The organism is Streptomyces sp. RK9, from assembly GCF_045070545.1.
Lineage (GTDB): Bacteria > Actinomycetota > Actinomycetes > Streptomycetales > Streptomycetaceae > Streptomyces > Streptomyces alboflavus.
The window spans coordinates 4650167-4707438 of the sequence record NZ_CP173703.1 but is presented as its reverse complement, the minus strand read 5'-3'; the positions used below and the strand labels follow the sequence as shown (position 1 = coordinate 4707438).

General features: G+C 72.3%; 51 protein-coding genes and 1 pseudogene (2 of these 52 running past the window's edge). 23 read left to right on the top strand and 29 right to left on the bottom strand.

Annotated features, from left to right (window positions below; translation table 11 throughout):
* Positions 1-828, top strand: partial view of a DNA-binding protein gene (locus tag AB6L24_RS19365; protein ID WP_405656780.1) — the final stretch only. Its footprint begins 3159 nt before the window's first position; 828 of the gene's 3987 nt are visible here — the last part of the coding sequence; its start codon lies beyond the left edge, outside the window; its stop codon occupies positions 826-828.
* A gap of 56 nt (positions 829-884) precedes the next feature.
* On the opposite strand, the gene AB6L24_RS19360 is transcribed toward AB6L24_RS19365, so the two are convergent.
* Entirely contained in the window at positions 885-1049 is a 165-nt protein-coding gene (locus AB6L24_RS19360) for a hypothetical protein (RefSeq protein ID WP_405657241.1), read from the bottom strand.
* A 21-nt stretch (positions 1050-1070) separates the two neighbouring features.
* On the opposite strand from AB6L24_RS19360, the pseudogene AB6L24_RS19355 reads away from it, so the two are divergent.
* Both AB6L24_RS19355 and AB6L24_RS19350 read left to right on the top strand, forming a co-directional pair.
* Positions 1071-1292, top strand: a pseudogene (locus tag AB6L24_RS19355) (class I SAM-dependent methyltransferase); the annotation flags it as partial.
* Between the two features lie 118 nt (positions 1293-1410).
* The gene (locus AB6L24_RS19350; protein ID WP_405656777.1) at positions 1411-1815 is read left to right on the top strand and encodes a RidA family protein; all 405 of its coding nucleotides are present in this window, start codon (positions 1411-1413) and stop codon (positions 1813-1815) included.
* A 38-nt stretch (positions 1816-1853) separates the two neighbouring features.
* Here AB6L24_RS19350 and AB6L24_RS19345 read toward each other — a convergent pair whose 3' ends face one another.
* Positions 1854-4637: a BTAD domain-containing putative transcriptional regulator gene (locus AB6L24_RS19345; protein ID WP_405656775.1), complete on the bottom strand. Its 2784-nt coding sequence runs from the start codon at positions 4635-4637 to the stop codon at positions 1854-1856.
* A 188-nt stretch (positions 4638-4825) separates the two neighbouring features.
* On the opposite strand from AB6L24_RS19345, the gene AB6L24_RS19340 reads away from it, so the two are divergent.
* Together AB6L24_RS19340 and AB6L24_RS19335 are read left to right on the top strand one after the other, a co-directional pair.
* Entirely contained in the window at positions 4826-5368 is a 543-nt protein-coding gene (locus tag AB6L24_RS19340; RefSeq protein ID WP_405656772.1) for a GNAT family N-acetyltransferase, read from the top strand.
* A 76-nt stretch (positions 5369-5444) separates the two neighbouring features.
* On the top strand, positions 5445-5705 hold the full coding sequence (locus AB6L24_RS19335; protein ID WP_405656770.1) for a hypothetical protein: 261 nt from the start codon (positions 5445-5447) through the stop codon (positions 5703-5705).
* A gap of 39 nt (positions 5706-5744) precedes the next feature.
* On the opposite strand, the gene AB6L24_RS19330 is transcribed toward AB6L24_RS19335, so the two are convergent.
* The 6 genes from AB6L24_RS19330 to AB6L24_RS19305 all read right to left on the bottom strand — a co-directional run bounded on the left by AB6L24_RS19330 (position 5745) and on the right by AB6L24_RS19305 (position 13882).
* The gene (locus AB6L24_RS19330) at positions 5745-6734 is read right to left on the bottom strand and encodes an NAD(P)-dependent alcohol dehydrogenase (RefSeq protein WP_405656768.1); all 990 of its coding nucleotides are present in this window, start codon (positions 6732-6734) and stop codon (positions 5745-5747) included.
* Positions 6735-7048: 314 nt separating this feature from the next.
* Complete coding sequence (locus AB6L24_RS19325) at positions 7049-8209, bottom strand: serine hydrolase domain-containing protein (protein WP_405656766.1); 1161 nt, start codon at positions 8207-8209, stop codon at positions 7049-7051.
* A gap of 188 nt (positions 8210-8397) precedes the next feature.
* Positions 8398-9075 (bottom strand): DUF4232 domain-containing protein, encoded by a 678-nt coding sequence (locus AB6L24_RS19320; protein WP_405656765.1) that lies wholly within the window; start codon positions 9073-9075, stop codon positions 8398-8400.
* 443 nt (positions 9076-9518) lie between these two features.
* On the bottom strand, positions 9519-10712 hold the full coding sequence (locus AB6L24_RS19315; protein WP_405656763.1) for a serine hydrolase domain-containing protein: 1194 nt from the start codon (positions 10710-10712) through the stop codon (positions 9519-9521).
* Positions 10713-10866: 154 nt separating this feature from the next.
* Positions 10867-13590, bottom strand: coding sequence for a DUF6185 family protein (locus tag AB6L24_RS19310; protein ID WP_405656760.1), 2724 nt, complete (start codon positions 13588-13590; stop codon positions 10867-10869).
* A 163-nt stretch (positions 13591-13753) separates the two neighbouring features.
* Entirely contained in the window at positions 13754-13882 is a 129-nt protein-coding gene (locus tag AB6L24_RS19305; RefSeq protein ID WP_405656759.1) for a hypothetical protein, read from the bottom strand.
* A 150-nt stretch (positions 13883-14032) separates the two neighbouring features.
* On the opposite strand from AB6L24_RS19305, the gene AB6L24_RS19300 reads away from it, so the two are divergent.
* The gene (locus AB6L24_RS19300) at positions 14033-14638 is read left to right on the top strand and encodes a dihydrofolate reductase family protein (protein WP_405656757.1); all 606 of its coding nucleotides are present in this window, start codon (positions 14033-14035) and stop codon (positions 14636-14638) included.
* On the opposite strand, the gene AB6L24_RS19295 is transcribed toward AB6L24_RS19300, so the two are convergent.
* From AB6L24_RS19295 to AB6L24_RS19285, 3 genes are read right to left on the bottom strand one after another with little or no spacing between them, the layout of a single operon-like run.
* Positions 14628-15872: an MAB_1171c family putative transporter gene (locus AB6L24_RS19295; protein WP_405656755.1), complete on the bottom strand. Its 1245-nt coding sequence runs from the start codon at positions 15870-15872 to the stop codon at positions 14628-14630. The genes AB6L24_RS19300 and AB6L24_RS19295 overlap by 11 nt on opposite strands.
* Positions 15869-16399: an ImmA/IrrE family metallo-endopeptidase gene (locus AB6L24_RS19290; RefSeq protein WP_405656753.1), complete on the bottom strand. Its 531-nt coding sequence runs from the start codon at positions 16397-16399 to the stop codon at positions 15869-15871. The genes AB6L24_RS19295 and AB6L24_RS19290 overlap by 4 nt, the downstream gene beginning before the upstream one ends.
* Before the next feature lie 45 nt (positions 16400-16444).
* Positions 16445-16927 carry a helix-turn-helix domain-containing protein gene (locus AB6L24_RS19285; protein ID WP_405656751.1) on the bottom strand — a complete coding sequence of 161 codons (483 nt, stop codon included), beginning with the start codon at positions 16925-16927 and terminating at the stop codon, positions 16445-16447.
* Between the two features lie 253 nt (positions 16928-17180).
* Here AB6L24_RS19285 and AB6L24_RS19280 point away from each other — a divergent pair, with 253 nt between their 5' ends.
* Positions 17181-18062, top strand: coding sequence for a LysR substrate-binding domain-containing protein (locus AB6L24_RS19280; protein WP_405656748.1), 882 nt, complete (start codon positions 17181-17183; stop codon positions 18060-18062).
* Between the two features lie 67 nt (positions 18063-18129).
* Here the strand turns inward: AB6L24_RS19280 and AB6L24_RS19275 are convergent, their stop codons facing one another.
* Together AB6L24_RS19275 and AB6L24_RS19270 are read right to left on the bottom strand one after the other, a co-directional pair.
* Positions 18130-18351: an MbtH family protein gene (locus AB6L24_RS19275; protein ID WP_405656746.1), complete on the bottom strand. Its 222-nt coding sequence runs from the start codon at positions 18349-18351 to the stop codon at positions 18130-18132.
* 176 nt (positions 18352-18527) lie between these two features.
* Positions 18528-19283, bottom strand: coding sequence for a TetR/AcrR family transcriptional regulator (locus AB6L24_RS19270; protein ID WP_405656745.1), 756 nt, complete (start codon positions 19281-19283; stop codon positions 18528-18530).
* A gap of 268 nt (positions 19284-19551) precedes the next feature.
* On the opposite strand from AB6L24_RS19270, the gene AB6L24_RS19265 reads away from it, so the two are divergent.
* The 3 genes from AB6L24_RS19265 to AB6L24_RS19255 all read left to right on the top strand — a co-directional run bounded on the left by AB6L24_RS19265 (position 19552) and on the right by AB6L24_RS19255 (position 23719).
* Positions 19552-21831 (top strand): MMPL family transporter, encoded by a 2280-nt coding sequence (locus tag AB6L24_RS19265; protein ID WP_405656744.1) that lies wholly within the window; start codon positions 19552-19554, stop codon positions 21829-21831.
* Between the two features lie 318 nt (positions 21832-22149).
* Positions 22150-22884, top strand: coding sequence for an FG-GAP repeat domain-containing protein (locus AB6L24_RS19260; RefSeq protein WP_405656742.1), 735 nt, complete (start codon positions 22150-22152; stop codon positions 22882-22884).
* 166 nt (positions 22885-23050) lie between these two features.
* Positions 23051-23719 carry a LuxR C-terminal-related transcriptional regulator gene (locus AB6L24_RS19255; protein WP_405657230.1) on the top strand — a complete coding sequence of 223 codons (669 nt, stop codon included), beginning with the start codon at positions 23051-23053 and terminating at the stop codon, positions 23717-23719.
* Here the strand turns inward: AB6L24_RS19255 and AB6L24_RS19250 are convergent.
* The 4 genes from AB6L24_RS19250 to AB6L24_RS19235 form a co-directional block, all read right to left on the bottom strand.
* Positions 23716-24411 (bottom strand): DUF6338 family protein, encoded by a 696-nt coding sequence (locus AB6L24_RS19250; RefSeq protein ID WP_405656740.1) that lies wholly within the window; start codon positions 24409-24411, stop codon positions 23716-23718. The two genes, AB6L24_RS19255 and AB6L24_RS19250, sit on opposite strands and share 4 nt — an antisense overlap.
* A 15-nt stretch (positions 24412-24426) precedes the next feature.
* Positions 24427-24627, bottom strand: coding sequence for a hypothetical protein (locus tag AB6L24_RS19245; protein ID WP_405656739.1), 201 nt, complete (start codon positions 24625-24627; stop codon positions 24427-24429).
* 81 nt (positions 24628-24708) lie between these two features.
* The gene (locus AB6L24_RS19240) at positions 24709-27483 is read right to left on the bottom strand and encodes a CHAT domain-containing protein (protein WP_405656736.1); all 2775 of its coding nucleotides are present in this window, start codon (positions 27481-27483) and stop codon (positions 24709-24711) included.
* A gap of 402 nt (positions 27484-27885) precedes the next feature.
* Positions 27886-28185, bottom strand: a complete 300-nt coding sequence (locus AB6L24_RS19235; RefSeq protein ID WP_405657240.1) for a hypothetical protein — start codon at positions 28183-28185, stop codon at positions 27886-27888.
* On the opposite strand from AB6L24_RS19235, the gene AB6L24_RS19230 reads away from it, so the two are divergent.
* Positions 28084-28356: a TetR-like C-terminal domain-containing protein gene (locus AB6L24_RS19230; protein WP_405656734.1), complete on the top strand. Its 273-nt coding sequence runs from the start codon at positions 28084-28086 to the stop codon at positions 28354-28356. The genes AB6L24_RS19235 and AB6L24_RS19230 overlap by 102 nt on opposite strands.
* Positions 28357-28523: 167 nt before the next feature.
* Positions 28524-31805, top strand: a complete 3282-nt coding sequence (locus tag AB6L24_RS19225) for a family 78 glycoside hydrolase catalytic domain (protein ID WP_405656733.1) — start codon at positions 28524-28526, stop codon at positions 31803-31805.
* Between the two features lie 117 nt (positions 31806-31922).
* Here AB6L24_RS19225 and AB6L24_RS19220 read toward each other — a convergent pair whose 3' ends face one another.
* The 6 genes from AB6L24_RS19220 to AB6L24_RS19195 all read right to left on the bottom strand — a co-directional run bounded on the left by AB6L24_RS19220 (position 31923) and on the right by AB6L24_RS19195 (position 38767).
* A complete protein-coding gene (locus tag AB6L24_RS19220) occupies positions 31923-32702 on the bottom strand; it encodes an SDR family oxidoreductase (protein ID WP_405656732.1) in 780 nt (259 codons plus the stop codon).
* Positions 32703-32809: 107 nt separating this feature from the next.
* Positions 32810-33835, bottom strand: coding sequence for a LacI family DNA-binding transcriptional regulator (locus tag AB6L24_RS19215; RefSeq protein ID WP_380848861.1), 1026 nt, complete (start codon positions 33833-33835; stop codon positions 32810-32812).
* A gap of 136 nt (positions 33836-33971) precedes the next feature.
* The gene (gene rhaS / locus AB6L24_RS19210) at positions 33972-35054 is read right to left on the bottom strand and encodes a rhamnose ABC transporter substrate-binding protein (protein ID WP_405656730.1); all 1083 of its coding nucleotides are present in this window, start codon (positions 35052-35054) and stop codon (positions 33972-33974) included.
* Positions 35055-35113: 59 nt separating this feature from the next.
* A complete protein-coding gene (locus AB6L24_RS19205; protein WP_405656727.1) occupies positions 35114-36205 on the bottom strand; it encodes an ABC transporter permease in 1092 nt (363 codons plus the stop codon).
* On the bottom strand, positions 36198-37256 hold the full coding sequence (locus AB6L24_RS19200) for an ABC transporter permease (protein WP_405656724.1): 1059 nt from the start codon (positions 37254-37256) through the stop codon (positions 36198-36200). Before AB6L24_RS19200 ends, AB6L24_RS19205 begins: the two co-directional genes overlap by 8 nt.
* Complete coding sequence (locus AB6L24_RS19195) at positions 37253-38767, bottom strand: sugar ABC transporter ATP-binding protein (RefSeq protein WP_405656723.1); 1515 nt, start codon at positions 38765-38767, stop codon at positions 37253-37255. Before AB6L24_RS19195 ends, AB6L24_RS19200 begins: the two co-directional genes overlap by 4 nt.
* A 314-nt stretch (positions 38768-39081) precedes the next feature.
* On the opposite strand from AB6L24_RS19195, the gene rhaI reads away from it, so the two are divergent.
* From rhaI to AB6L24_RS19180, 3 genes are all read left to right on the top strand, one after another.
* Entirely contained in the window at positions 39082-40248 is a 1167-nt protein-coding gene (gene rhaI, locus AB6L24_RS19190; RefSeq protein WP_405656721.1) for an L-rhamnose isomerase, read from the top strand.
* A 2-nt stretch (positions 40249-40250) separates the two neighbouring features.
* A complete protein-coding gene (locus tag AB6L24_RS19185) occupies positions 40251-42308 on the top strand; it encodes a bifunctional aldolase/short-chain dehydrogenase (protein ID WP_405656719.1) in 2058 nt (685 codons plus the stop codon).
* A 119-nt stretch (positions 42309-42427) separates the two neighbouring features.
* Positions 42428-43813 carry a rhamnulokinase family protein gene (locus AB6L24_RS19180; protein WP_405657228.1) on the top strand — a complete coding sequence of 462 codons (1386 nt, stop codon included), beginning with the start codon at positions 42428-42430 and terminating at the stop codon, positions 43811-43813.
* Between the two features lie 56 nt (positions 43814-43869).
* Here AB6L24_RS19180 and AB6L24_RS19175 read toward each other — a convergent pair whose 3' ends face one another.
* From AB6L24_RS19175 to AB6L24_RS19165, 3 genes are read right to left on the bottom strand one after another with little or no spacing between them, the layout of a single operon-like run.
* The gene (locus AB6L24_RS19175; RefSeq protein WP_405656718.1) at positions 43870-44595 is read right to left on the bottom strand and encodes an FAD:protein FMN transferase; all 726 of its coding nucleotides are present in this window, start codon (positions 44593-44595) and stop codon (positions 43870-43872) included.
* A gap of 1 nt (position 44596) precedes the next feature.
* Positions 44597-45025, bottom strand: a complete 429-nt coding sequence (locus AB6L24_RS19170; protein WP_405656717.1) for an FMN-binding protein — start codon at positions 45023-45025, stop codon at positions 44597-44599.
* Between the two features lie 13 nt (positions 45026-45038).
* A complete protein-coding gene (locus tag AB6L24_RS19165) occupies positions 45039-46376 on the bottom strand; it encodes a ferric reductase-like transmembrane domain-containing protein (protein WP_405656714.1) in 1338 nt (445 codons plus the stop codon).
* Positions 46377-46529: 153 nt separating this feature from the next.
* On the opposite strand from AB6L24_RS19165, the gene AB6L24_RS19160 reads away from it, so the two are divergent.
* From AB6L24_RS19160 to AB6L24_RS19145, 4 genes are all read left to right on the top strand, one after another.
* The gene (locus AB6L24_RS19160; protein WP_405656711.1) at positions 46530-47228 is read left to right on the top strand and encodes a response regulator transcription factor; all 699 of its coding nucleotides are present in this window, start codon (positions 46530-46532) and stop codon (positions 47226-47228) included.
* On the top strand, positions 47225-48661 hold the full coding sequence (locus tag AB6L24_RS19155) for an ATP-binding protein (RefSeq protein WP_405656710.1): 1437 nt from the start codon (positions 47225-47227) through the stop codon (positions 48659-48661). Before AB6L24_RS19160 ends, AB6L24_RS19155 begins: the two co-directional genes overlap by 4 nt.
* Positions 48662-48779: 118 nt before the next feature.
* Positions 48780-49358: a TetR/AcrR family transcriptional regulator gene (locus tag AB6L24_RS19150; RefSeq protein WP_405656708.1), complete on the top strand. Its 579-nt coding sequence runs from the start codon at positions 48780-48782 to the stop codon at positions 49356-49358.
* A 136-nt stretch (positions 49359-49494) separates the two neighbouring features.
* Positions 49495-50376 (top strand): alpha/beta fold hydrolase, encoded by an 882-nt coding sequence (locus tag AB6L24_RS19145; RefSeq protein WP_405656706.1) that lies wholly within the window; start codon positions 49495-49497, stop codon positions 50374-50376.
* A gap of 206 nt (positions 50377-50582) precedes the next feature.
* Here the strand turns inward: AB6L24_RS19145 and AB6L24_RS19140 are convergent, their stop codons facing one another.
* Both AB6L24_RS19140 and AB6L24_RS19135 read right to left on the bottom strand, forming a co-directional pair.
* On the bottom strand, positions 50583-51452 hold the full coding sequence (locus tag AB6L24_RS19140) for an alpha/beta fold hydrolase (RefSeq protein ID WP_405656704.1): 870 nt from the start codon (positions 51450-51452) through the stop codon (positions 50583-50585).
* A gap of 283 nt (positions 51453-51735) precedes the next feature.
* On the bottom strand, positions 51736-52341 hold the full coding sequence (locus AB6L24_RS19135; RefSeq protein WP_405656703.1) for a hypothetical protein: 606 nt from the start codon (positions 52339-52341) through the stop codon (positions 51736-51738).
* A gap of 200 nt (positions 52342-52541) precedes the next feature.
* On the opposite strand from AB6L24_RS19135, the gene AB6L24_RS19130 reads away from it, so the two are divergent.
* The 4 genes from AB6L24_RS19130 (at position 52542) to AB6L24_RS19115 (ending at position 56355) form a co-directional block, all read left to right on the top strand.
* Positions 52542-53408, top strand: a complete 867-nt coding sequence (locus AB6L24_RS19130) for a GyrI-like domain-containing protein (protein WP_405656701.1) — start codon at positions 52542-52544, stop codon at positions 53406-53408.
* A gap of 158 nt (positions 53409-53566) precedes the next feature.
* The gene (locus AB6L24_RS19125) at positions 53567-54679 is read left to right on the top strand and encodes an ABC transporter substrate-binding protein (RefSeq protein WP_405656699.1); all 1113 of its coding nucleotides are present in this window, start codon (positions 53567-53569) and stop codon (positions 54677-54679) included.
* 71 nt (positions 54680-54750) lie between these two features.
* Positions 54751-55191, top strand: coding sequence for an OsmC family protein (locus tag AB6L24_RS19120; RefSeq protein ID WP_405656698.1), 441 nt, complete (start codon positions 54751-54753; stop codon positions 55189-55191).
* A 153-nt stretch (positions 55192-55344) separates the two neighbouring features.
* Entirely contained in the window at positions 55345-56355 is a 1011-nt protein-coding gene (locus AB6L24_RS19115; RefSeq protein ID WP_405656696.1) for a hypothetical protein, read from the top strand.
* Here AB6L24_RS19115 and AB6L24_RS19110 read toward each other — a convergent pair.
* On the bottom strand, positions 56339-57272 hold the 3' portion of the coding sequence (locus tag AB6L24_RS19110) for a GMC oxidoreductase (RefSeq protein WP_405656693.1). Its footprint extends 683 nt past the window's final position; the window shows 934 of its 1617 coding nt (coding positions 684-1617); its start codon lies off the right edge, out of view — the gene reads right to left on this strand; the stop codon is at positions 56339-56341. The genes AB6L24_RS19115 and AB6L24_RS19110 overlap by 17 nt on opposite strands.

Here is a 57272-nt window from a genome sequence, read left to right as displayed (position 1 = left end):
CGGCAGTTGGGCGACGGCAGGGCGCTGGACCGGGATCGGATCAGCGTCTGGGACGTCCGGAAGCGCCGGCAGCACGCGGTGGTCGACCTGGACGCGAACGCGATGGGCGGGAGCGGTCTGAACGGCCTCGTGCTCAGCGCCGACGGCTCCCGTCTGTTCCTGGGCCGCACGACGATGCGCGACACCACCGAGGTGTGGGACCTGCGCTCCGGCGGCCGGCCCAAGAAGGTCAGGACGCTGTCGGGTATCTCCGGCGACCTCGCGGTGCGACGGGACTCGGCCAGGATCGCCTCCTGGCAGGCCATCGCCGACCCCCGCACCGGCAAGAGCGTGCGCACGTCGCTGAGCGGCACCCTGACCAGCGAGCTGGCGTTCAGCCCCGGCGGGCAGTACCTGGCCGCGGGCGACGCCTACGGTCGCGTGACCATCTGGGACGGCACCGGCACCACCCGCCGCGCCGTCCTGACCGCCGCCGACTCCGACACCGCGCCCGCCACGGACGACGACGCGGTCCGCGCGCTCGCCTTCTCCCCCGACAACACCACGCTCGCCGTCGCCACCCTCTCCGGCACCGTCCAGCTGTGGGACGTCCCCTCCAGCAGACCGCTGGGGTCGCCCCTGCCCACACCCGGCGACACGATCACGGCGCTGGCCTTCAGCTCCGACGGCAGGACGCTGTACGCGAGCGGCTCCCATGTGCCGTCGCAGAAGTACGCGCTCGATCCCGCGCGTGTGCTCGGCGCCGTGTGCGAGCGGGCGGGTTCGGGTCTTTCGCGGCGGGACTGGCGGACCTATCTGCCGGATGTGTCCTACCGCGCCACGTGCTGACGGGGAGGTCCGGCCGAGTGGTCATCGCGCCCCGAGTCGCGTGCCTCCGGTGCTGATCAGAGGGGACGGTCGTCGTCGGGGCGGAAGCGGGCCTTGATGTGGACGCGTTCGCCCTGGGGGCCGAGGATGCTGAGGAATTCGACGTGGTGGTCGTCGGCGTTGCCGAACCAGTGCGGGCTGATCGGGATGCCGGGGGTCTCCGACAGGGCCGTCAGGGTCACGCCGCGGCGGAGGTGGTCACGATGACCCGAAATCCCGAGGTCGGCAGCGGCGACGAGCCGTACGGCACGGTCCAGCACTGGGACGAGATGTATCGCAGCCGCAAGCAGGTGTTCAGCGGCAACCCCAACAGAGTGCTCGTGGCCGAGACCGTCGGTCTGCCGCCGGGACAGGCGCTCGACGTCGGATGCGGTGAAGGGGCCGACGCGCACTGGCTGGCCCGGCGTGGCTGGCAGGTCACCGCGGCGCGCCGCCCCGGCACCCACCACACCCACGACACCGTCCTACGAGCACAACGCCTGCCGTGACAACACGTGTCGCTCACCGAGGAATGACTCGACCTGCACGCGCGTTCGAGCAGACATGACTAATGATCACCGCACCATCACCAACCCGGCCACCCTCCACGACCCGACCCCGTTCGGCTACAGCCACGCCGTCTCGGCACCCGGCGAACTCGTCTTCATCGCCGGTCAGTACGCCTCCGACAGCACCGGCGCACCCGTTCCCGGCGACTTCGCCTCCCAGGTGGAACTCGCCCTCGACCGGCTCCAGTCGGCGCTGGAGGGCGTCGGTCTCGGATACGAGCACGTGGTCCGGCTCGGCAGCTTCATCGTCGACCACGACATGGAGAAGCTGGCGGCCCTCGGCAAGGTGCTGCACGCGCGCTTCGGCGACCGGCTTCCCGCCCAGACCCTCAGCGGTGTCGCCGCCCTCGCGCTCCCGGGGATGCTCTTCGAGATCGACGCGACAGCGGTACGGCCGTAGCGGAACGGCAGGATGCGGGGCGCCCGGCTCCTGCCGCTTCAGCGCAACCGGTTCCGGACCCGCTCGGCCTGAGTGCGGCGGTTCTGGGACTCGTACAACGTCAGGGCCTGTTGCCACGCCTCGCGGGCCGCGGTGGCGTGGCCCAGGGCGTGGTGGGTCTCGGCCAGGTTCGCCAGGGTGTCGGCCTCGTTCGAGGCGTCGGAGCGTTCCCGGAGCAGGGGCAGGGCCTGCTCGAAGTACGCGAGGGCCGCGGGGAGTTGCCCGGAGTGGTGGGCGATGTAGCCGAGGCTGTCGAGGGTGGACGCCGCGTCCGCGGGGCTCGCGTGCTCCTCGTAGAGACGCAGCGCCTGCTCGCAGTGGGTGCGCGCCTCGGGGTACCGGGCGAGCTGAGCGTGCATCCAGCCGACGGCGTTGTGCTGGTTGGCCTGCCAGAACGGGTTGTCCAGGCGCTGGTACAGGGCGAGGGCGCGCAACGCGTGGTCGAGGGCGCGCTCGTCGTCGCCGCTCTGCTCCCAGACGCGGCCGAGGGTGCGGCAGATGTGTGCCTGGCCCGCGATGTCGTGGGTGCGCTCGGCCAGGACGAGGGCCTGCCCCAGGTGGTCGAGGGCCGCGGAGTGGTCGCCGCTCAGGGAGCGGGCGTGGCCGTAACGCCAGTGGGCCAGCGCCTGAGGGGCGGGCGTTTCTCCATGCTGTTCGGCGGCCGTGAGGGCCGTGCGCCAGACGGCGAGGTACTCCGTCAGGTGGTAGCCGCCCTGGTGGTACGAGATGAGGGTCCAGGCCAGCTGCCAGACCTGCCGGAGGCGACCCGTGGCCAGGGCGAGCGACTGCACGGCGAGCAGGCAGGCGTGTTCGTCGTCGAACCACCGCAGCGCCGCCGCGAAGTCGGCCGGAGTCTGTGGGGCGCAGCCGGGCGGCGGAGCTTCCGGCTGGACCATGAACGGCGTGTGGGGGCCGTCGAGGAGCCGGTTGGCCGCGTACGCGGTGTGCAGGTGGAAGTCGACGAGCCGGTCCAGGGCGGGCTCGACGTCCTCGCCGAGCTGCTGGTGGGCGATCTCGCACGCGTACAGGCGGATCAGGTCGTGCACGTGATAGCGGCCGGGCCGGTCCTGCCGCACCAGGTGGGCGCCCTCCAGTTCGGCGAGCAGGGTGCGGGCGTGGGGCACGGGCACGGCCGCGAGGCTCGCCGCGGCGGCGAGGCTGATGTCGGGCCCGGGGGCCAGGCCGAGGAGGACGAACAGGGTCGCGGCCTGCGGGGTGAGGGCGTGGTGCGAGGCGGCGAAGACGGTGCGCAGGTTGGCGGTGAGGTCACCGGCATAGAGGGCGTCGAGGCGGTCCGTGGCCTCGCTGAGTTCGGCGGCCAGGGTGGCGAGCGGGAAGTCGGGGTGGGTGGCGGCGCGGGCCGCCACGATGCCCAGGGCCAGGGGCAGTCCCGCGCAGTGGTCCACCAGGGCGCTGACGGCTTCGGGCTCGGCGGCGACGCGGGGCATGCCGAGGTGGCCGGTGAGGAGTTGGTGCGCGGCGGCGCGGTCGAGGACGTCCAGGGGCAGTGGCCGGGCGCCGTGGGTGGCGACGAGGGCGGTCAGGCGGCTGCGGCTGGTGATCAGGACGGTGCAGGCGGGGCTGCCCGGCAGGAGCGGGCGGACCTGGTCGGCGTCGCGGGCGTTGTCGAGGACGACGAGCATGCGGCGCTCGGCCACGAGGCTGCGGTAGAGCGCGGTCTGTCCGTCCAGGTGCGGCGGGATGCCGTCCGGGTCGACGCCGAGCGCGCCGAGGAAGCCGCGTACCGCCGTGGACACGGGCATCGGCTCCGCCGTCGGGTCGAAGCCGCGGAGGTTGACGTACAGCTGCCCGTCCGGGAAGCGGTGGGTGTTCTCGTGCGCCCAGCGCACGGCCAGCCAGGTCTTGCCGACGCCGCCGGACCCGCCGATCGCGGAGATCACCACGGTCTCGCCGAGGGCCTTGGTGAGTTGGTCGAGTTCGTCGCCGCGCCCGGTGAACACGCCTGGGGACAGCGGAAGTTGGCGGGGCACGGGGGCGGCGGGCGACGCCGCGCCGCCCGGTGGCCGGGGCAGGCCGAGTTCCGGGTCGTCGGTGAGGATGCGCTGGTGGAGTTCCCGCAGGGGGGCTCCGGGGTCGACGCCGAGTTCGTCGGCGAGCTGTTCCCTGACGCGCTGGTAGTGGCCGAGGGCGTCGGCGGCGCGGCCCGCTCCGTGCAGGGCGAGCATGAGCTGACCGGCCAGGCGCTCGTCCAGGGGGTGCGCCTCGGCGCGTGCGGTCAGTTCGGCGAGGAGTTCGCCGTGGCGGCCCTGTTGCAGGGCGAGGTCGTTGTGGTCCAGCTCGGCGGCGAGGCGTTCCCGGGCGAGGGTGTCGCGCAGTGCGTTGAACCAGGGCGTGTCCAGGCCGGCGAACGCCTCGCCCCGCCACTGGCCGAGCGCCCGCGCGAGCAGATCCGCGGCCTGGTCGCGGTCCTCGGTCGCCCTGGCCCGCGCGACCAGGTCGCGGAACCGGTGCAGGTCCACGGCCGCGGGGTCGACGGTGAGCCGGTATCCACCCGGCTCCTTGTCGATGCGCACGCCGGTCTTCTCCAACCGGAGAAGTGCCCGGCGCAGTCGGGACAGGTAGCTGTAGAGCGTGGACTGGAGCCGTCGCGGGGGTCGGTCACCCCAGATGCGGTCGGCCAGCTGATCGACGGAGACCGTGTGGTTGGCGTCCGCGAGGAGCACCGCGAGGACCCCGCGCTGCCGCATGTGTCCGATGCTCAGCGGCTGGTCGCCTTCGGTGACTTCGATGTCTCCCAGCACCACGAAGCGGGCCGTCGCCACACCGCACCTCCTGCCCCCGTGACCTGCGTCGTGCGCACCGCTGTGCTTCCTCGCCCACCCTGGCCGCGCGATTCAAGGTTTGTCCAAGGTTTGTCCAGGCTCGGCCGAAAACCGGCCACGTCCCCACCCGCGCGCCGACGGCGGGATATTCGTTTGCCGCTGGTCGTCCGGTCGGATAGGAAACGTCCATGCTCAAGGGCGGCAAGGTCGGGCTACGGGCTCGGCACGAGGACGACATCCCGATTCTTCAGGCCGAGCTGTACGACGACGTGGCCAACCACTCGCGGGCCGACACCCGGCCGTGGCGGCCGATCACGCCCGGCTCCACGGCCTCCAAGGTCGTCGTGGACGACAAGGACGAGCGGCTCGCCGCGTTCTCCGTGGTGGAGCTGGACAGCGGCACGCTGGTCGGCTCCGCGGAGCTGTGGCACATCGACCACCACAACCGCTCCGCGCACATCGGCGTGACCCTGCTGCCGTCCTCCCGCGGCAGGGGCTACGGCACCGACGTGGTCGCGGTGCTGTGCCACTACGCCTTCACCGTGCGCGGCCTGCGGCGGGTCCAGATCGAGACACTGGCCGACAACGCCGCGATGCTCCGCGCCGCCGAACGCAACGGCTTCGTCCGCGAGGGCGTGCTGCGCTCCTCGGCCTGGGTGATGGGCGAGTTCCTGGACGAGGTGCTGCTCGGGCTGCTCGCCGAGGAGTGGAAGCCGGGCCCGAAGGCTTAGCGCGTCCGGCTCTCGGCACCGGAGCACCGGCCTCCGCCCTCAGCCCGCCCACGAGCCCTGCCGATACGGTTGGCCCATGCACGTACGAGCAGTGGATCCGCGGGACACCGTCTGGGAGCACGACGACGCCACCTACCGGGCGTACTTCTGGGACCGGTCACGGGCGGCGTCGGACGAGTACGAGGTGACGGGCGGCGACGTCGAGGACGTGCTGGCCTGGGCGCGGGCCAGGGCGGAGGAGACCGGCTCGGCCTACACGCTGTACGTGCGCGTCGTCGACGAGGGCAAGAGCGGTCTGGTCCGGCTCAGTGGGGTGGCGGGCGACCCGTTCGCCTGAGGCTCCGCTCGCCTCAGGGCGGGGTGGCGTCGGGTCGCCTCAGGGCGGGGTGGCGTCGGGTGGCATGGTCAGGACGACCTTGCCCCGGGGGTGGCCGCGCTCCAGATGGCGGACGGCTGCCGGGGCCTCGGCCAGGGGGTAGGTGCTGTCGACGACCGGGGTGATGGTGCCGCTCTCGATCAGGGATGTGAGGGTGACCAGGTCGGCTCGGCGTACGACGGCCAGCAGGCCGCGGAGGTCGTGGCGTGCGAAACGGGTCAGCAGGGCCATCCGCAGCTGGGTGCCGGTGTCGCCGAACCAGCGGCTGCCGCCCTCGCCGCCGACGCGTACGAGAGTGCCGCGCGGAGCGAGGGCGCGGCGCAGCACGGGCAGGGGGCGGTTCCCGGCGGCGTCGACCACGACGTCGTAGCGGTGCGGGGTGTCGGTGATCTCCTGGCGGGCGTAGTCGAGGACGGTCTTGGCGCCGAGGGAGCGCACGAACGTGGCCGCGCGGCCCCCGCAGACGCCGACGACCTCCGCGCCGTGGGCGACGGCGAGCTGGACGGCGAAGCTGCCCACCCCGCCCGACGCGCCGATGACCAGGACCCGCTGGCCGGCCCGCAGTCCCGCCTTGGTGTGCAGGGCCTGCAAGGCGGTGACGGCGGAGACGGGCACGGCGGCAGCCTGCACGAAGGTGACGTTCGCGGGCTTGGGGGCGATCTTCTCGGCCTTGGCGAGCGCGTACTCGGCGAAGGAGCCGTCGAGGTGCCCGTACACCGCGTCGCCGGGTGCGAGGCCCGTCACCTTCGCGCCGACCGCCTCGACGCGTCCCGCGCCGTCCCACCCCCGTACGGGGTTCCTGGGCCTCCGCAGTCCGAAGAACGGGCGGACCATCACGGGCAGCCCGGTCATGACGTGCAGGACGTCGGGGCCGACCCCCGCGGCGTGCACGCGCACCAGGACCTCGCCCTCGGCGGGGGTGGGCCGGTCGACGTCCCGTACGTGAAGCGTGTCCGCGGAGCCGTAGACGTTCTGCACGATGGCCTTCACGGTGGTTTCTCCCCGTCGAAGTGAGCGGGTAGGGCGGGCCCGTAAGGGATCTGGCGGATCGTCGATGGTGCGCGAAGCGTGGCGCGTGCGGCGTGCGGACTGCGGACTGCGGACTGCGGCTTGTGACGCGGGGCGCACCCGCCGCGGCCCTCTGCGTGGCGTCCGGGACTCCGCCCCTGTCCCATTGAAGCGGGAAGCCGCCGCGGGCTCCAGCCGGTCGGGCACACGAGGTGGCTCCAGGCGCCGAGTTCGTCCGGATCGGATCCGTGCGGTGACGGAGCCGCCGTCAGGTCCGAGGGCCGCGGCTCCGCCGCTCAGGCGGACGGGCAGAAGACGCTCTCCACGGCCTTGCCCGCGTCGACCTCCACGGCGCTCGGTCTGACGCTCAGGGTGAACGACATCGCGAACTGGCGGCGGCCGTCCTCCGAGTAGAAGGTCATGGCGATGGAGCCGGGGGCCGACCCGCCCGTGATGTAGAGGTCGTCGCCGCAACGGCCGCGGCCCTCGCCACGGGAGCGCGGCGCGCTGGGCAGCCGGTCGGTCAGAATGCGTTGGAGTTCCGGCGGCAGGAGCTTGCCCTGCGTGAACGCCCGGTTGAAGGCGCTCACGTCGTGCGCGGTGGAGACCACCCCTCCGGCCCCCGCCCCGGCGAGGCCCGCGTTGAACCGGTCCACGTCGCGCGGGGTGCCGTCGGCGTCGGGGTAATAGCCGTGGCCGTGCGGCCCCTTGACGCCGTCCGGCGGTTCGACCATGAGGTAGCTCTTGGTCATCCTGAGCGGGCCGAACAGGCGCGTGTGCAGCTCGGTGGCCAGGTCATGGCCGGTCAGCCTTTCGATGACCATGCCGAGGAGGGTGTAGTTGGTGTTGGAGTACGACCACTTCTCACCCGGATCGCCGGTCCGGGGCCGGCCGCGGCTCCACCCCACCAGGTCCAGCGGCCGGTAGGGGGTCGTGAAGTCGAAGACGTCGAACGCGGGGGCGCCCTCGCTCCCGTCCGGGTTCGGCTTGTCCGCGTACCAGTCGGGAATGCCGGACGTGTGCCGGAGCAGCTGCCGCACCGTGACCTCGTCGGCCCGCTGCACCAGGTCCTTCTTCACCACCACTGGAAGGAGGTCGCCGAGCTTGTCGTCCACGCCCAACTCGCCCTCATCGACGAGCTGCAGCACCACGGTCGCGACCATCTGCTTGGTCTGCGACCAGATCCGGAAGCGGGAGTCCGGGGGTATCTTCCCGCCCTTGCCGTCCAGCAACCGGGACCCCGCGCTGCCGAGCCCGACGGACCTCCCGTCGACATAGGCCCCGCCGACAACCCCCACGACCCCAGGGGTCCTGGCCAGTTCCTCCATCGCCTTCTGCACGCTGCCGACCCGCGCCGGGGCAGCGGCGGCGGGCCCGGCGGGGGCCAGCATCAGCAGGGCGACACCGGCGGCCAGACCGGCCCTGCTCAGCGACGGACGAACGTTCCCATACGGCACGACGTGCTCCGTTTCGTGATCACCATCCGGAGCCGGGGCTGCCGCCCTCGGCAGGGACCGCCGTGGTCCCTGCGCCTATGGAAGACAGGGGGCTGTCGCCGTGGCGTATGCGCTTTTCGATACGCCCGCGATACACCCGGTCCCCCGCGTCCCCCCGTCGTCGTTCCCGCTCGGCCTCTGTCAGCGGGTCAGTTCGCCCCGCCCTGCCCGGCGCTGCCCATCGGGCCGACCTTGACGGGGGTGCCCCCGCCCTCGGTGACGGGCAGGGTGGCGGCGCCCGGCCACTCCATGGAGAACGACTTCGTCTCGCCGGGAGGGGTCACCACGATGGCCGAGACGCTGACGCCGGAGCCGCCCGAGTCGTTGACCGGGTAGGTGACGCCGAAGGACACCTCGTCGCCGTCCTTGAGCGTCATCGGGCTCGACTGGCCGCTGCGCGTGGCGGACAGGTCCCCCTCGCTGGTCTTCAGGTCGACGCCCGCGAATCCGTTCAGGGCGCAGTCCTTGCCGGAACCGTTCTTGAACGTCACCGCGACCGTGCCCTCGGTGTCGCCGTCGACGGTGCTGTCCGTCGCGGTGATGTCCAGTTCGTCGGTACGGCACTTGCCGACCTTGGCACCGGTGTCGGAGCCGCCGCCGGTGGCCGCTCCCTGCCCGCCGGAGCTCTGCCCCGCGGAGTCCTTTCCGTCGGAGTCCTTCCCGCCCTCCTGGTCCGAACCGCCCGAGCCCGAACCACCGGGCGAGGACGACGCGGTGGACTCGGGCGACGGGGAGTCCCCTGCCGAGTCGTCACCGTCGTTGCAGGCCGAGAGCGAGAGAGTCGCGGCAACGGCCAGGGCGGCGAAGGTGAGCTTGTGAACGCGCATCGTTTCTTCCTCAGGATCGGTTGGGGTGTCGGCCGCCCGCTCCGGGTCGTACGAGCCGGTGCGAGCGGGCCTTGCTGACCTGCATGAGCCGCCCGGCTCGAAGCCGCGTTCATCCCAACCGCCCGCTAATACATCCCTGTTACACGCATCGCGAGGGACGAGGCGCACCACCTCGGGGCGCGCTCAGTCCGCGCCTGCCCCTTCGGGCACCGGTGCCGGATCCTGCCCTTCCGCCCTCCAGCAAGGGATACGGGGGCCTGCTCGCGGCGAGTCGTGCACCTCGGGGCACGCAGCCGAGCGGTCGGCGCCCCGGTTCCGAGCATCTGTGGGCGCCAGTTCGAGCATGCCGCCCTCCGGGACAGACCTGTAACCCTGAGGATCTTGACCCGACCGCTCCCGATCCCCGCACTCCGTGGCCGACTTCACGCCCCTGCGACCTGCCGTCAGTCCTCCAGGACGAGGTCGACGATCGCGCGGGCCAGTTCGAGTTCGGCGAGCGCCCATGTCCCTTTGCCGGTGCTGTAGTTGGTGGCCATCACCACCAGGGCCCGCCCGTCGACGGAGCGCACGATCTCCGAGTAGGAGCCGCCGACCTGGCTCTGCCCGGTGTGCCAGGCGACGCGCCGTTCGCCGGTGCCGGGCTCCAGGGCCCAGCCGTAGCCGTACGCGGGTCCGCCCTCGGCGTCCTCGGTCGCGGACGCGTGCGGGGTGAACATCTTGCGGCGCGCGTCGGCGGAGAGGACCTCGTGGCCGTTCAGGGCGACGTGCCAGTGGAACAGGTCCGTCGCCGTCGAGAGCATGCCGCCGTTGCCCCGCAGGTTCCAGTGCGGTCCGTCGGACGCCCAGGGCTGTTCGTCCGGGCGGCCCGCGGGCTTGCCCTGCTCGTCGTACTCGACGGCGATGCTCCGCCGGGGCCATCGCGGCCGGACGTAGCCGGTCCTCTCCAGGCCCGCGTGGTGGAAGAGGCGGTCGGCGAGGAACTGCTCGTACGGCAGCTCCGACCGTTCCTCGACGATCGCGGCGAGCAGGCTGTATCCCAGGTTGGAGTAGTGGAAGGCGCGGCCCGGGCGGGAGCGCAGCTCGGTCCGGGTCAGGGCCCGGAGCATCTCGGCGCGGGTCAGGGGGGTGTAGTCGTCGCCGTAGCGGTCGGGCAGGAACTCGGGCAGGCCCGAGGTGTGCGACAGGAGTTGATGCACCGTCAGAGGGCGGAGGTGCGGGGGCAGTCCCGGGAGCAGGTCGCCGAGGTGGTCGCGTACGTGGAGGCGGCCCGCCGTCTCCAGGTTCAGGACGGCGGCCGCGGTGAACTGCTTGGTGTTGGAGGCGATGTCGTACACCGTGTCGCGACCGCACCGGATGCCGCGTGCGCGGTCGGCGAACCCGAAGCTCTCGCTGTACACGACGCCGGACTCGCTCGCGGCGAGGACGGTGACGCCAGGACCCTTCGGCAGCTCGGCGGTGACCAACTCGTGGATCCGGTCGTGCAGTTCGCTGTCCGAGCGGTGCTCCGACTTCTTCGGGCCGCATGCGGTGGCCCCGACCAGGGCGGGCACGAGGAGCGCCGCCCCGCGCACCACCGCACGCCGTCCGACCGGAACTCCCTTGTACGCCGCGCTCGTCGACCTGTTCGGCCCTGGCATCGACCACTCCCCCATCCGGCGCTCACGCCCGCCCGGCACCGGCCGTCGACGCGAGCACCACCGCCTGTGGGCGCCCAGCATAGGAGCCTGTCCTTGAACCCCCTCCTGTGCCCCGGCGCCCGGCGCACACCTCGCCTCCGGGCGGAAGCGGGGCTCAAGGGCTGACGCCGGGGAACATCCAGGGCGGGCCGCCGTTGTCCGCGAAGAACTGCACGATCGTCGCGATGGCCGCGGCCTGCGCGAGGACCCAGGCGAACTGGATGGACAGATAGCGCGTCTGGTACACCACCGGCAGCAGGCTCAGGCTGCCGCGTCCGGGCAGAAGCTCACTGCGGAACGTCTCCACGTCCATCCGGACGCCGGTCAGGGTCAGGATGAGCAGCATGGACGCCGCGGCGAAGGCGAGGGTCGTCTGTTCCTCCCCCAGGCTCCAGTTGCCGAGGGCGAAGACGCCGATCGGCAGGGCGTAGGCGACGGCGAGCGCGAGGGCTTTGGCCGGGCCGCGCCGACCGGGGAGTTCCTGCCACAGCGCGCCCAGGAGGAATCCGGCCGCCGCGTACCCGATCTGCCACAGCACAAACTGGGTGACCACGTCCGGCAGCCCGATCCGGTCGTGCAGGGTGTTGGTCAGGGCCTCGCCGCGGAGTTGCTTGTCCCAGACCAGGACGGCGCTGAACGCCAGGGCGACCGGCTGGGTGAAGCGGGCCGCCCGCACCCCGTTCTCCCACCACGTGTCGCAGGGCCCCAGCGCGAGGGCGGCATCGACCACGGAGACGTCGCGGGGCAGCCGGTCGGGGCTCCCCGTCGACGCGCGCCAGCGATGCAGGCGGCGCAGCAGGGTCTCCATGTCGCGGCGTGCCGCCGTGTCCTCGTCGGTCTGTCCGGCCGCGCCACGCAGCCCGGCGTGCAGTTCCCGGTAGCGGCGGGCCCGGTCCAGGAGCCGGGTGCGGTGGGTGGCGGACAGCGTCGTGGCGAGCGGCTCCCCTGACCCGCTGAGCGGCCGGGCGGGGACCGCGCGGGGCCCCGTCAGGCGCAGGGTGCCCGCGAGCGCGCAGAAGTTGAGGAAGAACCACGCCCACGCGACGGCCTCACTGCCCGTGTACACGCCGATGTCCATCGCGGCCATGACCGGGAACAGCAGGAGGAGCAGCAACCGGTCCACGGCCTTGGGGCCGCGCCGCGCCAGCGTGGTGGCCCGCGCGGTCCGCACGGCCCGGCTGCGCAGCACGGCCAGGACGGCCAGACCGGTGAGCACCCACCACATCCCGAACCACCACCACTGGGAGGTTTCGGTGAACCACAGCAGGCTGCTGCGCAGCTCGGCCTGGTGCCAGGCGCCGTAGCCCCATTCCCGAGCGACGGCTCCGGAGTCGTTGATGACCACGCTCGGCGGATCCACGCGTGGGGAGAGCCAGCTGGCGCGGTTCCAGTCCCGCTCGACGGCCGCCGCGTAGCAGCCGCCGATGAGTGTGACGACGGCGCCGACCCCGGCCAACAGCAGCCAGGTACGGGGGCGTTGGCGTCGCGGCCGCCACAGGCCGCCGTCCACGGCCACCCGACGCACCGCCAGCGCGCCGCCGAGCAGCGGCAGGGCGAACGAGCAGACGGTGGCGCCCCAGACGACGCCCACGGTCACGTACCCGGGGCCGGGCGGCTGCACGAACCGTTCCGGGTCCAGCCCGACCGCGCCGGACAGCAGGCCGGGCACGGCGGCGCCCACCCCGAGCGCGGCACCGAGCAGGGCCACGGCGCGGGGCGGCCGGGCGAAGCACAGCAGCAGCGCTCCGGCCACGGCGGAGGTCAGCCAGGCGTACGGGGCGTACGCCGCGTTGCGCGCCCAGTCCGGTGTGTTCTCGAAGGCACCGGCCGCAGCGAGGTACACGTCGCGGCCCTGGACGGTGAGCGCGACGCCGAGCAGGGTCAGGCTCCAGTTCCGCAGGTTGGTGACGGCCTTGCCCTCGACGGGGTCCGGCACGCCGTGCCGGGGCCGCACGGTCAGCGCGCACCACACCGCCACGACGGCGGCGATCAGCCAGAGCGAGCCGCCCACGGCGCTGTACACCACGTACGGCGGCGAGTCGTCCAGGGCCGAGAAGGCTCGGGGCCAGGCGGGCTCGATCCCGACCTCGACCGATGGGGCTCCCTGGGGCACGAGTACGGAGCCGACGAGCAGCGGCTCCCCGGCGGGGCGCGCGACGCCGAGCACGGCGCCGAGGGCCGCGGCCTCGACCGGATCGCCCACGCGGGTGCTCCGCCACACCAGCGCCCCGCCGTCCTCCTTCGTGGTGGCACGGGGCTCGGCCGAGCGGGCGCCGGGGCGGCCGGGGTCCACGGCGACCTCGCGCCACCGCGCCTGCTCCAAGGTGTCGGGCGGGGTGAGACGGACGTCCCAGCGGGTCCTGCTCACCTCCACGGTCCAGGGCCCCACCGCGACGGTGCCGCGCTGGGCGACCCAGGCGTGGGCGGACAGGCGGACCTCCAACCACCGCTTGCGGGACGACTCCTCACCGGAGGGGGCGGTCGCGGGCTTCACCGCGGGGTCCTTGACCCGCCACTCCTCCCAGCGGGTCTCCACGCCGCCGTGGTCTCCCCTGGCCAGGCAGCGCATGGCCCGCCGGTAGCTGTCGGATCCGGTGCTGAGCAGCAGGTGCGCAGCCGGTTTCCAGGACATGGGGACCGTGAGCGTCGTGGTGGCGGAGGCCTTGGCGTAGGTGCGGTTCTCATCGTCGATGCGCAGATGTGCCTCGACAGTCGCCGTGCGCAGCCCGCGAGCGTCGCAGGAGGCATCGGATGCCGACGACGACACCACAGCGTACGCCTCTGCCACCACGGAGCCGGAGAGGAGCCCGACCAGGAGCACGGAGAAGAGTCCCCGCAAGCACCACACCATGCAAACCCCCGACACCGTCTCACCGGACCTCCGCACAGCCTGGCGGTGCACGCCTCGCCCTGCCATACGTCAGGAGCGATCGAACACGGGCCGAACGACAGGAGGGCAACGCGGGCCCGCTCCGGCAGCGCCCTGTGCGGGTCGCTCCGGGTCACGTGTCGTCGATGCTCAGTTCCATCCGGGTCTTGTAGAGGTGGTCCCACTCCGTATCGGGCCACGAGAACGTGAGCGCGCCGCCGACCACGTCGCGCGGCGCGGGCACAGACGGGTTCTCGGTCATCCGCAGCTCTTCCTCGAAGGGCGGTCAAACGCTCGTAGCGCATGCATCGAGGTGCCGCAGGGGCGCAAGAGCTGCCGCGACACGGCGCGGCCGATGAGTTTGTGACTCCCGGAGCGTCCAAGCTCGTGACACCCAGGAAAGGACATCGCCATGTCGGAACTTCTCGTCGACTTCATCACCTCCCTCGACGGCCACGCGTCGGGAAAGGGATGGCCCGGGTTCTGGGGCCTGGAAGGTCCGGAGTACCTCGCATGGCTCGGTGAGCAGCCCGAGGTCACCTATCTGATGGGAGCGAACACCTACCGCCTGATGTCGGGCTTCGCCGCGGGCGAGGTCCCGGACGGACAGGACGAGTTCAGGCCCGAGGAGGAGGCGTCCGTCGACGAGCTCACGCAGGCTCCCAAGGTGGTGTTCTCCTCCTCCCTCGAGGAGCCGCTGACGTGGGCCAACTCCACGCTCGTCCGCGACGACGCCGTCGAGGCGGTCCGCGCCATGAAGGCGAACGGCTCGGGTCTCCTCAGCACGATCGGCAGCCTCGCCCTGTCCCGGTCCCTGCTGAAGGCCGGACTCGTCGACCGCTTCCGGGTCGTGATGTTCCCGGTGATCACCGGGGCCACGGGTGAGGAGCGGATCTACGACGGCTATCCGGACGTTGCCCTCGACATGACCGAGCACCGCACGTTCGACGGCCGCATCCAGCTGGTCGAGTACAGGCCCCGCGTGCTCGAGCACCCGCCGCTCGACGTCACTGCGTGACGTCGCTCCGGACGCCGGTCCGATCGGCCGCCCGGCTCGCGGCCAGGGCGGCGGCGACCTGAGGGCTGCGCTCCATGGCCTCCGCCACCGTGACCAGCCAGTCGATCTCGTCGGCGAGCCCGGAGCCCTCGGGACCCGTGGCGGTGGGCGGCGCGCCCTGGTGATCGGGAACCGTGCGCCGGCGGCAGGACCGGACCATGGAGGCGAGCCGGGTCGCCTCCTGCACCGCCAGGACCTGGCGGGCGCCGAGTCCGGCCGCACGGCCCAGCTCTCCGGCGACGCGGACGGCGCCCGGGTCGGCGTACGGGCGCAGCGCCAGCTGGCAGTCGCGGATCTCGATGACCTGGCGGTAGACCTGGAACTCCAGGTGGGAGGGGCGCAGCCGGTGCCAGAACCCGTCGGCGTAGGCGGGCAGTTCGATGGTGGGGGCGAACTCGTGCAGCGCGTTGCGCAAGGGGCGCAGCCGCCGGTACTGGCGCCGGGCGCGCAGGTGTCGGCCGGGGGCGCCGAGGATCGGGCCCCAGCCGGGCAGGGTCCAGCCGACGTACATGATCAGCGCGCCGAGGTCCCCGAGCACGCGCAGGGCGGGCTCCACCGCGTCCAGGTCCACCGACAGGGCTGCCAGGGCGATGCCGAAGGCGCGGCTCAGGCTGACGGAGAGGGTCAGCCAGGAACCGAGGGCGACGAGGTACAGGCCGCGCCGCAGCCACAGGCGGTGGGAGACCTTGGCGTAGGCGTGGCTCATCCGCGCGACGGCGACCTCGCCCCAGATGAAGTACAGGAAGTAGATCGAGAGGAAGGCGGCGAACGGCGGGTTGTCCAGGTAGTACAGCGCGAAGTCCTTCGGGCGCTGCTCGGACGGCTCGGCCAGCGGGAAGAGCGTGAGGAGCGCGAGGAGGACGACCGCGGCGGCGAGCACACGGGGCCGCGCCCTGCGGCGGGCGACGGCGTGCGGGTGGGCCCAGAAGGTGAGGACGAACTGCTGGCCGGCCAGGCCGAGCACGACGCAGCCCATCGCGACCAGGGCCGCGGCGTTGGGGAAGCCGAGGAGCCGGTCGACGGGGACGTACACCCGGGGGTGGGCGACGGTGTAGGAGATGGCGGAGAACAGGAGCGTGCCGCACAGGGCGACCAGTGCGTAGTCGCGGGGTGCCTTGCGCAGGGCGGTGAGCTTGTAGCCGAACGCGAGCCAGGCGGCGGTGGCGCCCACCGAGTGGAGCGCGTACGCGTTCACCGCGGCTCGTCGGGGGCGTGCCGCAGCGAGCGGTCGAGGCGCTCGATGACGTCGGCGGAGCCGGAGGGCACCGTCCAGGTGGGTTCCCGGGTCCTGCGGTGGACTTCCTGGAGGATGAGGGAGGCGATCACCTCGGCCTCCTGTTCCTCCACGCTGCTGAAGTGCGAGCGCTGGAGCACACGCCGCACCATCCCGGGATCCAGGGTGGGCAGGACGGCGCGGGAGGCCTCATGGCCGGCCTCGCCGCTGGGCTGGTGGTCGCACAGCACATGGCCCAGTTCGTGGGCGATGATGTGCTCCTGGTGCAGCGGGCTGGTCTCCTGCTCGTAGAAGATGTAGTCGGTGCCTGCTGCCGCGACCCACAGGCCGTACGGCCCGCCCGGCGGCAGGGAGACCGGCGCGAGGTGGATCGGGCGGCCGGTGTGGTGGGCCACGCGGTCGCAGAGGTCCTGGATCGTCAGCGGTGCGGTGATGGCGAGGCCACGGACGAGAGCGCGGCATCGGCGGTTCAGCGCTCGTGAACTCAACTTTGCTTTCCCCCGATTCGATTGAAGTCCGCGGTGGCGCCGCCCTCAGGACTCCGAGGTGTCCTGTGGTGCCGTGGTGTCCCGCGACGGCGATGGCCGCCCCTGGTCCGGGTCGCGCGGGAGTCCTTCGAGTTCCCGCACCCGCTCGATCACTTCGTTGATGGAGCTGAGCGTCTGCGGGGACAGCCCCACCGTGCGCAGAGCCACCTGCTGCACCTGGGCGTCCCGCAGCGCGGAGAGCAGCTTGAGGTCGGCCTCGACCTTCCGGGACACGTCGTCGTCGAAGAAGTAGGCGGGCGGAACGCCGAAGAAGCGTGCCAGTCCCTCGATATGACGCAGGGTCGGATTGTCGCGTTGGCCTCTGCGCAGCAGCCAGATGTAGCTCCCGGAGATCGGGATGCCCTCCGCCGTGATGGCGCGCGCGACCTCCTCCGAGCTGTAGGGGGCACGGCCCGCCGGGACGACCGAGGCGAAGAGGTGGTCGAGCTTGGCCGCCAACGTGCCTGCCGCGTCGGGTGCACCGGTCACGACCACGCCTCCATCCCGTCGGGCCCGCTACGGCCTCTGCTCCTGTGGGTCTGGCCCATACGGATCCTGACTCATGTGGATCCTGAACTTCGCTGCATCCTACGCCAGTTGACACCCGCATTTGGGGCTGCCTAAAGTCCCCGGCATCGGGGGACGTCGACTCGTGTGGGATGGGTAGGGCAGACCATCGCACGCGAGTCGACACCGGAGCGTCGGCAGGAACGAACGCGCCCGGACTGAGCGAGGGGGACGGGTGAATCGCGACCTGCAGATCGGCACGCTGCGGACCCTGGCGGCCATCGTCGACCTGGGCGGCTTCAGCCGTGCGGCGGAGGCGCTGCATCTGACCCAGCCTGCCGTGAGCCAGCAGATGCGGCGCCTCGACTCGTTCCTCAAGGAGCCCGTCTTCGCCGCCACGGGACGGAATTTACGGCTCAGCCCGGCGGGCCAGGAACTGCTCGCCTATGCGCGCAAGATGCTGTCGCTCAACGACGAGGCGGTCGCCCGCTTCACCACGCCCCGCGAAGGACTGCGTGTCGCGATCGGCATATCCGACCAGTTCAGCGAGGCCCTGCCGGCGATTCTGCGCGGGCTCAAGCGTCAGGCGCCCGAGTCCCGCATCACCTTGCGGACCGGGCCCAGCGAGACGCTCGCCGAACAGGTGGCCACCGGCAGCCTCGACCTCGCCCTCCTGATCGACCCGTCGCCCGGCCCGGCCTACCGCGTCCAGGAGCTGGGAGCCATCGAGCTGGCCTGGTTCGGCCGGCCCGCGGTCGGGCACGGCGCGCCCCTGCCCCTCGTCCTGTTCACCGAGCCGTGCACCCTGCGCGGCCTCGCGCTGAACGCCCTCCACGACGCCGGGGTGCCGTGGACGAGCACGTACGAGGGTGCCGAACTGATCGGGCTGCGCGCCGCCCTCCACGCGGGCCTCGGCATCGCATGCCTCGTGGCCAACGCCGACGAGGTGTGGGGGCTGCCCACCGCGGTCCACCCGGCCCTCCCGCAGCCCCCGGGCCCCGTGCCCACGGCTCTGGCGCTCTCGCCGCGGGTCCCGCAGGAGTACGCCCACGGCGCCCTGGAGTCCATCCGCGCAGCCCTCGCCGCCTATCCCTTCGCGGTGCCGCGGCCCGTGTAGTCCCCCGGGGGCGGACACACCCGTTCTGCGGCATCCGTCCCGTTGGCAGGACAGGGCATATCCGTTTTTATGCAGGTGATCTGGGCATGGTCTCGCGGAGACTCCCGGGTCGCAGGTCGGTCCAGTCCCGCTCGATGTAGGCCATGCAGTTGCGGCGGTCGTCCGGGCCGAAGACGCCACGCCAGCCGTCGGGGATGCCGATGAAGGACGGCCACAGCGAGTGCTGCCCCTCGGCGTTGACGAGGACGAGGAAGACACCGGACTCGTCGTCGAACGGGTTGGTGCTCACAGGCGGACTCCTCTGCCCGAGAATCGCAGCCGGAATTCTGGACGCACCACATTCCCCCGTGGAAGAAAATGTGGTGCGGTACGAGAACAGTAACTCCGGAGCGGCCATCACCGCCCTGCACGAATACTTCTTGAATCCATCAACAGAACTTATGCCCGCGAGAATACGAGTTGGCGTTATGCGCCTGCTTCCGCAGCCGACTCCGCTGCCGGTATTCGGCGGTGCACATCAGCGAGCAGGTTCCGCATCGAGAGCCGGAAGATCTCCTCCTGGTGCTCGCCCAGGAATTGCATGTGCCCGAAGACCTCCAGGACGACGAGGCCCGCCATGTGCCCCCAGCCGCTCAGGAGCAGGGACGTCGCCGCGGGCGGCAGGTCACCCATGCCGTCCGGAGGGAGGTGCCCCATGAACGCCCGGAGCGAGGGCGAGAGCGCGGGGGTGTCGGCCTCGGCGAGTTGTTCCCAGGTGAAGCCGTCGAACAGCGTGGCCTGGAAGATCGCGCTCATGCGGCGCACCGCCCGGGTGGTGGGGCCCTCGGCGGGCGCCGCGTAGTCGCGCAGGGGCGCGCCGTAGAGGAGCTGGAACTTCTCCGGGTGGGCGACGGCCCAGCGGCGGTAGCCCTCGGCCGCCATCACGAATCGCGGCACGTCCGCGTCGTCCCCTGCGGCGTCGACGGCCTGCTGCACTGCCTCGGCCACCTCGTCGTACGCCTTGGCGATGAGCGCCGTCACCAGGGCGTCCCTGTTCGGGAAGTAGTGGTAGAGCGCCTGCACGGTCATGCCGAGGCTGCGCGCTATCGCGCGCAGGGACATGGCGTGGGGGCCGTGCTCGGCGATGTGACCCTCGGCGGCCTCGAGGATCTCCTGGGTGGCGGCGGCCCGACGTCGCTGGCGCAGCGTGGGCGGGGCCGCCGCGGGGGTGTCTGCGGACATGTGGTGACCGTACGACGGCGAACGCTCACAGGGCAGCACATGTGTGCGAGGTGTGAGGAAAATCTAACACTGCCAAATTTTCTGTGTCCTCGCTAACGTCGTTTGCGGCGCGAGGGGTTCGGCATCGGGCCGCTCGCCGCCACCGACGGGGAGCCCGTATGGGGCGCCCCGCCCCACTCCTCTCATCACCCTGGCCCGTTACGGGCTCTTTGGTTGGACTTTGTCGACTTTCGTCGGCGTTACCGCACTTATGCGAAGGAGACCTCGCGTGTTTGACCGCCTGGCCGAACTGGCGATTCGCCGCTCACGGCTGATCCTCGTCGTCGCCGTCGTGGCTGTGGCCCTCATGGGTGCCGTCGGCAGCGGCGCGTTCACCAAACTGAAGGGCGGCGGGTTCGACGACCCCGCTTCCGAGTCCACCCGGGCCGAGCAGGTCATAGAGGACAAGTTCGGTGGCGAGACGAACCTGGTCCTGCTGGTCCGCGCCGACAAGGGCCGGGTCGACGCCCCGGCCGCCCGGGACGGCGGACGGGCGCTGGTGGCCGACCTCAAGAAGGATCAGCACCTGGAGAACGTGGTCTCGTTCTGGGACACCAAGAGCCCCACGCTCCGGTCCGAGGACGGCCGCGAAGCCATGGTGCTCGCCCATGTGAAGGGCGACGCCAGTGAGTTCGAGAAGAACTCCAAGAGCGTCATCGACGACTACACCGGTGCTCACGACGGCGGGCTCAGCGTGCGCGCCGGAGGCGGGGCCGCTGTCAGCAACGACATGTCGACCCAGGTGGTCGACGACCTCCTGCTCGCCGAGGCCATCGCCATCCCGCTGACGCTCGTGCTGCTGCTGTTCGTCTTCGGCAGCGTGGTCGCCGCACTGCTGCCGCTCGCCATCGCCATCTTCGCCATCGCGGGCTCCTTCGCCCAGCTCAGCATCCTCGGGGGCATCACCGACGTCTCCAACACCGCGACGAACCTCACCACGGCCCTGGGCCTCGGACTTGCCATCGACTACGCCCTGTTGATGATCAGCCGCTTCCGGGAGCAGCTCGCGACGGGCGCGAGCGTGGACGACGCCGTCCGCAGGACGGTGCACACGGCGGGCCGCACCGTCGCGTTCTCCGCCGCGACCGTGGCGGCCGCGCTCGCCGCGCTCCTGGTGTTCCCGCAGTACTTCCTGCGCTCGTTCGGCTACGCCGGAGTCGGTGTCGTCGCTGTCGCGGCCCTCGGCACCCTGTTCGTGATGCCCGCGCTGCTCGCCGTCCTGGGGCACCGGGTCAACAGCGGGAAGCTGCCGTGGCCGAAGGCGCGCCGCGCCGACGGCCGGGCGCCGCTGTGGGGCAGGCTGGCCGGGACCGTCATGCGCCGGCCCGCGCTCACCGCGCTGCCCGTCCTCGCGGTCCTGCTGGTGGCGGCGAGCCCGCTGCTCGGCATCACCTTCGGCACTCCGGACGAGCGGGTGCTGCCCGAGGACGCGCAGAGCCGCCAGGTCTCGGCGACCCTGCGGGAGAACTTCGACGGCAACGACGACGCGGCCCTGCACATCGTCATCGACCGGCCCGTGGCCAAGGGCCCGCTGGCGTCGTACGCGACCGAGCTGTCCGGTCTCGACGGTGTGGCCCGCGTCGAGACCGGCACGGCAACGTACACCGGCGGACGGGCCGAGGCGGACAGCCCCGGCAACGGCTCCCTCAGCCGCGCCGACGCGCAGCGGATCACCGTGGTGAGCGACCTGGAACCGAAGTCGGACGCGGCCCAGAGCCTCGTCAAGGACGTCCGGACGCTCGCCCCGCCCACCGGTTCCGACCCCCTTGTGGGCGGCGTCGACGCCGAACTCGTCGACTCCAAGGACTCCATCGCGGGTCTGCTCCCGGTCGCCATCGGCCTGGTCGTGCTCACCACCTTCGTCCTGCTGTTCCTGTTCACCGGCAGCGTCGTGCAGCCGCTGCGGGCCCTCGTCCTCAACATGCTCAGCCTGGGGGCGACCCTCGGCGTGATGACCTGGATCTTCCAGGACGGCAACCTCTCCGGTCTGCTCGGCTTCACCGCGCAGCCGATGGAGCTGGCGATGACGGTCCTGATGTTCTGCATCGCCTTCGGCCTCTCGATGGACTACGAGGTGTTCGTCACCAGCAGGATCAAGGAGCTCCACGACCAGGGCGCGGACAACGAGACCGCGGTGACCGACGGCCTCGGGCACACGGGGCGCATCGTGAGCGCGGCGGCCTGCCTGCTCGCGGTGAGCTTCCTCGCCTTCGGCACGGCCAAGCTGAGCTTCATGCAGATGTTCGGCCTGGGCAGCGGCCTCGCCATCCTCATCGACGCCGTCGCCGTACGCGGTGTGCTCGTGCCCGCCGCGATGCGGCTCCTCGGCCGCTCCGCCTGGTACGCGCCCGGCTTCCTGCGGACGTTCCACGGGCGGTACGGCCTCAGTGAGGCGGGCCCACAGGCCGCGCCCGTGCCCGCGCCGGCGGCCGGGACCGGCGTCGAGTCCGAGGGCCGGTCCGCGTCCGATTCCGAGGACACGGCGAAGTCGCCCTACGTACGGAACTAGACGCGGCGCCGCCGGGGTCGCGTCGTCCCCGACGCCCCCCGGCAGCCCGTTCCGCCCTCCCCCGAGTGCCCCACGCGTCCCACCCTCGCGTTCCAGGCACCTAGCGTTCCCGCAGGTCAAGGCCTGTTTTCCCGTTCCAGTGTCCCGAACTGCCCCATTTTCCTGGCCGTTGGGGCGGATCACCCGACAAGCTCGTTCCGTGCTCGTCCGAGAGCTCCGGACGCCCCGCCGGGATCGTTCCCGCGAGCGGCGCCGCGGCAGGCCCGATGAGCGAGCACGGCTCAGCAGTAACGACATGGGAGTTCGTAGATGCAACGCATGCGCTCACGTTTGATCGCCGCGCCGGTCGCGGCCGTCGCCCTGACCCTGACCGCCGGCGCGCTCCAGGCCAGCGCCGCCGGATCGTCGTCCTCGGGCGGTGCGGGACAGTCCGGCAAGGCCGCCGCGGCCGCCGCGTGCCTGGCGGGCACCACGACGCTGGTCGGCGACCTCGACGGTGACGGCCGCCCGGACAAGATCTCCAACCCCGGTCACACCGGCACCAAGATGACGGTCCAGTGGGGCACGGCGAGCGGCTCGTTCGGCTCGAAGAAGTCGGTCAACAAGCTTCTCGGCGCGAAGCCCGGAGAGGTCGCGACCGCCGTCGTCGCCGATTTCCAGAAGGACGGCAAGCTCGACATGGTCGTCAACATCGTCAAGCCGTCCGGCATCGACGACCCCGCGACGGCGCGCCTCGCCCAGTACCGCCCCGGGCCGCTCAAGCGCACGAACCTGGGCTCCGCCCAGGCCCGGCACTCCGACATCGGCGACCACGGCGAGGCCAAGCAGCTGCGCGTCGCCAACTACAACGACGACGCGTACCCGGACATCGCGATCCTCAACAACTCCGGTGACGGGTCCTGGGACCGGCACGTGCGGCTGTCCAAGCGGAGCAGCGGCCCCGGCGGTTACGTCTACGAGCAGCAGACGAAGTACGGCCAGACCGGCACCCCGGCCGAGCCGCCGTCCATGCCCACCAAGGGCTGGAAGCACTTCTACAAGCCCTGCTCCTGACCCTCTGAACCCCGGGCGCCGCCGATCCCCCGTGTCGGCGGCGCCCGGCGCACCACCGAAGCCTCAGCCGCAGAAGTGAGGAAGTCCCTTGTCCGCGTCGCTCCCGTCCGCCGTGCCCTCCGCGTCCGCCGTCTCCCCCGCGTCCCCCGTCTCCCTCGTGCCCTCCATACCTTCCGCGCCCTCGGCTGCCGCCGCGGCCTCGGCGCCCGCCGCGCCTCATGCCGCCCGGGTCAAGGTCAGCGTCACCGCGCCCGACCCGATCAGCCGCGAGGGCGTCCTCAGCCAGCTGCGCCGCCACCCCGAGGTCGAGCTGTGCGAGGACTCCGGGCCCGCCACCGTCGCGTTGCTCATCGAGGACGTCCTCGACGAGGCCGCGCTCGCCCGGCTGCGGCGGACCGTGCGCAGCGAGGGCACGCGTGCCGTGCTCGTCGTCGGCACGGTCCGCGAGAACGAGCTCCTCGACGTCATCGAGTGCGGTGTGGGAGCCATCGTCTGGCGCCGTGAGGCCACCACGCACCGCCTGGTGCAGGCCGTCCTGACCACCGCCAAGGGCGGCGGCGACCTGCCGCCGGACCTCCTCGGCCGCCTCATCGGCCAGGTCGGGCGCCTCCACCGCGGCGGCACCGACCAGCCGGGCACCACGCTGGGCCTCACGCCCCGCGAGATCGACGTCGTGCGCCTGGTGGCCGAGGGCCTCGACACCTCCGAGATCGCGACGAAGCTGTCGTACTCCGAACGCACCGTCAAGAACGTCATGCACGGCCTCACGACCCGGCTCCACCTGCGCAACAGGTCGCACGCCGTGGCGTACGCGCTGCGCGAGGGGTACATCTAGACGCCGGGGCCGTCCCGGAGCCGGCGGTCGGGCAGTGGTGGCGGGCCGGACTCTATGAGTCGTACGAGAGCGCCGGGAATGATGACCGAAGCCGCCGTGGACCGGCGACGGGTGCCGCCCGGCGGGGTGAGCGCGATGGGGTGGGCGAGCGAGATGTCCCGCCATGCCGTGTCGACTTCGAGGGAGACGCTTTCGAAGTAGCCCTCCACCTTCAGGCCGTCGATCAGGTGGACGGCGACGAAGCGCCGGGTGCGGACGGGTGGCTGTCCGGGGCTGCGCCGGTGGCACGGCGCGGTGAGCACCCCGTGCCACACCGTGCCGTGGCGGAAGCGGTGGCGGTCGCTGTAGCCACTGCGCCCGCCGAGCACGTGCCCGAGTCCCGCGCACAGGGCCGCGCTCGCCGCCAGGGTCAGGGCGCCGGTGGCCAGGGTCTTCCATGGGTCCCGCAGCAGGCCCGCGCGCCCCGCCACCAGTTCGTCCAGCGGCAGCAGGGCGCTCCAGACCTCGGCCAGGGACAGCACGGCGAGGGCGGCGGCCAGGGTGCTTGACGCTCCGACGGCGAAGAGTTCGGCGATCTCACGGCCGGGGCTGAGGGCGTCGCGGCGGGTGCGTCGTTCGTAGCAGAACAGGTAGAGGTAACCCGGCGTTCCGGCGAGGAGCATCACCACCAGGCTGACGAGTCCGGAAGGCATCGCAGCTCCCTGCTGTCACAGTGGGCCGGAGAACGGTGGCGGGAGTTCGTCCTCGTCCTCCTCCAGGCCTTCCAGGTCCTTGTCGGCGGGCAGGGGCTCCACATATCCGCGGGCCGCTTCCAGTTCCTCGTCCGGGGTGGGGCCTTCGCCGGGGCGGCCGGCGGAGTGGTCCTGGTCCGGCTCGTCCGGGACCGCTGTCTCGTGCTCTGTGTCCATCGTCCTCCTTGCCCGGTGCTCCTGGCTCCTGGTTCCTGGCTCCTGGCTCCTGGCGATCGTTCTCTCGGTGTGCGTGCGCGGTCAGCGGCATCCGTAGCCGGTCATGCCCGCCCATTCGTAGGGCGGGTTCCGTCCGGAGTCCAGGAGTTCGCAGGCGGCCGCGCGGGCCGCAGCGAGCGGGGTGCCGCGCTGTCGGTGGCGGTGCCAGGCCACGGCGAAGGCGCGGGCGGAGGTGTCGCCGACCGGCACCGGGCTGCCCAGGACGAACGCCGCGCCCGCCTCGTGGAAGGCGTGCACCAAGGTGAGCGCGTCGTCGCCGACGAGGGGAACCCGGTCCCGGGAGCGTGCGCTCTCGCGTGGGCGCAGGGCGCTGCCGCACACCGGCAGGACGACCTCGTCGAACCGGACGCGCAGCGTCGAGAGCTCGGCGATGCCGAGCCTGCCGTCCGCGAGCATGAGCCCCGCCTCGTAGGGGTCGCGGACGGCCGGGGCGCCGTGGCAGGCGAGGTGCAGGACGGTGCCGCTGCCGCCTTGGCGTGCCAGCAGGTCGAGCAGCCTGCGCGTTTCGGCCCGCGGCCCGCGTGCGGTGCGCGCGAGGAGTCCGGCCGGACGGTAGAGCGCTTCGAGGTCCCCCAGCTCGCGCTCGGCGTCGGGCAGCGGTTCGAGGCCCAAGTGTTCCGGGTAGCGGGGCGCGCCCACGAGGGCGGCGCGCGTCGAGGCCGCGGGGGGACGATCCAGCGTCGCCAGGCACGCCAGGTTGGGGAGTACGCCGACCGCGGTGTGCCGGACGAGCGGCTGCCCGCACGCCGTGAGCAGGGACCAGGGCAGCGCGTGCAGGTCGGCGTGCGGCGACACCAGGAGAGTCCGCGCGCCGAGCGCCTTCTCGGCGAGCCACCGGGGCACGAGGTCTTCGAGTGACTGCGTGAACGCGGTGGAGAAGTCGAGCAGTCGACGCTGTGCCGTGTCGCCCAGCCGGGCGTTGGCGGCGAAGGCGGCGAGGGCCCGCTCGGTCCCGTCACTGGACGGCTGGGCGGCGACGTCCACGCCACCGTCGCTGACCAGGACGGACACGATCCGTCCTGGACGGCGGTACAGGGAGAGCGCAGCCCGGGACAGAGGGGCGACCGCGCCCTCGACCGCGCCCGCGGCCCCACGTGCGCCGACGCCACCGTCAGCCGCGGGTCGGCAGATCCGCTCGATCAGCCTGCCGACGACGTCCTCCGGGTCAGTCGGTTCCGCTTCCGTGATGGACCGCCAGCGCGGGTCCCCGCGGCGGATGCCCTCCACCAGCCTGCGCCGCTTCGCCCGCAGTTCACGGGCTGCCTCGGCCCGGCGCTGTGCGGCGGCGGTGGTCTCGGGCCCCGTCAGCGGCCCGTACTCCAGGGCGTTGAGGTCCGCGGTCACCTCGGCCAGGCGCCGCTCGTCGGCGGAGGGCGCGGCGCTCGCCGGGCCCTCCGCGTGGGCCAGGGCGAGGCGGGCAGCGAACGCCCTGGCTTTGAGCAGGTCGACGAGGTGGAGCGCGGCGGGCGCGTCCCGGCGTTCGACCGCCAGGTCAAGCGCCTCGTGCAGCACGGGGAGCCGGTCCATCAGATACAGGCTGTCCCAGCGCAGACCGGCCGAGACGCGGCGCCGCCGGTCGATGACGCGCACGGCCCGCCCGTACGAGGCCTGGGCCTGGTCAGGTCGGCCCGCGCGGACGAGCAGCCGAGCACGCTCGGCGTGCAGCCGCCACTCCGACTCGGGCTGCGGGCGCGCCTCGCAGGCCGCGAGGCCGTCGTCGCTCCAGCGCAGCGCCTCGCCCGGAGCGTCCTGCGCGAGGACGCGGACGCGCATCAAGCAGTAGGCGGGGCGCTGGGAGTACAGGCCGACGCCCGCGAAGTCCGCTGTCTCGTCCGGAGCCTGCTCGAAGGCCGGCGCACCCTGGTTCAGCCAGTCGCCCGCTGCCGCCAGGTCGCCGCGCCGCCACGCCAAAGACGCCAGGTGCAGGTGCCCGGCGGCCTCCATGCCGTGGTCGCGCTGGTAGGGAAGCTTGCCGTGGGCGAGTTCGGTGGCTTCCTGATATCTCTCCAGCTCGGTCAGGAGCCATGACTTCAGGTCCCACAGCTGGATGACGAGTTCCCGCAGGCGATGCATCCGTTCGGCCCGGCGGACCGGTTCGGAGCCCTCTCCGCCGCCTTGGATGTGTGCGGCCGCGGCGGCCTGCGCGGCTTCGACCGTCGCTCTGTCCGGGATCCCGCCGGGCAGGCCGTCCAGCAGATCCTGCTCGAAGGTCTCCAGGAGGCCGAGAGCCTTGGTCCGGTCGCCGAGTTCGCGCAGGAACCTCGCGCGGTCCAGGCGCACGTTGGCGGCCTGGAGGGACCTGTCGTGCCGGATCAGCAGGGCTTCCGTCCGTTCGGACAGCGCGGTGGCCTCGCCCACCCGGCCTTCGGCGAAGAGGTGCCCGGCGCGCGCCCGTTCGTAGTGCTCGGCCCGCTCCACGTCGTCGAGGTGACGGGCGGCCAGCTCTCCGGCTGCCTGCCGCAGTCGTCGTGCGTCGGTTGTCCGCCCGGCGACCGCGTGATGGGCCGCCGCGATCTCGTGCTGTTGCACCAGCGGGATCACCAGGTCATGGCGTTCGACCACGACGGGCAGCAGGCCGGGACCCGGCGAGCGGCGCTGCCAACGGTCCTCGAAGGCGGTGTGCCCGGGGAGGTACTGGGCCGCCGCGTACGCGTACGCGTCGAAGTCCGCCAGGCGATGCGTCCGCATCCAGGTCGTGCCCAGGCGGATGACGTGTTGTGCCCGGCCGGCCAGTTCCAGCCACTCCTGCCGGTGGGCGGTGTTGTCGTAGGCGTACGCATCCGGGGGCACAGGCACCTCCCCTGCTCCCTGATTCCGGCCGTCGGGACGGGAATTCAGCTTACTGAGTGCCTGGTCCGGTGTTCGCGTTTCATCGCGAATTACGTTCCGCGCACACTAAGGGGGGTTCCTCTGATGGGAGGCGATCCGCGGAAGGGGACGGCGGCAGGGCAGAATGGGATCATGGCGATATGCAAGAAGTGCGGTGCGCAAAAGCGCCGTTGGCCCCGCTCCTGCTCCAGGTGCCGTGCGGAGTCGACCGGTGAATCCGTTTCCGCGGCCGGTGAACTGGCCGTGGAAACGGGACTGCTCGGGTGGATCGCGCGCGGAGTGACGGGAGTGGTCCGGGCGGTACTGCGGGTGTTCAACTGACGCGTTTCCGGTGTGGGCCGTGGTGACCCCGCGGCCCACACCGCCGCCTCATCGGTTCCGCACGTCGGCGAGCAGCTTCGCCGTGGCTTCGGGGGCCTCCACGGGGAAGTGATGGGTGCCGAGGTCGACGGGCACGATGTCGAAGCGGTCGCCGTAGCGGTCGTTCGCCCCCCGCGTCACCAGGTCGCGCACGGCGAACACGGTGATCGGCTGCTTGGTCTCGCGCAGCGCCGCGTCCATGTCCCAGTGCACCAGGCCCTCGATGGCGCGCAGGCCCGCGGGCTGCCGCACCGCGACCATCTTCTCGAAGCAGGCGTCCATGAGCGCCTGGTCGGTCCCGGCCGACAACAACTCGAAGCCATCCTGGAACGGGAGCGGGCCCGGGGCGGGCAGCCCCCCACCCTGGAACGCACCACGGACGCCGTGCTCGCCCCCCTCTACTACCGGGGCGTCTTCACGGACGAGCCGCTCACCCCCGAGTGGACCCGCACCCTCGTGGCACACCTGCTGCCGGACTGACCCCGCCCCGCCCATCGGCAACGCCCGCCCCAACTCCCGGGTCCCGCACGCCCCTTGAGGTGGCCCCGCCCTCCGTCCTAGGATCGACTCACCGGGGAATTGAAACGTTTCATATCCTCACGTTTCACTCCGTCACGGCCGACCGTTCACCAGCCGAGGGGCGAGCGATGGACAACGAACGTGCGACAAGCCAGGGCGGGGCCTGGGACCGCCGGGCCTTCCTCAGAACGTCCGCGGCGGGAGCCGGAGCCGGTGTCATCGGCCTCGGCCCCGGTGCGGCGGCCGCTGTCGCTGCCGAGCCCGGCGACGGCGGCGCGAAGGAAGGCGTGCTGCGGATCGACCGCACCACCGTCGAGTACGCGGAGACGCTGCTCGGCACCGATGTCGCACGGCCGAGGCTGAGTTGGGAGCTGTCGGCACCGGGCACGGGCGCCCGGCAGAGCGCGTACCGGATCAGGGTCACGCTCGACGCGGACGCGGCGCACGGGCGCACCGTGTGGGACTCCGGGAAGGTCGCCTCCGCGCGCACCGTCCACATCCCCTACGGCGGGCCCGCGCTCACACCCCGTACGCGCTATCACTGGCAGGTGCGGGTCTGGGACGCGCGGGGCAGGGCGTCCGCCTGGAGCAGGTCCCGCTGGTGGGAGACCGCGTTGGCGGACGGCGCCTGGCAAGGGCACTGGATCGGCGCGGAGGCGCCGCCGAAGCCGCCCGGGTTCGACGGCGCTTCGTGGATCTGGGCGCCCGGGTCCACGCGGCAGGACGCCCCGGCGGGCACGATGTGGTTCCGCGGCGTCCTCGAACTGCCCGCAGGGGCCGAGGTGTCCGCCGCCCGCCTCGTGGCGACCGCCGACGACGACTTCACGCTGTACGTGGACGGCGAGCAGGTCCTGCACCAGGCCGAGCAGACCGACGCCTGGCGCTCCGGCCAGCTGGCCGAGGTGACGGAGCAGGTCAAGGGCGCGGGGAGCCGCGTCGTGGTCGCCGCCCGCGCCACCAACCGCGGCGGCGGCCCGAACCCGGCGGGCCTGCTCGTCCGCCTCCTGGTGGAGACCGGCGACGGCACGCACACGCTGGTCACCGGCCCGGGATGGCGGTGCGCCACCACCGAACGGGACGGCTGGCAGCGGCCCGACCACGACGACAGCGCCTGGCCGACGGCCGAAGCGCTCGCGCCGTACGGCGAAGGCCCCTGGGGCGACGGCGTCCAGGTGCGCGTCCCCGAGCTCCCCGCGCCACTGCTCCGCCGCGGATTCACCGTCGGCAAGCCGGTGCGCCGCGCCCGCCTCTACCTGAGCGGGCTCGCCTACTACGAGGCCGAGATCAACGGCCGCCGGGTCGGCCGCCAGGTCCTCGACCCGGGCTTCACCGACTACGACGAGACGGTCCTGTACGCCGTCCACGACGTCACGGACCTGCTCCGCGGCGGCGCCAACGCCATCGGCGTCACCCTCGGCCGCGGCTTCCACGGCATGACGACGTCCAACGCCTGGAACTGGAACAAGCCGCCGTGGCACGGCGAGCCGCGCCTGCTCGCCCAGTTGGAGATCGACCACCGGGACGGCTCCCGCACCACCGTCGCCACCGACGGCTCCTGGCGCATGGCCGAGGGCCCGACCCGCTTCAACTCCCTCTTCGCGGGCGAGACGTACGACGCCCGCGAGCACCCCGGGCGCTGGACCGAGCCCGGCTTCGACGACAGCGGCTGGCAGCGGCCGGTGCGCCAGGACCCGCCGAAGGGCACCTTGCGCGCGCAGACGCACGAGGCGATCGAGGTCGTCGACACCGTGCGGCCGGTGTCGGTGACGGCGCACGGCGACGACTGGGTCGTCGACATGGGCCGCACCCTCGCGGGCTGGACACGCCTGAAGGTGCGGGCCGGGGCGGGCACCACCATCAGGCTCGTGCACGGGGAGCGGCTGAAGGACGACGGCAGTGTGCGGGCCGAGAACGGCAACGCGGCGGGCCGCTGCCAGACCGACGAGTACGTCTGCGCGGGCGGCGGCGCCGAGGAGGTGTGGGAGCCGCGGTTCACGTACAAGGGTTTCCGGTACGTGCAGATCAGCGGCTTGCCCCGGAAGCCGACGGCGGACGAGGTGGTCGGCCGCGTGGTGCACTCCGCGGTGGGCGCCACCGGCGGTTTCCGCTGCTCCGAGCCCTTCTACGAGCAGCTCGAACGCGCCATGCGCCGCACGGTCCTGAACAATCTGCACGGCATCCCCACCGACACCCCGATGTTCGAGAAGAACGGCTGGACCGGCGACGCCCAGCTCGGCGCGCCCGTCATGGCGTACGCGCTCGGGATGCCCCGGTTCTTCACCAAGTGGCTCGGCGACCTGCGGGACAGCCAGAACGGCGCGGGCCAGCTGCCGGTGATCGTGCCGAGCGGCGGCTGGGGCTACCGCGAGCTGGCGCCCGCGCCCGAGTGGACCACGGTGTATCCGTTCGTGGTGCGCGAGATGTACCGGGTGTACGGCGACGAGCGCGTCGTCGGCGAGCATCTGCCCGCCCTGGTCAGGTACTTGGACTGGGAGCTCGACCGGCTCCAGGACGGCCTCGCGGTCACGGCCCTCGGCGACTGGCTGCCGCCCGGCTACCCCGGCGGCATCCCGCCCGAGGACACCCGCCTGACCGCGACCGCCTATCTGCACCGAGGACTCACCGACACGGCGGACATGGCCGCGCTGGTCGGCCGGGACGACGTACGGGAGCGCTTCCTGACCGCCGCCGCGAAACTCAAGGACGCCTTCAACGCGGCCTTCCTCGGCCCCGACGGGCACTACCGCACGGCGAAGGACCCCGGCTACCGGCAGACCAGCAACTGCCTCCCCCTGGCCTTCGGCCTCGTCCCCGCCGGGGCGCGGGCCACTGTCACCGCCTCCCTCGTCGCCGACATCGACAGGCGCGGCAACCACCTCGACACCGGCGCCCTCGGCACCAGCGTCCTGCTGCGCGCCCTCAGCGCCCAGGGCCACTCCGACGTCGCGCACGCCCTCGCCACTCAGCGGACGTACCCGAGCTGGGGCCACTGGTTCGACCACGGCGCCGACACCATGTGGGAGATGTGGGAGCTCGACTCGCGCTCCCGCGACCACTACTTCCTGGGCACCTGCGTGCAGTGGCTGTACGAGAACGTGGCGGGCCTGCGCCCCGGCGACGAGGGCTACCGGACCTTCACCGTCCGGCCCGACGCCCGCGTCGGCGTCGACTGGGCGCGCACGGAGGTGCGCACGGTCCGGGGCCGGGCGGCGGTGTCCTGGTCGCTCGTCGACAAGGTCGTCCGGCTCACCGTGCGGGTGCCGGTGGGCGCGACGGCCGAGGTCCATGTGCCCGCGGCGTCCCGGGCCGCCGCCGAGGCCCCGAAGGGCGCGGAGTTCGTGCGCGCGGAGCCCGGGTTCGTGGTGTTCCGGGCGCCGCACGGGGAGTGGGACTTCCGCGGGCGGCCCTGAGCGGAGCGGCCGACGTCGAGTGCCGGTCCTTTCGGCTGCCTACGCGCCGGGAGGACCAGCCCCTTCGCTGAGGCGGCTCATACCGACACCACGGCCCCGGTACGCGCCCGCGGCGGATCACCCGGGCGTGATCGGTCCGAGGTAGGTGCCGCCGGACACGTCGATGGTCTGGCCGGTCACCCAGCGCCCCTGCGGTCCCGCCAGGAAGCCCACCACGTCCGCGACGTCCTCCGGCTGGCCGATCCGTCCGAGCGCGGTGATCGACTCGAGTGCGGCCACCGCCTCGGGAACCTCGGCGTAGTGGGCGATCATGTCGGTCAGCACCACTCCCGGTTCGACCGTGTTCACGGTGATCCCGCGTCGGCCGAGTTCGTTGGCGAGCGACGGGCCAAGGGCAGCCAGCGCCGCCTTGGTGACGGTGTAGCCGATCTGGTGGGGGTCCGCGATCCGGGTGGACGCCGAGCCCACGTTGACGATCCGCCCGCCGTCCCGCAGCAGCGGCAGCGCCCGCTGGACCACGAAGACGGGCGTGCTCACGTTGACTGCCAGCAGCCGCTCGAACTCCTCCTCGGTGAGCTGTCCGATCGAACTGACCGAGTGCATCCCCGCGTTGTTGACCAGGATGTCCAGGCCGTCCACCCCATGCTCGGCGAGCCCGGCAGCGAGCCCGTCGAACAGCCGGTCCACTGCGCCGCTCTCGCCGAAGCGTGCCTGCACCGCGAACGCCCGGCCGCCGGCCTCGGCGATCCGCGCCACGGTCTTCGCAGCGGCCGCGTCGTTGCTGCCGTAGTGCACCGCGACCAGCGCCCCCTCGGCAGCGAGCCGCAGCGCGACCGCGCGCCCGATCCCGCGCGAGCCGCCCGTCACCAGTGCGGTCCCGCCGTCCAGTTCCCCCATGCCCACCCCTTTGCTCGTGCTGCGCCCGGCCGGATCCGAGAGCGATTCAGCCTAAGGCGTCATTCCATGGGGAGAGTCTGCGATTCGTTGGAGGCGGGCGCGGTGTTTCAACGTGAGGGCAGGCTGGAGCGCCGCACCACCAGCTCCGGGTCGAGCACGATCGAGCGGTGCGCGTGGGCAGGTCCGTCCGGCTCCGTCGCGATCTCCTCCAGGAGGAGGTCGGCGGCCATGCGGCCCATGGTGACGGCGGGCTGGCGCACCGACGTGAGGGGCACGGCCGCGGCGGCGGCGAACTCGATGTCGTCGTAGCCGACGATCGCCAGGTCGTCGGGGACGCGCACCCCGGCGGTGTACATGGACTGGAGGACGCCGAGGGCGAGCAGGTCGTTGGCGCAGAAGACAGCGGTGGGCCGGTTCGCGAGGCCGAGCAGGCGCGCCCCCGCGTCCCGTCCCGCGGCCACGTCGAGGCGTTCGGTGGGCAGTTCGCGCAGCGCGTCGGGGGGCAGGCCCGCCGCGGCCAGGGCGTCGAGGGCGCCGGTGCGGCGGTCGGACACCTGCTGGAGTCCGGGCGGGCCGCTGACGTAGGCGAGGGAGCGGTGGCCCGCGTCGAGGAGATGGCGCACCGCGAGGGCACCCCCGGTCACGTCGTCGACGGAGACGGAGCACTCGGAGGTGGCATCGGCGACCCGGTCGACGAGGACGAACGGGATGCGGTGGCGACGGAACGCCTCGACGGTGCGGCCGGTCGCGTCGGCCGGGGTGAGCAGCACGCCGCGCACCCGCTGCTCGGCGAAGAGCGCGAGGTAGTCGGCCTCCTCGGCCGGGTCCTGCTCGCTGTCGCAGAGCATGACGCCGAGTCCCGCGGCCCGGGCGACGCGCCCCGCGCCGCGGGCGATGTCCACGAAGAAGGGGTTGCCCATGTCGAGGACGAGCAGGCCGACCATGCGGCTGTGTCCGACCCGCAGCTGCCGGGCGGACTCGCTGCGCACATAGCCGAGCCGGTCGATCTCGGCCTGGACGCGGGCGCGCGTCGCGGGCGAGACGGAGTCGGGCCGGTTGAGCACGTTGGAGACCGTGCCCACGGAGACTCCGGCGGCGTGCGCGATGTCCTTGATACCCACGAGCCGGGCCATCGGGCCGGGACCTCCAGTGCTGCGTAGTTCGATGTCGTTCCGTGTCGTTCCGTGCGGAAGAGCCCAGGCTAACGGGCGCTCCCGCACGCCGCCGTGGCCCACCGGCCGCAGGGCGCGGGCCGCCGGTCGTCGGGGCCTAGAAGTCGAAGTCGTCGATGTTCCTCTTGTCGAAGACGGTCGGCTTGCCGAGGTTGACCACACCGTCCTCGCCGACGGTGAAGGTGCCCAGGGCCCCCGCCTTGAAGGTCTCGCCCTCCTTGCCGGTGATGCGGCCGGACTTCAGGGCGACGGCCGTGTGCGCGGCGAGCGCGCCGAGCCTCGCCGGGTCCCACAGCTCGAAGGCGTCGACGGTGCCGTTCGTGACGTACTCGCGCATGTCGTTGGGGGTGCCGAGGCCGGTCAGGGCGACCTTGCCCTTGTACTTGGAGCCCGACAGGTACTGGGCGGCCGCCTTGATGCCGACGGTGGTCGGGGAGATGATCCCGGCCAGCTCGGGGTGTTCCTGGAGCAGTCCCTGGGTCTGCTGGAAGGACGCCTGCGGGTCGTCGTTGCCGTACACGGTCTTCACCAGCTTCATGTCCTTGTACTTGGGGTCCTTCAGCTCGTCCTTCATGAAGTCGATCCAGGTGTTCTGGTTGGTCGCGGTCTGCGCGGCCGACAGGATCGCTATCTCGCCCTTGTGGTCGAGCTGCTTCGCGAGGAGTTGCACCTGCGTGCGGCCGAGGTCCTCGGCGCTCGCCTGCGAGACGAAGGCGTCACGGCACGCGGGGCCGGTGTCGGAGTCGTACGTGACGACCTTGATGCCGTTCTTCCTGGCCTGCTTGAGCGCGGTGCACAGCGAGCCGGGGTCCTGCGCGGACACGGCGATGGCGTCGACCTGCTGCTGGGTGAGCGTGTTGACGTAGGAGACCTGGCCGCTGGTGTCGGTGGCGGAGTTGGGGCCGGTCTCCTTGTACGTCGAGCCGAGCTCCTTCAGGGCCTTCTCGCCGCCCTTGTCGGCGACGGTGAAGTACGGGTTGTTGACCTGCTTGGGAAGGAAGGCGACGGTCAGGTCCTTCTTGAGGGCGGCGTCGGGGTCGGCCTTGCCCGCGGCGGCCCTCGGGGCGGCTTCGTTCTTGACGTCGTCCTTCGTGGTGCCGCCGCAGGCGGTCGCGGCGAGGGTGAGGGTGGTGACGGTTGCGAGGGCGCGGCAGGCACGGCGGAGCGTGGCTCGGGGCATGACGGGTTCCCTTCGGGGGTGACGCGTGTCGAGGGGTGACGCGTGTCGGGGGCGGGTGCTCAGCCGGTGCCGGGGGCGGGCGGGGCGCCGCCGGGCGGGGCGACGGGCTCGGTCGCGGCCCTGCGGACCGCCCGGGCCTGGGCGAACTGGCGTGCCGCGCGCGGGCCTAGCACAGAGAGGACGAGCAGGACTCCGGTGACGACGATCTGGGACTGGGCGGAGACGTCGAGCAGGCTCATCACGTTCTGCAGGGTGCCGAGCAGGAAGACACCGGCGAGGGCGCCGCCGAGGGTGCCCTTGCCGCCGTCGAAGTCGATGCCGCCGAGCAGGACGGCCGCGACAACGGACAGTTCGAGGCCGGTGGCGTTGTCGTAGCGGGCGCTGGCGTAGTGCAGGGCCCAGAAGACACCGGTGAGCGCGGCCATGAACCCGGAGGCCACGAACAGCCACAGCTTGTGCCGCTTGACGTGGACACCGGTGAAGCGGGCCGCCTCCTCGTTCGCGCCCACCGCGAACAGCGAGCGCCCGAACGGCGTCGCGTGCAGGGTGACCACGGCGACGGCGAGCAGGGCGAGGAAGGGCGGCAGGGCGTACGGGACGAAGGTGTCCCCGATGCGGCCCGCGGCGAAGTCCAGGTACGGGGCGGGGAAGTCGCTGACGGCATCGGAGCCGAGCACGATCTGGGCGATGCCCCGGTAGGCGGCGAGGGTGCCGATGGTGACGGCGAGGGAGGGCAGGCCGAGCCGGGTCACCAGGAGGCCGTTGACGAGACCGCACACCACGCCGAGCAGCAGGCACAGCGGGACGATCGCCTCGATGGCCATGCCCTGGTTCCACAGGGCGCCGAGGACCGCCCCGGACAGTCCCGCCGTCGACGCCACCGACAGGTCGATCTCCCCGGACACCACGAGGAGCGTCATGGGCAGGGCGATGAGGGCGATGGGCAGGGTGTTGCCGATGAGGAACGAAAGGTTGAGGCTGTTGCCGAAGCCGTCGACGAAGCCGAAGGACAGCAGCAGGACGACGAGGAGGAGGGCGCCGACGACGGTGTCCCAGCGGACAGCGCTCGCCGACCGCGATCCTGTGGCACCGCCGAGCGGCGGTCCGGTCGGGGCCCCGGGCTTCGGCAGCCCGGTGGTGGTCCTACGCATGGTGGCCGCTCCTTGCGTTCGCCGCCGCCCTCTTGTGGAGTGCGCGGGCCACGTGCCGCGCCACGACGCGGTCGACGGCGATGGCGAGGATGAGCAGGGTGCCGTTGATGGCCATGACCCACACCGAGCTGACGCCGAGGGCGGGCAGCACGCTGTTGATGGAGGTCAGCAGCAAGGCGCCGAGGGCCGCTCCGTAGACGCTGCCGGAGCCGCCGGTGAAGACGACGCCGCCGACGACCACGGCGCTGACGACGGTGAGTTCGTAGCCGGTGCCGGTGCCCGAGTCGACGTTGCCGAAGCGGGCGAGGTACAGCGCGCCGGCGAGTCCGGTGAGGGCGCCGCAGACGGTGTAGGCGGTCAGGACGCGGGTGCGCAGCGGAATGCCGGCCAGGCGCGCGGCCTCGGGGTTGGAGCCGATGGCGTACAGCTCGCGGCCGCCGCCGAGGTGCTTGAGACAGAACGCGGTGGCGACCAGGACGGCCAGGGCGATCAGCGCCGGATACGGGACGGCCCAGATGCCGCCCGAGCCGAAGTCCACGAACCCGCCGGGCAGATCGGCGGCGGTGATCTGCCGGGAGCCGACCCAGATCGAGTCGACGCCCCGGATGATGTACAGGGTGCCGAGAGTGACGACGAGGGCCGGGACCTGGCCGAGGCTGACCAGGGCGCCGTTCAGGAGTCCGCAGCCGATGCCGAGGGCGACGGCCAGGAGGACGGCGACGAGTGTGTTGCCGCCGCCCTGGAGGTAGGTGCCTGCGGCGAAGGCGCTGATGCCGAGGGTCGAGCCGACGGACAGGTCGACGTTGCGGGTGATGACGACGAGGGCCTGGCCGGTGGCGACCAGCACCAGGATGGTGGCGTTCAGGAGCAGGTCCTTGATGCCCTGCTCGGACAGGAACGCGCTGTTCCCTGCCTGGGTGATCGCGATCATCACCAGGAAGACGGCCAGGATGGCGAGTTCCCGCATCCTGAAGACGCGGTCGACCAGCCGTGTGCTGCTGGAGGGCGGCACGTCCGCGGCGGGGGCGGGTGTCGGGGTCGTGACCGTCACGCGGTCCTCCCGGTGGCGGCGGCCATGACGGCTTCCTCGGTGGCGCCGGTCCTCGGGATCTCGGCGGCGATGCGGCCCTCGTGCATGACGAGGACGCGGTCGGCCATGCCGAGGATCTCGGGCAGGTCGGAGGAGATCATCACGATGGCGACCCCGTCGGCGGCCAACTCCCCCAGCAGCCGGTGCACTTCGGCCTTGGTGCCGACGTCGATGCCGCGGGTCGGTTCGTCCACGATGAGCACCTCGGGCCGGGTGGCGAGCCATTTGGCGAGCACGACCTTCTGCTGGTTGCCGCCCGACAGGGTGGAGACGGCGTCCGCGATGCGGGCGTGTTTCACCTGGAGCTTGACGGCCCAGTCGACGGAGCGGCGTCGTTCGGCGCGGCGGTCCATCAGTCCGGCCCGCACGGTGGTGCGCAGGCCGGTCAGGGCGATGTTCCGCTCGATCGACATGCCCATCACCAGGCCCTGGGCGCGGCGGTCCTCGGGCACCAGGGCGAGCCCCGCGGCCATGGCGGCGGACGGGGAGCCGTTGACCAGCGTCCGCCCGTTCACGTCGACCTCGCCGCCGTCCCACCGGTCGACGCCGAAGACGGCGCGGGCGACCTCGGTGCGGCCCGCGCCCACCAGACCGGCCAGGCCCACGATCTCGCCGCGCCGCACCTCGAAGGACACGTCGGTGAAGACGCCCTCGCGGGTCAGCCGCCGCACGGACAGGGCGACTTCACCGGGCACGACGTCCTGCTTCGGGTAGAGCTCGTCCAGGTCGCGGCCGACCATCCTGCGGACGAGGTCGTCCTGGGTGAGGGCGGCCACCGGCTCGGTGGCGATCCAGGAGCCGTCGCGCAGGGTGGTGACCCGCTGCGCGATCTCGAAGATCTCCTCCAGGCGGTGGGAGATGAACAGGACCGCGGCGCCCTGTTCCCGCAGGGCACGGACCACGCCGAGGAGGCGGTGCGCCTCGCTGCGGGTGAGGGCCGCGGTCGGCTCGTCCATGATCAGGACGCGGGCGTCGCAGGACAGCGCCTTGGCGATCTCGACGATCTGCTGGTCGGCGATGGACAGGCCGCGCCCGGGGCGCCGCGGGTCGAGGGCGACGCCGAGACGCGCCATGAGCGCGGCGGTCGACGCCCGCATGGCGCGGCGGTCGAGCAGGCCGAGGGCGCGGCGCGGCCGGCGGCCCATGTGGATGTTCTCGGCGACGGAGAGGTCGGGGAAGAGGGTGGGCTCCTGGTAGATGACGGCGATGCCCGCGTCGCGTGCGGCCGCGGGGCCGGGGAAGGAGACGGGGGCGCCGTCGCGCAGCAGCCGTCCGGCGTCGGGCCGGTGCACCCCGGCGAGGGTCTTGATGAGGGTGGACTTGCCCGCGCCGTTCTCCCCGGCGAGGGCGTGCACTTCGCCGGGGAGCAGGGCGAGCGACACGCCGTGCAGGGCGCGCACGGCGCCAAAGGACTTGGACACGCCCTCCAGGGCGAGGACCGGGGTCGGGCCCGGGTCGGCCGGGTGGCTCATGGGGGCTCCTCGACGGGTGCGGGCGGGCGAGCGGCGACGCCGGCGGACCGGCCGTCATGAAAGGTTTCAGTTCGATGGCCGGGACGGTAGACAGCGCCGGGTTTTCGCGTCAATAGGTCCGGAGCGAAGCGTTACGCTGCCGCAACTCGCTTTCCCGTACAGCAGATTGCTGCCGTGCACGCCCTCTTGACGCCCCGCACCGGCACTCCTAGGTTCAGCCATGAATCGTTTCATGCACACGTTTTCAACCGCCCGCACCGTGGGCACCCCCATGTCGCCGTGCCCGGGGTCCCCGTTCCCGCAGGAGTGCCGAAGTGACCGATCACGCCGCAGTGCAGGCCGCGCTCGAGCGCCTGGCCGTCGAGACGCCGTCCTGGGCGTACGGCAACTCGGGCACCCGTTTCAAGGTGTTCGCGCAGCCCGGTGTCCCGCGCACGGTGCGGGAGAAGCTGGACGACGCCGCCACCGTGCACGCGCTGACCGGCGCCGCGCCGACGGTGGCCCTGCACATCCCCTGGGACCGGGTCGACGACTACGGAGCGCTCGCGAAGTACGCCGAGGAGCGCGGCCTGCGCCTGGGCACGATCAACGCGAACGTCTTCCAGGACGACGACTACAAACTCGGCTCCGTCACCAACCCCGACCCCGAGGTGCGCCGCAAGGCCCTCGCGCACCTCCTCGACTGCGTCGACATCATGGACGCCACGGGCTCACGCGATCTGAAGCTGTGGTTCGCGGACGGCACCAACTACCCGGGCCAGGACGACATCAGAGCCCGCCAGGACCGCCTGGCCGAGGCCCTGCGGACCGTCTACGACCGGCTCGGCGACCATCAGCGGATGGTCCTGGAGTACAAGCTCTTCGAACCCGCCTTCTACACGACGGACGTCCCCGACTGGGGCACCTCCTACGCGCACTGCCTCCAGCTCGGCGACAGGGCACAGGTCTGCGTGGACACCGGGCACCACGCCCCGGGCACCAACATCGAGTTCATCGTGGCGTTCCTGCTGCGCGCGCGGCGGCTCGGCGCGTTCGACTTCAACTCCCGCTTCTACGCCGACGACGACCTGATGGCGGGGGCGGCGGACCCCTTCCAGCTGTTCCGGATCCTGTACGAGGTGCGGCGCGGCGGCGGTCTTGACGCCGGCTCACGGATCGCCTTCATGCTGGACCAGTGCCACAACGTCGAGAGCAAGGTCCCCGCCGTCGTCCGCTCGGTGATGAACGTCCAGGAGGCCGCGGCCAAGGCGCTGCTCGTCGACCGGAACGCACTGGCGGCGGCGCAGGCGTCGGGGGACGTCCTGGAGGCGAACGCCGTCCTGATGGACGCGTACAACACCGACGTCCGCCCGCTGCTCGCCGCCCTGCGCGCCGAGCAGGGCCTGGACCCCGATCCGGTCGCCGCCCACCGCGCCTCCGGTCGACAGGAGCGCGTCGCCGCCGAGCGGGTGGGCGGCGAGCAGGCGGGCTGGGGGGTCTGACCATGGCACCGCACCCCGAGGTCGCGGCCCTCCTCGCCCGCTCGAACCGGCTCGGCGCCGATCCCCGCACCACCAACTACGCCGGGGGCAACACCTCCGCCAAGGCCACCGCCACCGACCCCGTCACCGGCGCCGACGTCGAGCTGATGTGGGTCAAGGGCTCCGGCGGCGACCTCGGCACCCTCACCGAGGCAGGGCTCGCCGTGCTGCGCCTCGACCGGCTGCGGGCGCTCGTGGACGTGTACCCGGGAGTGGAGCGCGAGGACGAGATGGTCGCCGCCTTCGACTACTGCCTGCACGGCAGGGGCGGGCTCCCGGGGCGGGCGGGCGCGGCGCCGTCCATCGACACCGCCCTGCACGGCCTGCTGGACGCGGCGCACGTCGACCATCTGCACCCCGACTCCGGCATCGCGCTCGCGTGCGCCGCCGACGGCGAGAAGCTGACCGCCCAGTGCTTCGGCGAGAAGGTGGTGTGGGTGCCGTGGCGGCGGCCCGGTTTCCAGCTCGGCCTGGACATCGCGGCGGTCAAGTCCGCGCATCCGCGGGCCATCGGCTGCGTCCTCGGCGGTCACGGCATCACCACCTGGGGCGAGACCGCCGAGGAGTGCGAGGCGAACTCCCGGTACGTCATCCGCACGGCCGAGAGGTTCCTCGAAGAGCACGGCAAGCCCGAGCCCTTCGGCGCGCTCCTCGACGGGTACGCTCCGCTCGCGCCCGCCGAACGCCGGCACCGGGCCGCCGAACTCGCGCCGCTCCTGCGTGGGTTGGTCTCCCAGGACCGCCCCCAGGTCGGCCACTTCGACGACTCGGCCCCGGTCCTCGACTTCCTGGCCCGCACCGAGCACCCGCGCCTCGCCGCCCTCGGCACCTCCTGCCCCGACCACTTCCTGCGCACGAAGATCCGCCCGCTCGTCCTCGACCTGCCGCCCACCGCCGAACTCACCCTGGCCGCCGAGCGATTGAAGGAGCTGCACGCGGCCTACCGCGAGGACTACGCGGCGTACTACCGCAGGCACGCCACCGACGGCTCCCCCGCGATGCGCGGCGCCGACCCCGCGATCGTGCTCGTGCCCGGCGTCGGCATGTTCAGCTTCGGCAGGGACAAGCAGACCGCGCGCGTGGCCGGTGCGTTCTACCTCAACGCGATCAACGTGATGCGGGGCGCCGAGGCGGTGTCGACGTACGCGCCCATCGAGGAGTCGGAGAAGTTCCGCATCGAGTACTGGGACCTGGAGGAGGCCAAGCTGCGGCGCGCACCCGCGCCCCAGCCGCTGGCCGCGCGGGTCGCCCTGGTGACGGGCGCGGGCAGCGGCATCGGCCGGGCCATCGCGCACCGCCTCGTCGCGGCGGGCGCCTGTGTGGCCGTCGCGGACCGCGACGCCGACAACGCGGCCGCCGTCGCCGAGGAGTTGGGGGACACGGACCGGGCGGTGGCGGTCACCGTGGACGTCACCTCCGAGGAGCAGATCGCCGAGGCGTTCCGGCGTACCGTGCTCGCCTTCGGCGGTGTGGACCTGGTCGTCAACAACGCGGGCGTCTCCGTCTCCAAGCCGCTCCTGGAGACGACCGCCGAGGACTGGGACCGTCAGCACGACACCATGGCGCGGGGTTCCTTCCTGGTCTCCCGCGAGGCGGCCCGCATCATGACGCGGCAGTGCCTCGGCGGCGACATCGTGTACATCGCCTCGAAGAACGCCGTCTTCGCAGGGCCGAACAACATCGCCTACTCCGCCGCCAAGGCCGACCAGGCCCACCAGGTGCGGCTGCTCGCCGCCGAGTTGGGCGAGCACGGCATCCGCGTCAACGGCGTCAATCCGGACGGCGTGGTGCGCGGCTCGGGCATCTTCGCGGGCGGCTGGGGCGCGCGGCGCGCGGCGACGTACGGCATCGAGGAGGACGAGCTCGGCGCGTTCTACGCCCAGCGGACCCTGCTCAAGCGGGAGGTCCTTCCCGAGCACGTCGCGAACGCGGTGTTCGCGCTGACCGGCGGCGACCTCACGCACACCACGGGCCTGCACGTGCCCGTGGACGCGGGCGTCGCCGCGGCGTTCCTGCGGTGAGCGCCCGCGCGGAGGGGCCCGCGCGCCCCGGGCGCGGGCGGGCCGGCGCGGGCGCGGCACGCCCCGGCCGGGCGGGGGCCTACGCCGCGGTCGACCTGGGCGCGTCCAGCGGGCGCGTCATGGTCGGCCGCGTCGGCCCCGCCGCCCTCGACCTCACCGAGGCCCACCGCTTCCCCAACCGCCCGGTGCGCCTCGCGGAAGGGCTGCGCTGGGACGTCCTCGGCCTGTACGCGGGCGTCCTGGACGGCCTGCGCGCGGCGGGCCCGGTCGACTCGGTCGGCGTGGACGGGTGGGGGGTCGACTACGGCCTGCTCGACGCCGACGGCCGCCTCCTCGGCCAGCCCGCGCACTACCGCGACGCGCGCACCGAGGGCATGGAGCGGACGGCGTGGGCGAGGGTTCCCGCCGACCGCCTGTACGCCGCGACCGGCATCCAGCACTCGCCCATCAACACCCTCTACCAGCTCCTCGCCGCCCAGGGCACGGCCCAACTGGCCGCAGCCGGACGACTGTTGCTGATCCCGGACCTCATCGCGCACTGGCTGACCGGCGAGCAGGGAACCGAGCTGACCAACGCCTCCACCACCCAGCTCATCGACCCCCGCACCGGCACCTGGGCCCACACGGTGGCCGACCGCCTCGGCATCGACCTCGCCCTGTTCCCCCCGCTGCGCCGCCCCGGCGATCCCGGCGGCCGGCTCCTCCCCCACGTCAGGGAGGCCACCGGCTTCGACGCCCCGGTCACGACGGTCGCCTCCCACGACACCGCGTCCGCGGTGGCGGCCGTCCCGGCGGCGGCGGGTGAGCGCTTCGCGTACGTCTGCACCGGCACCTGGTCCCTGGTGGGCCTCGAACTCGACGGGCCCGTCCTGACCGGGTCCAGCCGGGTCGCGAACTTCACCAACGAGCTTGGCGTCGACGGCACGGTCCGCTATCTGCGCAACATCATGGGGCTGTGGCTGCTCCAGGAGTGCATGCGCTCCTGGGCCGAGCCGGACGTCGCGCCGCTCCTGCGGGAAGCCGCCGTGGTGGCGGGACCGCGGTCGGTCGTGGACGCCTCCGACCCCGCGTTCCTGGCGCCGGGGCGGATGCCGGAGCGGATCGCCGACGCCTGCCGTGCCGGTGGGCAGCCCGCGCCGTCGACCCGCGGCGAGACCACCCGCTGCATCCTCGACTCCCTCGCCCTCGCCCACCGCCGCGCCATCGCCCGCGCCCAGCGGCTCGCCGACCACCCGGTCGACGTCGTGCACCTCGTCGGCGGCGCCACCCGCAACGAGCTGCTGTGCCAGCTGACCGCCGACGCCTGCGGACTTCCGGTCGTCGCGGGCCCGGCGGAGGCCGCGGCGCTCGGCAACGTCCTGGTGCAGGCGCGGGCCCACGGGGTGGTCGGGGACCTGGCCGGGATGCGGGAACTTCTCGTCCGTACACAGCCGTTGGTGCGGTACGAGCCGTCGGGCGACCGTGGCGTCTGGGAGGCGGCCGACCGGCGCGTCCCCGGCGGCTGAGCCGGACGGGCGCGGCGCGATCCACCCGGCGGGCCCAGGCTCGACCGCACCGACCCTCACACGGCGAAGGGGAACCCCGCCGTCCGCAGCACCCGCTGCCCCTCGTCCACCGCGAACACCTCGCACCCCTCCCGCGAGGCGGCCCATTCGACGCCCTCGGTGCCCATCGCGAACGCCGCCGTCGCGGTGGCGTCCGCCTCGGTCAGCGACGCGGCCACGACGGTCAGGCTGAGCAGGCCGCGGACCGGACGGCCGGTGCGGCCGTCGAGGATGTGGTCGCCGCGCTCGTACCGTGCGGACGTGGCGACCGCGCCCTCGGTGAGGTCCACGACCGTGCACAGCCGGTCCGCGTGTTCGGGGTGGCGCACGCCGACCCGCCAGGGCCCGCCGGACGCGACGACGTCTCCCCCGGCGTTCACGCAGAACCGGGTGGCCCCGGCGGCCGCGAGGATGTCCGCCGCCTTCTGCACCGACCAGCCCTTCACCACCGCGCAGGGGTCGAGGCCGCGCCCGGGCAGCCGGACGTCGAAGGCGCCGCGGGTCGCGACCCGGTAGTCCTCGCACAGCGTGAGGATCTCCAGGAGGTCCGGGCTGATCTCGTCGGTGGGGACCTCGCCCCGGTCCAGGCGGGACACCTCGCTGTCGGGCCTGAACGGGCTGAACCGCGCGTCGACCTGGCGCAGCCACGCGAACACCGCGTCCGCGGCGGCCTCCGGCTCGGCCGCCCCCTCGTCCACGCGCACCGAGACGGGGAAGCCCATGACGTGTTCGACGCGCAGCACGTCAGGCGCCCTTCGCGTCGATCGCGGCCTGCAGCGACTCCTTGTAGCCGTCGCTGGTGACGGTCGCGCCGGACACCGTGTCGACGTCGGCGCTCTGCGCGGACAGCGTCTCCTCGACGAGTTTCGGCACGGCGGCCGTGGTCTGCGGGTGGTTGGGCTGTTTGAGCATGCGTACGGAGCTGATCCGGTCGCCCTCGAAGGTCACTTCGACCTGGACGGGGCCTTTCTCCGTGTTGACCGTGGAGCCCTGGACGGCCCTCGTGACGGTGCCGTCGGGGGACGACGCCCGTGGAGAGGAGGGCGAGGAGGGCGAGGCGGGCGTGGGGGCGGGGGCGGCCTCGGTGGTCGTCGAGCCGAGGGACGGTTCGTAGCGCCACAGCGGGATCACCGCGGCGGCGGTCAGGGCCAGGACGGGCAGTGCTCGCTTCATCGTGTTCCCCTCGTCATCCGGCCAGGCTGAAGCGCTCGGCGTGTATCTGGGTCCTGGGGACACCCAGGTCGCCGAGGGTCCGCAGGACGGCGGTGGTCATGCCGGGCGGTCCGCAGACGTAGACGTCCCGGTCGGCCACGTCGGGCACGAGGGTGGCGATGTCGCGCGGGGCCAGCTTGTCGGGGACGGCGGGGCCGGTGACCAGGTGCAGCTCGGCGCCCTTGGCGTGGGCCAGCTCGGTCAGCTCGGCGTAGAGGACCGCGTCCTGGTCGGTGGCCACGCGGTAGATGAGGACGACGTGGCCGTGCAGCTCTTCGAGGAGGGCGCGCATGGGGGTGATGCCGACGCCGCCCGCGATGAGCAGGGCGTCCGGGCGGGTGCGGTGCATCGTGGTGAAGGCGCCGTAGGGGCCCTCGGCGAACACCCTGGTGCCGACCTTGAGGTGGCGCAGGGCCGCCGTGCCGTCGCCCGCGGTCTTCGCGGTGAGCCTGAGGTGGGTGCCGTCGGGCGCCGCCGACAGGGAGAAGGGGTTGGCCTGCCACCAGCGGTCCCTGGTCAGGAACCGCCAGAGGAAGAACTGCCCGGCGCGGGCGGGCAGCCGGTCCAGGTCGCGGCCCGAGACGTAGATCGAGACGACGTGGTCCGACTCCGGCACGACCGCCGTCACCCGCAGCCGGTGGCGCAGATTGCGCCCGACGGGCAGGACGACACGCCCCACGAGGACCGCGCCGAGGGCCGTGCCCCACAGCCCGTACCAGTACGCCGTGGCGGTGGCCGAGGCCGTGAAGGTCGAGCCCGCCGCGACCTGGTGGGTGAAGGCGAGGACCACCGCGAGGTAGGTGTAGAGGTGGATGAAGTGCCAGGTCTCGTACGCCAGTCGGCGCCGGGCGCAGCGGGCGGACACCGCGCCGACCACCATGATCAGAGCCATGGCGACGATGGCGCGCAGCACGCCCTCGACGGTCTCCGCGAGATCGACCAGCTGGTCGACCGGTCCCATCGACGAGGCCTGGGCGTAGCCGAGGACGATGAAGACGCCGTGCGCGACCAGGAGCCACAGCAGGCCGAAGCCGACCCAGCGGTGCCAGGACGTCAGCCGGTCCATGCCGATGCGGCGGTCGAAGAACGGCAGCCGCGCGACGAGCAGCAGCTGGAAGGCCATCAGGAGCGCGGCGTAGAGCCCGGCGAGGCGGCCCGTCACGATGAGGGCGTTCGAGGCGAACCCGGCCTGGACGAAGAACACGGTCACGACGGCGACGTTCGCCGCGAGCAGGGCGTACAGACCGGCGCGGGCCACCGCTCTCGGGCGGACCGCCGTCCGGGGTGGATCGACACGGTGGAGGGTCGTCACGGGCGGCAACTCCTAGATCGGCGCCTGGGACCTACGAGACTGCCCGCCGGGAGCTGTCGTTTTCCTGTCGCTGAACTTTCAAGTGCTTATCGATGTGGGCGCGGTGCCGTGGGCGGCTGGGGTGGCCGCGGGCGCGTGGCGCACTATGGGCGGGTGGAAAAAGTGCGCCTTCTCGTCGTGGACGACGACCCGCCGATCGCCGACCTCGTGGCGACGGTCGCCCGCTACGAGGGCTGGGACGCGGTCACCGCGCACACCGGCGAGGAGGCCCTGCGCCGGGCGGCGGAGTTCCAGCCGGACATCGTGGTGCTCGACCTGATGCTGCCCGGCCTGGACGGCTTCGGCGTGCTCGACCGGCTGCGGGCGTCCGGGACGATGGTGCCGGTGGTGTTCCTCACGGCGCGGGACGGGGTCTCCGACCGGGTCGCGGGCCTGACCCGGGGCGGCGACGACTACCTGGTCAAGCCGTTCGCGGTGGAGGAGCTGATGGCCCGCCTGCGGACCGTGCTCCGCCGCAGCTCCGGTCCCGGCTTCCAGCGCTCGGTGCTCCAGGTGTCGGACCTGACGATGGACGAGGACACCCGCGAGGTGCGGCGGGGCGACCGGCTCCTCACCCTCACACCCACCGAGTACGAGGTCCTGCGCTACCTGATGCGCAAGTCGCCGACCGTCCTCACCAAGGCACAGATCCTCGACCACGTCTGGGAGTACGGCTTCGGGGGCCGCTCCAACGTCGTGGAGCTGGTCGTCAGCCGGCTGCGCCGCAAGCTCGACGACCCGGACGACGGCGGCGCGGCGCTGATCCACACCGTGCGGGGTGTCGGGTACGTGGTGCGACAGGTCGCCGAGTGATCCGCCGGTTCGCGCGGACGTACCGCAGGATGCGCCTGGGCACCCGCCTCGCCCTCGGCCTCGGCGTGCTCGCGCTGGTCGTGTTCGCCGTCGTCGGCACCGCCCTGTCGACGTACATGCGGGACTATCTGGAGCAGCAGCTCAACAGCCAGATGGCGCTGGTCCAGGGCACCCAGGCCAAGGACGCCGAGCGGCACGGCACGGTGGAGCGGCAGCCGTTCTACCGCTGGTACACGGCCGTGTACGACGTCACGGACGACCGGGCCGTGCTGCGCAGGCCCAGTGAGGTGCCGTCCGACGCCGGGAAGCTCTCCGCCGTCGCCGAGGTCCAGCGCGACTCCGGGGCGAAGGAGGTGTTCCGCACCGCGCACATCAAGGGGCAGGGCGACTACCGGCTGCGGGCCTGTGAGGTCAGCCCCGGCGTCGTCCTCGTCACCGCGGCGCCCCTGGAGGACATCGAGAAGACCATGGACCGGCTGCTCATGGTCCAGATCGTCGCGTTCGCGCTCGCCCTGGTCGGCCTGGTGGTCCTGGGCCGTGCCCTGCTGCGCCGCGGACTCAAGCCGCTCAGCGACATGGCGCACACGGCCCGCGGCATCACCTCGCACGACTTCACCGACTCGGCCCGCCTTCCGGTCCGCGTCGACTCCGACGCGGGCGGCCCGGAGGTCGGCGAGCTGCGCACCGCCTTCAACACGATGCTGGAGCACATCGACGACTCCCTCGCCGTCCGCACCGAGGCGGAGCAGCGGCTGCGCCGGTTCGTCGCGGACGCGTCGCACGAGCTGCGCACGCCCCTGATGTCGGTACGCGGCTACGCGGACCTGTTCCAGTACGCGGCCGCCAACGAGCCCGCCGAACGGGACAAGCACCTGGCACGGCTGCGCGCCAAGGCGGCCAGGATGGGCCTCCTCCTCGACGACCTGCTCCTGCTCGCCCGCCTGGACGCCGCCGACGTGGAGACGCCGCTGCGCCTTCAGGACACGGACCCGGTGCGGCTGGTGAACGAGGCGGCGGACGCGTTCCGGGCGGGCCGTCCCGAGCATCCGCTGACGGTGCGGGTGGACGGGGATCCGGCGGTGCGGCTGCGTCTCGACCCGCTCCGCGTCCGGCAGGTCCTGGACAACCTCCTCACCAACGCCGCCGTGCACACCCCGCCCGGCACCGAGGTGTCGCTGACGCTGTCCGTCTCCCCCGACGCCGTGGTCGTGCGGGTCGCCGACTCCGGTCCCGGCATCCCCGCGGCCGACCAGGAGCGGGTCTTCGACCGCTTCTACCGCGTGGACAAGGCCCGCACCCGCGACCGCGGCGGCAGCGGCCTCGGCCTCGCCGTCGCCCGGTCCCTGATCCGGGCCCACCACAGCACCATCGACGTGACCAGCGCTCCGGGGTCGACGGTCTTCACGCTCCGGCTCCCCCGTGCAGGCATGTGAACCTCAACCGCCTGGGCCGCTACAGCGTCCGCGTCACCGTCCCGGCTCGCGGGGGCCTGCACCAACCGCGCGATCACGCTTTCTGGATCGCACGATCCAGATAAGTTACGGTGGAGTCATGGCAAGGACCCGGGAGTTCGACACCGAGGCGGTGGTGAGCCGCGCGATGGAGCTGTTCTGGACGCGCGGCTATGAGGCGACCTCGGTGCGCGATCTGACCCAGCACCTGGGGATCGGACAGGGGTCCTTGTACGCGGCGTTCGGCGACAAGGACGGCCTGTACAGGGCCGCGTTGGAGCACTACCGCACCACCCTCGCCGCGGCCGCCCTGCGCAGTCTGGAGGAGGGGGCGGACGCCCGCGCGGCGATCCGTACGCTGCTGACGGAGCGGATCCGCATCGCCGTCGGGCACGGCGGGCAAGGCTGCCTGGCCGTCAATGCCGTCTGCGAGCGGTTGCCTCAGGACGCGGCGACCCGCCGCACCGTGCGCGACATGCAGGACGCGAGCCGGGAGGCGTTGACCGAAGTGCTGCGGGCCGCCATGGAGCGGGGCGAGATCGCGGCGCGGCACGCCCCACACACGGTCGCCGCGTTCCTGGTCACCTTCCTCAACGGGCTGCTGGTCTCCTCGAAGATCACGCCAGACGCAGCCGCACTCGAACCCCTCGTGGACGTCGCGCTGACCGCTCTCGACTGAGGGGTCCACGGCCTCGGCCAGGCGTTTCGCGTACCCCGAATCCGTAACGATCGATCAAGAAAATGGGGCGCCCACCCCCGCCACGACGACAGCGTCCCCCAGCACCGACCCACCCAGGACAGGAAGCACCCACGTCATGATGGACGACCACACCACAACGCCCCTGCGCACCGGCCGTGCCACCGTCAACGCAACGAGTCTGCACTACCGGACGGCCGGGTCCGGCCCCGCCGTGGTGCTGCTGCACGGCGTGCCCAAGACCAGCTACCACTGGCGCCACCTTGTCCCGAAGCTGACGCCCCATTACACCGTCGTCGTCCCCGACCTCCGCGGCCTCGGCGACTCCGCCCGCCCCGCGGACGGCTACGACTCCGCGACGATGAGCGACGACATCGCCGAGCTGATGACCCACCTCGGACACGAGACGTACGCCGTGATCGGCGAGGACTGGGGAGCGGTGATCGGCTACCAGCTCGCCGCCCGCCACCGCGACCACGTCAACGCTCTCGTGTTCGCCGAGGCCCTCTTCCCCGGCTTCGGCTTCGAGGACCACACCGCCCTCACCCCCGAGAACGTCGCCGGCGGCCTGCACCTGTGGCATCTGGGCTTCTACTTCCAGCCGGACGTACCCGAGATGCTGATCGCCGGACACGAGCGCGAGCTGATCACCTACATGATCAAGTTCGAGCGCAGTCACCCCGACACCGCCACCCCCGACGCGGTCGACGAATACGTGCGCTGCTACTCCATGCCCGGCGGCATCCGCGCGATGCTCTCGATATACCGGGCGATGCTCGTCGACGCCGAACAGAACCGGCAGGCCGCACAGAAGAAGCTGGACATCCCGGTGCTGGCGCTCGGTGGTTCGGCCTTCATCGGCGACCGCAACGAATCCCAGATGCGGCGCATGGCCCACGACGTCACCGGGCACGTCTTCGACGCCGGACACGACCTCGCCGAGGAAGTACCCGACGAGATGGCCGACGTGGTCCTGCCGTTCCTGGCCGGGAACTCGTAGACGGGCCAGGCCGCGATGTCGGCCGTCCGACACGGACGGGCCGAGTCGGCCCGGTCCTCGGAAGGTCGCCGGATCAGCACGCGGTGAGGAATCCATGACGGGCGCCATCGCAGGTTCGCGACACAACCGGCGACCGGGTTCCCGAACATGCCCCACAGCTCGCTACCAGTCACTTTCGATACACGACCTAGGGGCCGACCGGCGGTTCAGGCGCCCACAGCGTCGCGGACGAAGCGCCGAAGGTGCGCGCGCACGGCGTCGGGCTGCTCCAGCCAGGGCTCGTGCCCCGCGTCCTCGACGCGGGTCAGGGGAAGGTCGAGCCGGAGCGCGAGGGAGTGAAGCGCCGACACGGGGCGGGGGTCGTCGGCCCCGCCGAGGAGTTCCGCCCGCGCGGGCAGGCGCGCACGCAGTTCGGCCAGGTGGTCGTCGAGGGGATCCGCGCGTCCGTCCCTGCCGAGTTCGGCGTTCATGGACCAGTTGACGGGGCGCCGCCTCAGGGCACCTTCGGCGGCCCAGGTCCATCCGCGTACGGGATCGGCGTGGTCGGTGAACCAGGACAGCGTGAGCAGCTCGATCTCCTGCCCCTCCGTGCGGTGCGGCAGCTCCTTCAACGCGCGGAGCCGCTCCTGCTGGGCCGGGGTCATGCGGCGGCGGCGCTCCGCCCGGTACGCGGCGCGCCAGTCGCCCGTGAACGGCCCGCACATCAGCATCACGGCGGAGACCCGGTCGGCGTGCCGCAGGCAGAACCGGCTCGCCAGATCGGTGCCGTAGGAGTGCCCGATGAGGACGGCCCTGGGCACGTCCCACGCGTCGAGCAGCGCGGCGAGGTCGTCGACATGCCGGGCGAGGGAGTGCGGGCCCTGCCACGGAGACCGGCCCGTGCCGCGCTGGTCGTACCGGTACACGGGCGCGAGGTCCGCGACCATGGGGGCGACGGCGGCCAGATAGTCCGGCAGCCCCGGGCCGCCATGGAGCAGGACCACGGCCGACTTCCGGGCCGTGTCCCCCAGCGCCGTCCAGCGCACCCGCGCCTCGTCGGGCATCGACACGAGACCCTGCGTCTTGGTCAACGTCACCGCGCGAACCTACCGCCGCCACGGAGGCTCCGCCAACGCCGTCGCACAGCACGTCGGTCGCCCCGCGTCCGCGGACAGCAGGTGTCCGCAACGGAGCGCACTCCGAAGTTCCTTGAACCCTCTACCACCCCCGACGTGCTCGCCGCCCGGCGGGCCGACGGGGCGCTGCGGCGCCGGATGCCGCTGCCCGGCGGAGCCCTGGGCCCGCGTGTCGTGGACATGCATCCGTCTGGAGGTCGTGGGAAGGCTCTGGGCAGCGGCGGACCGTGCAGGCGCCACGGTGTCAGGTGAGGCGTCCCTCGACCGTCTCGGCGACACGGTCGGCCAGGTCGTCCCACGGACGCGGACCGACAACCGGCACACCGGCCTCCTGCGCCCGCGCGGCGAGCCACCGGCCGTACAGCACGCTGACACGTGCGCGATGGCGCTGCGGCCCGGCCTCCGGCTCCCGGCGCAGGTAGTTGGCCGTCACCTGCCCCTCGTCGTCCTCGTGGAGGAAGACGGCACGGACCGGACCGTTGGGCGTCGCCGGTCCGGGCAGGACGTAGTCCCCTTCCAGGATCACCGGAGTGTCCGTGCCCACGTGGTTGGCCACCACCGCCTCGATCGCCGGCTCCAGCGCCTCGGCGATCGCGATCTGCCGTTCGACCACCGACTCGGGCGTCTGGTGGGCGGCCTCCGGGTGCGTGCGCCAGAAGTGGACCTCCGGCAGGTGCTCGGGCAGTGTCACCGCGAGGAGGGCCTCCACGATGTCGTCGACCTCCACGACAGGGACGTCGTACCGTCGCGCCAATGCCCGCCCGACACCGGTCTTCCCCATCCCCGACGCGCCCCCGACGACGAGCACCCGCCAGTCGGGAAGACTCTTCACCTTGTCCGTACCGTCCACGCGGGCAGAGTACTGGAGCCGCTTTTTCCACCTGAGCCACACCAACCACACCGGTTCCCGTTCCGGGAACGGTCGCCGTGACCGTTCCCCGCACGCGCGCCGAGCCGCGTGCCCACCCGACTCGATCGGGCACAGGATGTCGGGTCGGACCGGCTGCCCGCCGCCTAGCGTGGTGATCACGAAAGAGGAAGGGGACCGGGGTGCTCGAGCGTCTCAACCAGAGCCTGGAGTACATCGAGCGGCGGCTCGACCAGGACGTCGACGTGGCCGAGGTGGCGCGGATCGCGGCCACCTCGGAGTACCACCTGCGCCGGATGTTCTCCGCGCTCGCGGGCATGCCGCTGTCCGAGTACGTACGCCGCCGTCGGCTCACCGTCGCGGGCGGCGAGGTGCTCGCGGGGCGCGAGTCCCTGCTGGACATCGCGGTGCGCTACGGCTACGGCTCGGGCGAGGCGTTCGCCCGGGCGTTCCGCGCCATGCACGGGGTCGGCCCCGGCGAGGCCCGGCGTACCGGCGCGGCGCTCGTCTCCCAGCCCCGGTTGACCTTCCGTCTCACCGTCGAAGGGAGCAGCAGCATGCGCTATCGCGTCGTGGACAAGCCGGACTTCAGCGTCGTCGGGCTCAAGACCCGGGTGCCCTTGGTGCACTCGGGGCCGAACCAGGCGATCATCGACTTCGTCCGCGGGATCGCCCCGGGGACCCTGGAGGGCCTGGAGAAGCTGTCGGACCAGGAGCCGCACGGCGTCGTCGCGATCTGCGACGACCTGGACCCGAGCCGCGCCGAAGGCACCGAACTCGACTACTACCAAGGGGTGATCACCTCCGCGGCCGCCCCCGACGGCACCACGGTCCTGCCGGTCCCCGCCGGTACGTGGGCGGTCTTCACCACCAGCGGCCCCGCGCCACAGGCCATCCAGGAGCTGTGGCGGGACGTGTTCACGCAGTGGTTCCCGTCCAACCCCTACCGCAGCCGCCCCGGCCCGGAGATCCTGCGCACCCGCATGTCCCCGGACAAGACCGAGGCGGACGCGGAGCTGTGGCTCCCGGTGGAGCGGGAGCAGGGCTGAGCCCGGCCCACGTCGGCAGTCCGTCCCGGGCCCGAGAACCGCCGCGGGACGGGCCGCCGACGTGGCCTTTTCGCGGCTCAACTACGCTCGGCGCCGATGACGTTCACGCCGTGATCCGGCCGACCAGGGCCGCATCGCCTCTCGGGAGACGCCCACAGATGAATACGCCACCAGCACCACAGGGAGCGCAGCGCGCCGACGACTCGGCCGTCCGGATCGGCGCCCTCGTCCCGCTGACACCGCCCGGCTGGGTCGGTGCCGGTCAGCACCTGCTCGCCGGGCTCGAGTTGGCCGTACGAGAAGTCAATGAGGCCGGTGGGATCGCCGGGAAGCCGCTGGAGCTGGTCGTGCGGGACACCGCGGCCGATCCGCTGCGGGCCGAGGCGGCCGTGGACGAACTGGCCGGCCTGGGCGTCGCCGCGGTGGCGGGGGAATTCCACAGCGTCGTCGCCCGCACCGCCGCCGCCCGGGCCGACGCCCTCGGGCTGCCGTTCCTGTGCTCGTCGGGGGTTCTCGACGCGCTCACCGACGAGCCCACGGACCGGGTGGCGCGGCTGGCCCCGGCGCAGTCCCACGGCTGGGGGATCTACGGGGACTTCCTGCTCGGCGCGGACCACCGCCACATCGCCGTGGCGGCGGACCCGAGTGTGTACTGGGCGTCCGGGACCCGCATCCTGCGGGACCATCTCGCCCCTCGCGGCGGCACCGTGACGGAACTCGACGCACGGGCGCTCACCCCTGCGGAGCTGTGCGACGCGCTCGTCGCCACGGGCGCGACAGCCCTGCTCCTGCTGGTCGGCCACCCCGATCCGGCCGTGCCGATCGTCAAGTCCGTCCGCCACGACCCGCGTCTCACCGACGTCCTGATCGGCGCTCCGGCCGGGCAGCCGGAGCTCGCCGACTGGGCGGCGTCGCTCGGCTCCGACGGCGCCGCGGTCCCGTTCCTGCGTTACCTGCCCGAGCAGCTCACGCCCCTCGGCGCACGCGTCGAAGGCGTCCTTCGTGAGCGGCTGGCCGGGACGCCGTCGTTCGTCGCCTTCGAGGGCTACGACACGATCGCCGTCCTCGCCGAAGTGCTGCGCTCGCACGGGGCGGACCGGGCGAGCATCGCCGCGGCGTGGCCGCACGTCACGGTGGACGGCACCCGCGGGCCGATCCGGTTCTCCCGCACGCCGGGCATCCATGTGTGGCAGTGGGCCTGGGCGCCGGTCCAGGTCGTCGACCGGGACCCGGCGCGACTCGATCACTACCGGATCCTGCACGTCGGCTGAGCGGGGCGGGGCGGCCGAGAGAAGCGCGGCAAGCGGACCGTCACGAGGGGCGTGGGGTTACGGTCGTCGCCATGACTGACAATTCACTGCGTTCTGTCTCCCTCGAACGGTCCGGCCCCGGCCGGTTCACCGCGACCAACGCCCGCGGCGGCACGGTCACCTTCGGCACCGGCTCCGGGTCCGACTTCACGCCGGTCGAGCTGTTCCTCGCCGCGATCGGCGGCTGCACCGCGGCCGACGTGGAGGTCGCCACGAGCCGTCACACGGATCCGACCGCCTTCACCGTCACCGTGACCGGCCACAAGGTCGAGGACGACAGCGGCAACCGGATGACGGACCTCGACGTCACCTTCACCGTCGCGTTCCCTGACGGCCCTTCGGGGGACCGCGCCCGCACGATCCTCCCCCGCGCCGTGAAGACCTCGCACGACCGGCTCTGCACCGTCAGCCGCACCGTCGAGGCGGGCACCCCGGTCAGCGTGACCGTGTCCGACGTGGCCGGCGGCGCCTGACCCCCACGCGAATGTTATGGGTACATGACAGTAGGCGCGGGGCGCGCGGAGCCCTACGGTGCTGGGCGGACGCAGGCGACGGGCGGCGACGGCAGCTCGCCGCCCGTCGCCTGCGGCACCCCCCACACACGCTCGCTTCGAGAAGAGGTTCTCGTGAGCCGCAGAGTTTCCGCGCGTCTGCTGACGGCCTGCCTGGTCCTGGCCCTGAGTTCGGGCACCGTCGCCGCTTCCGGCCCCGCGTCGTCCGGTGACACCGGGCAGAGCCGTGCCCCCGATCCCTACTGCTACGACGAGCCGTCGCAGCCGAACGCCGATCTGAGCGACCTCAAGGCGTCCTTCACCTCCGCGAACTGGATGCGGACCCTCCAGGCCATGTACAAGCGGCGCTGGCCCAGCGGGGAGGCGCTTGCGATCGCCCAGGCCAACGACAAGTACTGGGACCAGTTCGTGGACAAGCGGAGCTTCGACGGGTTCGCCGAGTCGATGATGGTGGCGATCCACGAGGAGACCCACATGTGGGACCTCGACCCGTCCCGCACCCGCTGGGACGTCCACAGCGCGGCATGGATCAACGCCGGTCAGCAGGCGCTGACAGTGCCCCTGCACGGCGGCTTCCCCCGCAAGGAGATCCTGCCGCTGATCAAGGACACCCTCAGCTCCTCCATGGACGACATCTACCTGCGGGACCAGCAACAGGGCTCGTACCGCCTCCAGGGAGTGCTCGCGGAGCAGAACGCCGGGCTCACCGGATTGCCCGCGGTGACGGTGCTCCAGGAGTTCATCAAGGGCGTCGGCGCCAGTAACGCCCGGGACATCGCCGCCACCAACCTGCGCTACCTGCTCCTCTACCTGCGCGTCGCCAAGACCAAGCACCCCGACTACTGGGCCAGGATCAAGGCCGAGCCGAAGCTGCGCGACCTGGTCCTGACCCAGTTCCTGCGGACGGCGTACTGGCTGGAGAAGTCCGCGCCCTACACCGGCAAGCTCGGCAGCAAGGACGCCGACAGGATCACCGCCACGAACTACGCCCCGGAGAACATCGCCGTCCTGGAGGAGTTCACCGGCCGCAAGGTGCGCCTGGACTCGCAGAAGCACTGCACCGTGACGCCGCGCCAGGCTCCCGACGCCCCCGGAAGCCGGGCGGCGCCTACAGGTCAGCGGTGATGATCTTCTCGATGTTGCGTTCGGCGAGCGCCGTGATGGTGACGAACGGGTTGACGCTCGTGTTGCCGGGGATCAGGGCGCCGTCGATGACGTAGAGACCCGGATGGCCGTGCAGACGGCCGTAGTTGTCGGTGGCCTTGCCGAGGACCGCGCCGCCGAGGGGGTGGTACGTGAGGTGGTCTCCCCAGATCTTGTACGTGCCGAAGAGGTCGGTGCGGTAGATCGTCCCCTCCTTGGCGTTGATCTTGTCGAAGATCGTCTTGGCGGCGTCGATCGACGGCTGCTTCCAGGCGGTCTGCCAGTTCAGCTCCGCCCGGCCCGCCGCCGTGTTCCAGGTGAACTGGGCGCGGTGCGGGTTCTTGGTGATCGACAGATAGAACGAGGCGTACGTCTCGATCCCGGTCGGCAGCGGCGCCACCTCGGCGAACGCGCCGCCCGCGGCCCAGTTGTCGATGCCCGCGGTGGGGATGGCCGACTGGAGGCTGCCGGTGGGGTCCCACAGGTGGTTGGCGCGCCCGCACATGACGTTGCCATTGTCGCCCCAGCCCTTGCCGACCTCGCCGTTGAGGTGCGGCAGGGCGCCGGTGGCCCGTAGTTTCACCAGGAGCTTGCTGGTGCCGACGCTGCCCGCGGCGAAGAACACCTTGTCGGCGGTCATGGCCTTCGTGGCGACGGTGTCGCCCGTGGTGTTGATCTGGTCGACCGTCACCGTGTAGCCGCCCCCGGCCGCCGGGGTCACCGAAGTGACCTTGTGCAGCGGGGAGATGGTCACCCGGCCGGTCGCCCGCGCGCGGGCGAGATAGGTCTGCTGCAGGGACTTCTTGCCGTGGTTGTTGCCGTAGAGGATCTCCCCCGCGAGCGCCGACTTGGGGGCGGTGCCCGCGGCTTCCCGCTTCATGTAGTCCCAGTCGTACACG

Bases quoted from the DNA above. Each gene is read 5' to 3' on its own strand.
- AB6L24_RS19120 (WP_405656698.1), top strand. From the start codon at position 54,751: ATGACTGACAATTCACTGCGTTCTGTCTCCCTCGAACGGTCCGGCCCC.
- AB6L24_RS19340 (WP_405656772.1), top strand. From the start codon at position 4,826: ATGCTCAAGGGCGGCAAGGTCGGGCTACGGGCTCGGCACGAGGACGAC.
- AB6L24_RS19180 (WP_405657228.1), top strand. From the start codon at position 42,428: ATGGTCGGCCGCGTCGGCCCCGCCGCCCTCGACCTCACCGAGGCCCAC.
- AB6L24_RS19260 (WP_405656742.1), top strand. From the start codon at position 22,150: ATGCGCTCACGTTTGATCGCCGCGCCGGTCGCGGCCGTCGCCCTGACC.
- AB6L24_RS19125 (WP_405656699.1), top strand. From the start codon at position 53,567: ATGAATACGCCACCAGCACCACAGGGAGCGCAGCGCGCCGACGACTCG.
- AB6L24_RS19145 (WP_405656706.1), top strand. From the start codon at position 49,495: ATGATGGACGACCACACCACAACGCCCCTGCGCACCGGCCGTGCCACC.
- AB6L24_RS19320 (WP_405656765.1), bottom strand. From the start codon at position 9,075: ATGCGCGTTCACAAGCTCACCTTCGCCGCCCTGGCCGTTGCCGCGACT.
- AB6L24_RS19245 (WP_405656739.1), bottom strand. From the start codon at position 24,627: ATGGACACAGAGCACGAGACAGCGGTCCCGGACGAGCCGGACCAGGAC.
- AB6L24_RS19185 (WP_405656719.1), top strand. From the start codon at position 40,251: ATGGCACCGCACCCCGAGGTCGCGGCCCTCCTCGCCCGCTCGAACCGG.
- AB6L24_RS19215 (WP_380848861.1), bottom strand. From the start codon at position 33,835: ATGGCCCGGCTCGTGGGTATCAAGGACATCGCGCACGCCGCCGGAGTC.
- AB6L24_RS19315 (WP_405656763.1), bottom strand. From the start codon at position 10,712: ATGCCAGGGCCGAACAGGTCGACGAGCGCGGCGTACAAGGGAGTTCCG.
- AB6L24_RS19205 (WP_405656727.1), bottom strand. From the start codon at position 36,205: ATGCGTAGGACCACCACCGGGCTGCCGAAGCCCGGGGCCCCGACCGGA.
- AB6L24_RS19195 (WP_405656723.1), bottom strand. From the start codon at position 38,767: ATGAGCCACCCGGCCGACCCGGGCCCGACCCCGGTCCTCGCCCTGGAG.
- AB6L24_RS19335 (WP_405656770.1), top strand. From the start codon at position 5,445: ATGCACGTACGAGCAGTGGATCCGCGGGACACCGTCTGGGAGCACGAC.
- AB6L24_RS19350 (WP_405656777.1), top strand. From the start codon at position 1,411: ATGACTAATGATCACCGCACCATCACCAACCCGGCCACCCTCCACGAC.
- AB6L24_RS19170 (WP_405656717.1), bottom strand. From the start codon at position 45,025: ATGAAGCGAGCACTGCCCGTCCTGGCCCTGACCGCCGCCGCGGTGATC.
- AB6L24_RS19300 (WP_405656757.1), top strand. From the start codon at position 14,033: ATGTCGGAACTTCTCGTCGACTTCATCACCTCCCTCGACGGCCACGCG.
- AB6L24_RS19270 (WP_405656745.1), bottom strand. From the start codon at position 19,283: ATGTCCGCAGACACCCCCGCGGCGGCCCCGCCCACGCTGCGCCAGCGA.
- AB6L24_RS19150 (WP_405656708.1), top strand. From the start codon at position 48,780: ATGGCAAGGACCCGGGAGTTCGACACCGAGGCGGTGGTGAGCCGCGCG.
- AB6L24_RS19305 (WP_405656759.1), bottom strand. From the start codon at position 13,882: ATGACCGAGAACCCGTCTGTGCCCGCGCCGCGCGACGTGGTCGGCGGC.
- AB6L24_RS19250 (WP_405656740.1), bottom strand. From the start codon at position 24,411: ATGCCTTCCGGACTCGTCAGCCTGGTGGTGATGCTCCTCGCCGGAACG.
- AB6L24_RS19220 (WP_405656732.1), bottom strand. From the start codon at position 32,702: ATGGGGGAACTGGACGGCGGGACCGCACTGGTGACGGGCGGCTCGCGC.
- AB6L24_RS19225 (WP_405656733.1), top strand. From the start codon at position 28,524: ATGGACAACGAACGTGCGACAAGCCAGGGCGGGGCCTGGGACCGCCGG.
- rhaS (WP_405656730.1), bottom strand. From the start codon at position 35,054: ATGCCCCGAGCCACGCTCCGCCGTGCCTGCCGCGCCCTCGCAACCGTC.